At 33.8% G+C, this 41,931-nt stretch carries 39 protein-coding genes; 24 read left to right on the top strand and 15 right to left on the bottom strand.

Features of this window, described 5'->3' with window-relative positions:
* Positions 1 to 770 precede the first annotated feature (770 nt).
* Positions 771 to 1,589, bottom strand: coding sequence for a mechanosensitive ion channel family protein (locus tag IPZ78_RS15275; protein ID WP_225554857.1), 819 nt, complete (start codon positions 1,587 to 1,589; stop codon positions 771 to 773).
* Between the two features lie 86 nt (positions 1,590 to 1,675).
* Here IPZ78_RS15275 and IPZ78_RS15270 point away from each other — a divergent pair, with 86 nt between their 5' ends.
* From IPZ78_RS15270 to asnA, 3 genes are all read left to right on the top strand, one after another.
* Positions 1,676 to 2,845, top strand: coding sequence for a cysteine desulfurase family protein (locus tag IPZ78_RS15270; protein WP_225554856.1), 1,170 nt, complete (start codon positions 1,676 to 1,678; stop codon positions 2,843 to 2,845).
* 81 nt (positions 2,846 to 2,926) lie between these two features.
* Positions 2,927 to 3,253, top strand: coding sequence for a HesB/IscA family protein (locus IPZ78_RS15265; protein ID WP_225554855.1), 327 nt, complete (start codon positions 2,927 to 2,929; stop codon positions 3,251 to 3,253).
* A 154-nt stretch (positions 3,254 to 3,407) separates the two neighbouring features.
* A complete protein-coding gene (gene asnA / locus IPZ78_RS15260) occupies positions 3,408 to 4,412 on the top strand; it encodes an aspartate--ammonia ligase (RefSeq protein WP_225554854.1) in 1,005 nt (334 codons plus the stop codon).
* Positions 4,413 to 4,445: 33 nt separating this feature from the next.
* Here the strand turns inward: asnA and IPZ78_RS15255 are convergent, their stop codons facing one another.
* The 3 genes from IPZ78_RS15255 to IPZ78_RS15245 all read right to left on the bottom strand — a co-directional run bounded on the left by IPZ78_RS15255 (position 4,446) and on the right by IPZ78_RS15245 (position 7,566).
* Positions 4,446 to 5,954: a carbon-nitrogen hydrolase family protein gene (locus IPZ78_RS15255; RefSeq protein WP_225554853.1), complete on the bottom strand. Its 1,509-nt coding sequence runs from the start codon at positions 5,952 to 5,954 to the stop codon at positions 4,446 to 4,448.
* A 108-nt stretch (positions 5,955 to 6,062) separates the two neighbouring features.
* Complete coding sequence (locus IPZ78_RS15250) at positions 6,063 to 6,425, bottom strand: DUF3467 domain-containing protein (protein ID WP_225554852.1); 363 nt, start codon at positions 6,423 to 6,425, stop codon at positions 6,063 to 6,065.
* 25 nt (positions 6,426 to 6,450) lie between these two features.
* Entirely contained in the window at positions 6,451 to 7,566 is a 1,116-nt protein-coding gene (locus IPZ78_RS15245; RefSeq protein ID WP_225554851.1) for a M42 family metallopeptidase, read from the bottom strand.
* A 127-nt stretch (positions 7,567 to 7,693) separates the two neighbouring features.
* On the opposite strand from IPZ78_RS15245, the gene lgt reads away from it, so the two are divergent.
* Both lgt and IPZ78_RS15235 read left to right on the top strand, forming a co-directional pair.
* Positions 7,694 to 8,527, top strand: coding sequence for a prolipoprotein diacylglyceryl transferase (gene lgt, locus IPZ78_RS15240; protein ID WP_225554850.1), 834 nt, complete (start codon positions 7,694 to 7,696; stop codon positions 8,525 to 8,527).
* 47 nt (positions 8,528 to 8,574) lie between these two features.
* On the top strand, positions 8,575 to 9,771 hold the full coding sequence (locus tag IPZ78_RS15235) for a multidrug effflux MFS transporter (protein ID WP_225554849.1): 1,197 nt from the start codon (positions 8,575 to 8,577) through the stop codon (positions 9,769 to 9,771).
* Between the two features lie 9 nt (positions 9,772 to 9,780).
* Here IPZ78_RS15235 and aroQ read toward each other — a convergent pair whose 3' ends face one another.
* Both aroQ and IPZ78_RS15225 read right to left on the bottom strand, forming a co-directional pair.
* The gene (gene aroQ, locus IPZ78_RS15230) at positions 9,781 to 10,197 is read right to left on the bottom strand and encodes a type II 3-dehydroquinate dehydratase (RefSeq protein WP_225554848.1); all 417 of its coding nucleotides are present in this window, start codon (positions 10,195 to 10,197) and stop codon (positions 9,781 to 9,783) included.
* A gap of 36 nt (positions 10,198 to 10,233) precedes the next feature.
* Positions 10,234 to 11,874: a gliding motility protein RemB gene (locus tag IPZ78_RS15225; RefSeq protein WP_225554847.1), complete on the bottom strand. Its 1,641-nt coding sequence runs from the start codon at positions 11,872 to 11,874 to the stop codon at positions 10,234 to 10,236.
* Between the two features lie 179 nt (positions 11,875 to 12,053).
* On the opposite strand from IPZ78_RS15225, the gene IPZ78_RS15220 reads away from it, so the two are divergent.
* Entirely contained in the window at positions 12,054 to 13,475 is a 1,422-nt protein-coding gene (locus IPZ78_RS15220) for a glycoside hydrolase family 125 protein (RefSeq protein ID WP_225554846.1), read from the top strand.
* Between the two features lie 69 nt (positions 13,476 to 13,544).
* Positions 13,545 to 14,369, top strand: coding sequence for a glutamate racemase (murI, locus tag IPZ78_RS15215; RefSeq protein WP_225554845.1), 825 nt, complete (start codon positions 13,545 to 13,547; stop codon positions 14,367 to 14,369).
* A gap of 25 nt (positions 14,370 to 14,394) precedes the next feature.
* Here the strand turns inward: murI and IPZ78_RS15210 are convergent, their stop codons facing one another.
* Together IPZ78_RS15210 and IPZ78_RS15205 are read right to left on the bottom strand one after the other, a co-directional pair.
* Positions 14,395 to 14,811, bottom strand: a complete 417-nt coding sequence (locus IPZ78_RS15210) for a SufE family protein (RefSeq protein ID WP_225554844.1) — start codon at positions 14,809 to 14,811, stop codon at positions 14,395 to 14,397.
* Positions 14,812 to 14,814: 3 nt separating this feature from the next.
* Positions 14,815 to 16,080 carry an aminotransferase class V-fold PLP-dependent enzyme gene (locus IPZ78_RS15205; protein ID WP_449618964.1) on the bottom strand — a complete coding sequence of 422 codons (1,266 nt, stop codon included), beginning with the start codon at positions 16,078 to 16,080 and terminating at the stop codon, positions 14,815 to 14,817.
* A gap of 134 nt (positions 16,081 to 16,214) precedes the next feature.
* Here IPZ78_RS15205 and IPZ78_RS15200 point away from each other — a divergent pair, with 134 nt between their 5' ends.
* From IPZ78_RS15200 to IPZ78_RS15180, 5 genes are all read left to right on the top strand, one after another.
* A complete protein-coding gene (locus IPZ78_RS15200; protein ID WP_225554843.1) occupies positions 16,215 to 17,210 on the top strand; it encodes an acyl-ACP desaturase in 996 nt (331 codons plus the stop codon).
* Between the two features lie 299 nt (positions 17,211 to 17,509).
* On the top strand, positions 17,510 to 18,820 hold the full coding sequence (locus IPZ78_RS15195; protein WP_225554842.1) for an NAD(P)/FAD-dependent oxidoreductase: 1,311 nt from the start codon (positions 17,510 to 17,512) through the stop codon (positions 18,818 to 18,820).
* 95 nt (positions 18,821 to 18,915) lie between these two features.
* On the top strand, positions 18,916 to 20,577 hold the full coding sequence (locus IPZ78_RS15190; protein ID WP_225554841.1) for a DNA polymerase/3'-5' exonuclease PolX: 1,662 nt from the start codon (positions 18,916 to 18,918) through the stop codon (positions 20,575 to 20,577).
* 18 nt (positions 20,578 to 20,595) lie between these two features.
* The gene (locus tag IPZ78_RS15185; protein ID WP_225554840.1) at positions 20,596 to 21,567 is read left to right on the top strand and encodes a 2-hydroxyacid dehydrogenase; all 972 of its coding nucleotides are present in this window, start codon (positions 20,596 to 20,598) and stop codon (positions 21,565 to 21,567) included.
* 28 nt (positions 21,568 to 21,595) lie between these two features.
* Positions 21,596 to 22,318 carry a 3-keto-disaccharide hydrolase gene (locus tag IPZ78_RS15180; RefSeq protein ID WP_225554839.1) on the top strand — a complete coding sequence of 241 codons (723 nt, stop codon included), beginning with the start codon at positions 21,596 to 21,598 and terminating at the stop codon, positions 22,316 to 22,318.
* Positions 22,319 to 22,430: 112 nt separating this feature from the next.
* Here the strand turns inward: IPZ78_RS15180 and IPZ78_RS15175 are convergent, their stop codons facing one another.
* A complete protein-coding gene (locus tag IPZ78_RS15175) occupies positions 22,431 to 23,057 on the bottom strand; it encodes a hypothetical protein (RefSeq protein ID WP_225554838.1) in 627 nt (208 codons plus the stop codon).
* A 615-nt stretch (positions 23,058 to 23,672) separates the two neighbouring features.
* On the opposite strand from IPZ78_RS15175, the gene IPZ78_RS15170 reads away from it, so the two are divergent.
* The 9 genes from IPZ78_RS15170 to prfH all read left to right on the top strand — a co-directional run bounded on the left by IPZ78_RS15170 (position 23,673) and on the right by prfH (position 31,082).
* Complete coding sequence (locus IPZ78_RS15170; RefSeq protein WP_225554837.1) at positions 23,673 to 24,167, top strand: hypothetical protein; 495 nt, start codon at positions 23,673 to 23,675, stop codon at positions 24,165 to 24,167.
* Positions 24,168 to 24,217: 50 nt separating this feature from the next.
* Positions 24,218 to 24,913: a DUF1003 domain-containing protein gene (locus IPZ78_RS15165; protein WP_225554836.1), complete on the top strand. Its 696-nt coding sequence runs from the start codon at positions 24,218 to 24,220 to the stop codon at positions 24,911 to 24,913.
* 239 nt (positions 24,914 to 25,152) lie between these two features.
* The gene (locus IPZ78_RS15160; RefSeq protein WP_225554835.1) at positions 25,153 to 25,857 is read left to right on the top strand and encodes a hypothetical protein; all 705 of its coding nucleotides are present in this window, start codon (positions 25,153 to 25,155) and stop codon (positions 25,855 to 25,857) included.
* A gap of 4 nt (positions 25,858 to 25,861) precedes the next feature.
* A complete protein-coding gene (locus IPZ78_RS15155) occupies positions 25,862 to 26,452 on the top strand; it encodes an outer membrane beta-barrel protein (protein WP_225554834.1) in 591 nt (196 codons plus the stop codon).
* A gap of 80 nt (positions 26,453 to 26,532) precedes the next feature.
* Positions 26,533 to 27,207: a superoxide dismutase gene (locus tag IPZ78_RS15150; protein ID WP_225554833.1), complete on the top strand. Its 675-nt coding sequence runs from the start codon at positions 26,533 to 26,535 to the stop codon at positions 27,205 to 27,207.
* Between the two features lie 288 nt (positions 27,208 to 27,495).
* Complete coding sequence (locus tag IPZ78_RS15145; RefSeq protein ID WP_225554832.1) at positions 27,496 to 27,735, top strand: DUF4342 domain-containing protein; 240 nt, start codon at positions 27,496 to 27,498, stop codon at positions 27,733 to 27,735.
* A 71-nt stretch (positions 27,736 to 27,806) separates the two neighbouring features.
* A complete protein-coding gene (locus IPZ78_RS15140; protein WP_225554831.1) occupies positions 27,807 to 28,676 on the top strand; it encodes an SH3 domain-containing protein in 870 nt (289 codons plus the stop codon).
* Positions 28,677 to 29,042: 366 nt separating this feature from the next.
* Positions 29,043 to 30,434: an RtcB family protein gene (locus tag IPZ78_RS15135; protein ID WP_225554830.1), complete on the top strand. Its 1,392-nt coding sequence runs from the start codon at positions 29,043 to 29,045 to the stop codon at positions 30,432 to 30,434.
* Between the two features lie 9 nt (positions 30,435 to 30,443).
* Positions 30,444 to 31,082 carry a peptide chain release factor H gene (gene prfH / locus IPZ78_RS15130; RefSeq protein WP_225554829.1) on the top strand — a complete coding sequence of 213 codons (639 nt, stop codon included), beginning with the start codon at positions 30,444 to 30,446 and terminating at the stop codon, positions 31,080 to 31,082.
* A gap of 25 nt (positions 31,083 to 31,107) precedes the next feature.
* Here prfH and IPZ78_RS15125 read toward each other — a convergent pair whose 3' ends face one another.
* Together IPZ78_RS15125 and IPZ78_RS15120 are read right to left on the bottom strand one after the other, a co-directional pair.
* The gene (locus tag IPZ78_RS15125) at positions 31,108 to 32,709 is read right to left on the bottom strand and encodes a glycoside hydrolase family 31 protein (RefSeq protein ID WP_225554828.1); all 1,602 of its coding nucleotides are present in this window, start codon (positions 32,707 to 32,709) and stop codon (positions 31,108 to 31,110) included.
* A gap of 29 nt (positions 32,710 to 32,738) precedes the next feature.
* Entirely contained in the window at positions 32,739 to 33,596 is an 858-nt protein-coding gene (locus tag IPZ78_RS15120) for a DUF808 family protein (RefSeq protein ID WP_225554827.1), read from the bottom strand.
* Between the two features lie 114 nt (positions 33,597 to 33,710).
* Here IPZ78_RS15120 and IPZ78_RS15115 point away from each other — a divergent pair, with 114 nt between their 5' ends.
* A complete protein-coding gene (locus IPZ78_RS15115) occupies positions 33,711 to 34,460 on the top strand; it encodes an isocitrate lyase/PEP mutase family protein (RefSeq protein WP_225554826.1) in 750 nt (249 codons plus the stop codon).
* A 47-nt stretch (positions 34,461 to 34,507) separates the two neighbouring features.
* Here the strand turns inward: IPZ78_RS15115 and IPZ78_RS15110 are convergent, their stop codons facing one another.
* From IPZ78_RS15110 to IPZ78_RS15100, 3 genes are all read right to left on the bottom strand, one after another.
* On the bottom strand, positions 34,508 to 34,927 hold the full coding sequence (locus IPZ78_RS15110; protein WP_225554825.1) for a hypothetical protein: 420 nt from the start codon (positions 34,925 to 34,927) through the stop codon (positions 34,508 to 34,510).
* Positions 34,928 to 35,071: 144 nt separating this feature from the next.
* Entirely contained in the window at positions 35,072 to 35,584 is a 513-nt protein-coding gene (locus IPZ78_RS15105) for an ankyrin repeat domain-containing protein (protein ID WP_225554824.1), read from the bottom strand.
* 71 nt (positions 35,585 to 35,655) lie between these two features.
* Positions 35,656 to 37,176: a catalase gene (locus IPZ78_RS15100; RefSeq protein WP_225554823.1), complete on the bottom strand. Its 1,521-nt coding sequence runs from the start codon at positions 37,174 to 37,176 to the stop codon at positions 35,656 to 35,658.
* A 108-nt stretch (positions 37,177 to 37,284) separates the two neighbouring features.
* On the opposite strand from IPZ78_RS15100, the gene IPZ78_RS15095 reads away from it, so the two are divergent.
* Both IPZ78_RS15095 and IPZ78_RS15090 read left to right on the top strand, forming a co-directional pair.
* Positions 37,285 to 38,226, top strand: a complete 942-nt coding sequence (locus tag IPZ78_RS15095; protein WP_225554822.1) for a LysR substrate-binding domain-containing protein — start codon at positions 37,285 to 37,287, stop codon at positions 38,224 to 38,226.
* Positions 38,227 to 38,627: 401 nt separating this feature from the next.
* Entirely contained in the window at positions 38,628 to 41,111 is a 2,484-nt protein-coding gene (locus IPZ78_RS15090; RefSeq protein ID WP_225554821.1) for a DUF5686 and carboxypeptidase-like regulatory domain-containing protein, read from the top strand.
* 540 nt (positions 41,112 to 41,651) lie between these two features.
* Here IPZ78_RS15090 and IPZ78_RS15085 read toward each other — a convergent pair.
* Positions 41,652 to 41,931 (bottom strand): transposase (locus IPZ78_RS15085; protein WP_225553275.1); only part of this gene is annotated, 280 nt, incomplete at its 5' end.

The raw sequence follows: 41,931 nt of genomic DNA, 5'->3' as shown, positions 1-41,931 counted from the left end.
TTAAACCGGACAAAAAATATCCGTCTAAGGAACCGATCTGCACAACAACTTTTTGTTCTTTTCAGACCTCAACTCTGAGGGGACACTTTGAAGTGGTGAAGGGGGGACAGTTTAAATGGTATATCCACCTGAAAACTGCAATCTTGCTTTGAAAGCTATAAACGTTAAAATTTTAAGTTTAAATAAATAAAATAAGCTAACACATTTACTGAATATCATAAATTTAAAACAAATTTCATTCTAAAGAAAATTTTTTCCTCATAAATTACAAAAACATAACCTAAATCATAGCGATATTAACCAGATGTAGAGGTAAAATTAAATGGTAGAGGAAGAGTAGACATGGATTGTTCATTAAAACACAAAAAGTCTTGTGAGAAAACCGAGGGCACTGAAAAACTATCCACTAAAAAAGGGCTTATGAATTTTTATACTCATAAGCCCTTATCCTTTGTCTATTTGAAAGCATTTATCAATAACTCTTCAAATAAGAAATTCTCAGTGGGTTAAATATGTGCTTTTTCCCTTTTTTTGATACTCAAATTTTTGAAGAGGACTTTTTCAGTGCCCTCAGAAAACCACAAGACTTTTTTGTATTTTTAATATTTAGAATCAAACGTCTAGATAATGAAAAAAAAGTTTTTTCAGAGCTTAAATAAAATTAACAAAGCTTTACTACCTAAATACAGCAAGAAAGATCCCTCGAAGCTGTCTAAATTCCAGCAAGCTATTATTGCCTACCGCTATTACATCCTAACTAATTCTTTGGATTAATTTTCATCATGAAGCACTTTAATGCTAGATTGTGGAAAAGAAACATTCACAGCATCAAATGAAGACTGTAATTTTTCTGCCAAATCTGTTTTTACAGTCCAATAATTTTCACGTGCAACCCAAGCTCTAATAATCAATTCAATTCCACCATCTTTCAAATCACCGACTTGTACAACTGGTAATGGCGTTTTCACGATACGAACGTCTTCATTTATTATATTTAAAATTGTTTCTCTAGTCACCTTTACATTGGCATCGTAAGACAACAAAAAAGTAAATTGAATTCTACGTGTTTGAATTTTTGTAAAATTCTTGATCACCGAATTCGCTAAAGTACCATTTGGACTAAAAACACAGATACCGTTGTCATCCAACATAGTTGTGTACAACAAATCGATTTTCTCAACTGTACCAGAAGAACCATTTGCGCTCGAAATATAATCACCTACTTCAAATGGTCTGAAAACCAAAATCAACACCCCTCCTGCAAAATTAGACAAACTCCCTTGCAAAGCCATACCTACAGCCAAGCCAAATGCAGACAATGCAGCAATAAATGAAGTTGTCTCTATCCCCAATGTGCTAGCGACGGTCAATATCAATAAAGCATATAGAACAAACTTTAGTAGACTGGTAATAAAACCCCGAATTGAAATGTCCAAATTTCTTTTTTGAAATCTTGAGTCCAAAATCCTTAATATAAACTTAACTAGGTATCGACCAATAAAAAGTATTAGGATTGCAGCAACTACCTCGGGGATTTTTAAAACTAATAAATCAATCAATTTTTCTATTCTTCCTTCAACGTTTTCCATATAGTATAAATTATTTGTGGAGCAATATCTATAAAATATCCAACTTATCAAACCTTTTATACCCACTTTTTAGATAACTTTATAACATGATTTATCTGGACAACAACGCTACCACACGTATTGATGATGCTGTTTTGCATGCTATGTTACCCTTTCTTCGAGAAGATTATGGGAATGCCTCTAGTCTTCAACATAGAATGGGTAGAACTGCCCATCAAGCTATCGAGCAGGCTCGTCAGTCATTAGCCAAATATTTTGGGTGCTCACCGCATGAAATTTATTTTACAAGTGGTGCTACAGAGTCCGTTAATCTAGTGTTACGTGGTATATTTGATAGATATCAATCAATTGGGAAGCATATCATTACTACAAAATCAGAGCACAAAGCTGTATTAACTACACTGGAGGGATTAGAAAAAAAAGGAGCCGAAATCACGTACTTATCAGTTGACGCAAACGGAAATATCAATCTACTAGATTTAGAAAGTTCAATCCGTAAAGACACCATTTTGATCTGCCTTATGCATGCCAACAATGAGACAGGAATAATACATCCTATTGAAGAAATTGCACAAATAGCAATTAAAAACCAAGTTTTATTCTTCAGTGATACAACACAAGCAATTGGTAAAGTTCAAATAAATTATTTCAGTTCCGGTGTAGACATTTGTTGCTTTAGCGCACACAAGCTGCATGGTCCTAAGGGTATCGGAGGCGTTTTTATACGTCGTAAATCAAGACCAATTCAAATAGAACCACTCATCACAGGTGGTAAACAAGAAAAAAGTCTACGTGGAGGAACCTACAATACACCTGCTATCGTTGGAATGGGGAAAGCTTTTGAAATCACCAATAAAAATAATATAGAAGTTGAAAAGCTAAGAAATTATTTAGAACAGAGGCTTACGCAGGAAATAGAAGAAACTATCATACATAGTCAAATAGCAAGTCGGCTCTCCAATACCACTAATATTCTTTTCAAACATGTTAAAAGTGCGGAATTAATGCCTAAGCTTGCTAACATTGCTGTTTCATCTGGCTCAGCTTGCGTCTCTGGAGATAGAGATCCTTCGCATGTACTACTATCGATGGGAATATCACCTGAAGATGCTCAATGCAGTATACGATTTAGTCTATCAAAATATACAACGATAGAGGAACTAGATAGTACTATAAATGAAATTAAGTCAACAGTTCAAAAAATCCGGAATGATTCGCCTATCTGGCAATTATACAAAGCTAATTTGCTCACGTAAAATGACAAATTTCATACGTTTTACTGTTGTGTGTTGCAATTTATTTACGAACTTTGTACTAATCTTAAAAGATTATTAAATATGGTGACGGTAACAGAAAAAGCAAAAGAGCGCATTCAGCAAATTTTGAATAATGAGCAATACGATGAAAATTATTTTGTACGTGTTGCTGTAGTGAGTGGTGGCTGTTCTGGTCTATCTTACGATCTTAAATTCGACAACGAAGAGAAAAAAGGTGATCAATTTTTTGAGGATAACGGCGTTAAAATTTGTTTAGACATCAAATCTTACTTGTATTTAGCAGGTACAGAATTAGATTATTCAGATGGATTAAACGGTAAAGGATTCGAATTTCATAATCCAAATGCATCACGGACTTGTGCATGCGGAGAAAGTTTCTCCGTTTAAGCAGTTTTGAAATACAAGATATCGAAGAGCTGCTTACTGCAGCTCTTTTTTTATAATATTAATAAAAATAACATTTCATTGTTGTTATATTGATTAAAATGTGTAGATTTCCTTACATTTATCCTACTGTAACAACCAATTATAAAAACATTTAATGGGCAGAGAATTATTACAAAGAGAACAAGCTATTACATTTGTTAAAGATACTTTTTCGACATATTTAAAAAACGCATTAAACCTAATACCAATTTCTTCTCCTCTGATCGTTTTAGATGGCACAGGTATTAATGACGACCTAAACGGAATTGAAAGACCCGTTTCCTTTCCTATTAAATCACTTAATGAACAACGGGCTGTTGTCGTACACTCTCTTGCGAAATGGAAGCGAGTACGTCTAAAAGAATTAGATTTAGAAGCTGGAGAAGGTATCATTACAGACATGCGTGCACTAAGACCAGATGAGGATTACTCCCCTATTCATTCCATCTATGTAGATCAATGGGACTGGGAAAAAGTAATACTTCCGGAAAACAGAAATCTTTCTTTCTTAACACAAACTGTTAATGATATTTATGCTTCATTAGTAAAAACAGAGAAAGAGATCGAGTCTAAATTCCCTGCACTAAAAGCTATTCTTCCTGAGGCAATCAAATTTATTTCATCCCAAGAATTATTAGATAAATACCCTGATTACACACCAAAAGAAAGAGAAAATGCTATTGCCAAAGAATTTGGTGCAGTTTTCTTGTATGGTATCGGGGGAGTGCTATCTAATGGGTTTGTACACGATGGTAGAGCAGCAGATTATGATGATTGGAGTACAGAGAACGACGCTGGTTACCAAGGTTTGAATGGTGATATATTAGTTTGGAATCCTATATTAAACAGTGCTTTCGAATTATCTTCTATGGGTATTCGCGTCAACAAAGAGGCTTTACAAAAACAATTGGAGATAAGACACTGCGAAGATAGAGCACAATTATCATTTCACCAGATGCTATTAAGCAATCAATTAACCGAATCTATTGGAGGCGGCATTGGACAATCTCGTGTTTGTATGTTTATGCTTAAACTTTGCCATATCGGTGAAGTACAAGTTAGTATTTGGGATGACCACAAAAAAAATATTCTAGCAGAAGAAAATATAAATTTGTTATAAAATAAAAAAGAGCTGAATTACTTCAGCTCTTTTTTATTTCAATAGATTTACTTCATATAAATCTTTCCTTCTATCTTTCAAAATTTTCACTGTTCCATACTCATGAAGATCTCGCAAAGCATATAGGTCTACATCTGCAATTAAAACCATCTCCGTATTGGGTGTCGCCTCAGCTTTGATAGCATTATTGGGAAATGCAAAATCCGAAGGCGTAAATACCGCAGATTGTGAATACTGAATATCCATATTATTTACTCGAGGTAAATTGCCTACAGAGCCAGCAATCGCTACATAACATTCATTTTCTATGGCACGTGCTTGCGCACAATGACGAACTCGGATATATCCGTTTTGGGTATCCGTCATGAATGGAACGAATAGTATCTGCATCCCTTGATCAGCTAAAATTCGACTCAATTCTGGGAATTCAACATCGTAACAGATTAATAACCCAATTTTTCCACAATCTGTATCAAAAACCTTTACTTCACTACCGCCTACCATTCCATAATATTTGAATTCATTAGGCGTTATATGCACTTTTCGATATTGATCTACATGTCCATTACGGTGACAGAGATAACTTACATTATATAACTTACCACGTTCAAACAAAGGCATCGAACCTGCAATTATATTTACATTGTAAGAAACCGCAAATTGAGTAATCTTCTGCTTAATCTCCTTAGAATACTCAGCTAGCTTTTCCATAGCCATACGTTCAGGCAAATCATTGTAAGGGCTCATCAATGGAGAATTAAAAAACTCAGGAAACATAATGAAATCTGTACCATAATCCGACACAGTATCTACGAAAAATTCAATTTGATCATAAAATTCTTGTAAATCTTTAAATGACCGCATCTGCCATTGTACTAAACCTAAACGAATGGCTTGCTTAGAGGCAGAATTAGAACGTGCATCAGGCTCGTAATAGATATTGTTCCATTCCAATAATGTAGCAAATTCCATTGACTCGGCATCCTCAGGCAAGTAATTTTTCAAAATCTTCTTGACATGAAAATCATTAGAAAGTTGAAAAGTGAGTGTTGGATCAAAAATTTCTTTACGCTTCACTTTTTCAATGTAAACACGAGGACTTATATCATCTGCATAATTATAGTAATTCGGGATACGCCCTCCAGCAACAATACTCTTCAAGTTCATTTGCTCACAAAGCTCTTTCCGAGAATCATATAATCTTCGACCCAATCTTAGCGATCTAAAATCTGGATGTACAAAAACCTCTATCCCATACAATGTATCTCCATCATAATCATGCTTTGAGAATTTACCGTCATCGATGATTTCATAATAGGAATTGTAGATATTATTTTTTTTCGAATTAATAATGATAGAAAGAGCACAAGCCACTACATGACCATTTACCTCTACACACAATTGTCCTTCGGGAAAGGCATCAATTAAATCAACAATATTCTCTCTAGTCCACACATCCCCTACTCCATGGTATGCCTCGGTCATAGATTTTTTCAAATCCGAATAGTCTTTTTTCGAAAGCAATCTAACTTTAATATCCATACATTTCTTCTTTAAGTCATTGGTATATAAACAAATCTAATACCATAATATTAAACAGAAATTTTGAATATTAAAAAAGCCCTATCAAACTTAATAGGGCTTCAATTATTATGCTTCTCCTTTTGGATGTAGATCCAATGGATACGGAAAATCTTTGGGTGTATTGCCAGTATTGGAAGCTTCGGCATTTGCCTTTGCTACTTCAAAAGCTTTTTGTTGCTGTGCCTCAAATTGCTTTAAATTATCTTGCAGCGCTCCATACAAGCGAAATGCGTGTTCTGGTGTCAATATAATTCTAGATTTAACCTTTGCTTTATTTACTCCTGGTAATACTCTCACAAAATCCAAAACAAACTCTGATGTTGAATGTGTAATGATAGCTAGATTCGAGTAAATTCCTTCTGCTACTTCTTCTGTTAACTCAATGCTTAATTCAGTATTTTCTACTGCATTTTGATTATTATCGCTCATATCTATTCTATTTTTTCTCTAATTCTTATTTTGTAAAACTTCTAAAATCCTGTCCATCCTCAATAGTTAATAACGTTTCATATATCAAACGTATTACATTATCTACATCTTCTTTATGCACCATCTCGACAGTTGTATGCATGTAACGCAAAGGTAATGAGATTAATGCTGAAGGTACACCACCATTTGAATATGCAAATGCATCTGTATCTGTACCAGTAAACCTAGATGATGCTTGACGTTGAAATGGAATATTATTTTTTTGTGCTACCTCTATCAATTGACGATTCAGGTTTATTTGAACCGCTGGTGCATAGGATACCACTGGTCCTTTACCACAGGCCAAATCACCTTGTGTTATTTTATTAATCATTGGCGTTTGTGTATCATGTGTCACATCCGTGACGATAGCTACATTTGGTTTGATATAATCTGCAATCATTTCAGCACCACGTAAACCTATCTCCTCTTGTACAGAATTCACTACATACAATCCAAAAGGTAATTTCTTTTTATTTTCTTTCAATAAGCGCGCTACCTCTGCAATCATAAATCCACCCGCACGATTATCCAATGCACGACCAACGTAATAACGATCATTCAAAATCATGAACTCATCTTCGTAGGTCACCACAGACCCCACATGGATTCCTAATGCTTCCACTTCTTCTTTGGAAGTACATCCACAATCCAAAAATATATTTTTCAAAGATGGTGATTCTTCTTTCTCTCCTGAGCGCGTGTGGATAGCAGGCCATCCAAATACTGCTTTTACTGTACCCTTATCCGTATGAATATTTACACGTTTGGATGGAGCGATTTGATGATCAGAACCGCCATTACGAATCACATAAATAAGACCATCTTTAGTAATATAATTCACAAACCAAGAAATCTCATCGGCATGTGCTTCAATTACAACCTTATATTTTGCCTTAGGATTGATGATACCAACTGCAGTTCCATAATTATCGATATATGTTTCGTCAACATATGGTTTCAAATAATCCAACCAAAGACGTTGACCTTCCCATTCAAATCCTGTTGGTGATGGATTATTTATATATTTTTCAAAGAATTTTACAGATTCTTTTGTTACGACAGCTTGATGATTTTCTTCTTTACTACTCTTCTTTGCCATACCTTATTTTTGTTTCCGTACAAAATAAAAAATAATTATCCGATTCCAAAAAATAATCATATTCTTATTATCGATAGGCATATAAACAATTATTAATTTTATATTTACACCTTCAAAATAATCATTTATGGATTTTATTTTAAATGCAATTCAATGGTCTGGAGCTGAGAATATTTTCAGCATTGGGTCATTTGGTATTCGCTATTATTCGATGTGCTGGCTATTAGCATTTGTCGTTTCTTATATACTGATGTCCAAAGTCTTCAAAAGAGAGCGCAAGACACAAGATGATTTAGATAGACTAACCATGTATATCTTTGTTGGTACTATTTTAGGTGCTCGTGTCGGTCATTGTCTTTTTTACGAATTCGATAAATATATCACACAACCTTGGTTAATGTTTCTTCCTTTCAGTAATGAAGGAGGTGAATGGAGATTCACAGGATTTGCGGGCTTAGCATCGCATGGAGGCGCAATAGGTATATTGATCGGATTATATTTATACGCGAAGAAAACAAAAACAGACTTTTTATGGATAGCAGACAGATTACTTTTGGTTGTGCCGGTTGCAGCAGCTTTTATACGTATAGGTAATTTCATGAACTCTGAAATCATCGGTAAAGTAGCAGATCCAAATCTTCCATGGGCAGTTATTTTCACAAAAGTAGATAATACGCCTCGTCATCCAGCACAACTGTATGAAGCTCTTGGATACCTTGTTTTATCTGTAATACTTTGGGTTACATATCAAAAAAACAGCACTCCTAAAAAAGGTTTACTATTTGGGATTGGCTTAATTGGTCTTTTCACCATAAGATTCATAATGGAGTTTTTCAAAGAAAATCAAGAAGCATTTGAAGACACCATGTTTATCAATATGGGGCAATTATTAAGTGTTCCATTCATACTGGCAGGGCTCTACTTAATTTTTAGACCCGCAGATACAAAAACTGTTAAATAAAAACAAAACTCAAAGCCTCTTAAAATTTAAGAGGCTTTTATATTATTATGAAACAAAACAAAAAAGTTATTTTGCTGATTCTTGGGCTACTGTCAGCTATCGGACCATTCTCCATTGACATGTATTTGCCTGCTTTCGATACCATTGCTGTAGATTTTAATTCCAACATTGAAAAAGTTCAACTATCATTAACCTCCTTCTTTATTGGAATAGCCATTGGACAATTAATTTACGGTCCATTGTTAGATAAGTACGGACGTAAAAAACCACTGATAGTTGGATTATGTATATATGTGATTACCTCTATTCTATGTGTATTTACGCGTGATGTAGATAGTTTAATTATATTACGCTTTATACAAGCGCTTGGCAGTTGTGCTGGTATGGTTGCATCAAGAGCAATGGTTCAAGATTATTACCAAGGTAAAGAAGCGGCAAGGGTTTTTAGTTTATTAATGCTAGTTATAGCTATTTCTCCGATATTAGCCCCGTCAGCTGGTGCATTTCTCTTAGATTACTTTGATTGGCATTACATTTTCATCGCTTTATTTAGTATTGGATTTGCAATTTTATTGTTGACTATTTTTATTTTACCAGAAAGCTATGTTGGTAATAAACAGTTCTCATTAGCACCAAAATTCATCACAACACAATACTTTCAAGTATTTACAAATAAAACTTTTATATTTTATTGCTTAATTGCTTCGACAGCCTCTGCTGGCTTATATGCTTATCTTGCAGGCTCCTCATTTGTATTGCAGGAATTATACGGACTAAGTAAAAAAGAATATGGTATCGCCTTTGCCTTTGTTGCGTCTGCATTAATTCTTTCCACCCAACTAAATCGTATTTTTCTCAAAAGATGGTCTATGCAAGATATATGTATAGTTGCTAATTTTGGACAAGTTGTTGTAGGTTTATTAATGCTAATATTGTTATGGACCAATAACATCAATCTTCCTGTTATACTGGGGCTTACTTTTGGATATTTAATGTGTCAAGGATTTATTTTTCCAAATGCGTCTGCTATGGCTATGGAACCATTTAAAATAAGTGCTGGCACCGCATCTGCCTTATTAGGATTTCTACAAATGGGATTGGGAGCATTGAGTTCTGGTTTAGTAAGTTTGTTTCACAATAATACTCCGCAACCAATACTGATAGCTATGGGTAGCTGTGCAATATTATCCCTTACACTACATATAATCAAACGGAAGTCAAAACAAAAAGAGGCTTATTCATAAGCCTCTTTTTTATAATAAACTTTCGATTCCCAACCGATAGCTATCTAACCCAAAACCTAAAATCACACCTTTACAGTTTTTAGAAAGATAGGAATGATGTCTAAATGATTCACGTTGATGAACATTAGATATATGCACTTCGACTACTGGTGTATTTACCGCAGCTATTGCATCACCAATAGCGACAGAGGTGTGGGTATATGCCCCTGCATTCAAAACTATTCCATCAATATCAAATCCTATTTCATGAAGTTTATCAATTATCGCACCTTCTGAATTGCTTTGAAAATACGATAATTCCACATTACTAAATCTTGCTTTCAAGGACACAAAATATTCGTCAAATGACTGATTGCCATAAATACTTTTTTCACGAACACCTAATAGATTCAAATTAGGACCATTTAATACCAATATTTTCTTCATATTATAGATTAATGAATAAATATAGATATTCAATTTTTAAATATCACCATAAAAATTACGGAAGCTTGAACGTAAGCCAAAATTAATAACGCCTGATTTCTGTGTAGCCTCTCCTTCAATTCTTCTATACCGCTGCGTGTATCCTAATTCTAAGCGCAAATTATATTTTGGATTTAAGACATAAGAGGCACGCAAATCTGCGAAGTATAGATTATTCTTAACCCCTTGTCCAATTTTGTTGCCATACATATTAGGAATAGCTGTATAAGGTTGAAATATATCTCCCCCCATATTAGTCTCCGCATTTGGATCGGTACCAAAACTGCTAATCATCGCCTTACCATTGAATTCAAATCTATTCCAAGTGTACTGTGCAGTACCCAAAAACTCTCTAAAATTAGCTCCTCTAGGATGTGCCAATGGCTCACCATTATTACTGTAATTTGAGATAGAAGCAAAATGTTGATATGTATAAGGTCTTACTAAGTTATATTCAGCCAAGAAATGTAAATTCTGCACGCCAAACATATCAAATCCACGTACACCTAATTGTGTCCCCCATTTATTATGTGCATATCCATTGTTTGCAAAAAATTCTTTCGCTGTGAATTCACCTAATAAAAACTGTCCATAGGCCGTGATATTATTTAGAACTTTATACTTTGCATTCAATCCCAAAAACATTTTATCAGGAGAAGTACGATTATTATTTTCAACTGGACGAAATAAGATACCAGGATTTAAATAATTAAAATCAAAACCTCTATGACCAGCTTGATTACGATTTGCCCATACCACAGCTTGAAAAAATCCGACAGACAATCTATTAGTTGCGTTATAATCTATATACTGAAATGCACCATACTTAATCCCATCACCGAAACGACCACCAGAATTTAGAGAATCCAATCTTGGATTTACAGGATCATTCATATATGCCCATACCGAAGTATACTGCACATTACCAATTTCACCAGTAAATTTTAGCTGTGTATAATTTGATGAAAAATCTGATAACAATAAAGATCTATACCCATCACCTATATGATTTTTATCAAAAGCGGCTGTTAATTGAAAATAAGGACTAAAATCATACGTTAAACTAGCTGTTGCATACATCCAATCTTTTGTTTTACCCAATGGGTTTTTGGAGGATGACTGCCCTGGAACTACGCCTGTTTCAGCGATATATTGATCCAAATAATTAGCAAATACACCTTGATTCTCATATAGAGAGGTATAGAATGTAAATCTATCCTTAATTGTAAGCCCAGCTTGTATTCCCCTTGTATTCAACCATGTAGAACGATTATCGTTATCGATCAATTCGGAACCAATTTGAAAATCAGGCAGAAAATCTAAATAGAAGGAATGATCTTCTTTTTCAACATCAACTAAATGTTCATTAAACAATTTCCGCATGATAAAATTAGTTGATGAAGAGGAGTTCGCATATTCTAAGGAGTCCTTTCTATTTAACAACTCATTTTTAAAAAGAAAAGGTTTTGACGAAGTATGAAATCTAGTTCTCACATTATACAATATATTATTGTACTTTGTCGACTGCTCATAAGAATACACCTCATTTTCAACCTGAGCCTTAACAATCAGCGAGTTACAAACAAATACTAAAGTAAAAACTAAACCAACAACAATATATTTTTTTTTATTTCTCATAAGGAAACTTGTATTTTTAAATAGAAAATACAATAATTAAAGATTTAAAAATGTATTTTTTAAGCAATATTGCAATCAATTATCTAATTTCATGCCACTTTTTTATTTATTTAGAAAATACACTATATTCGCTTATGCTAAAACGTTTTAAATAGTTAAAATCGTACAACCATATAAACATGAATAGAAAAAAATTTTTACAGCAAAGCGCGTTATTTAGTGTTGGATTAATGGCGAATAAATTCTCTTTCGGAACTGTAAATACACGATTCCCAACAGTTAGAGTTCCTTTAAATAAGAGGCATTTTACGAGTTATGTAATTGAAAATGCAATTGAAGAATTTCAAAAAAAAGTCAATAACCCTGAGTTAGGCTGGCTTTTTAACAATTGCTTCCCCAATACCTTAGATACTACAATCTATGATGAATCCACGTCTACTCAAAAGTTAACATATGTAATCACTGGGGATATAGATGCCATGTGGTTACGCGACAGTAGCGCACAGGTATGGCCCTATTTACAGTTTATGCACAAAGACCGTAAGTTACAAGATTTGATTTTAGGACTAATTAATAAGCAATCAAAATGCATCAATATTGATCCGTACGCAAACGCATTTTATAACGACCCTACTAAAGAAGGAGAATGGTTTTCAGACCACACAGAAATGAAAGCAGGTATCCATGAGCGTAAATGGGAAATAGACTCGCTTTGTTACCCAATCCGTCTTGCTTACGAGTACTGGAAAACGACAAAAGACACCACTCCATTTAATGACGAATGGGTAAAAGCGCAAGAAAACACCTACAAAACTTTCATAGAACAACAACGCAAAGACAATTTAGGACCATATAACTTTATGCGCACGACTCCCCGCGGAACAGATACCTTACAAGTTGATGGGTGGGGATACCCCGTCAATCCTGTAGGTCTTATTTGTTCAAGCTTCCGACCGTCTGACGATTGTTCCATTTTTCCATTTTTGATTCCATCTAATTTATTTGCTGTAATAAGTTTAAGACAAGCCGCTGAAATATTAAGGAAGGTAAAAAACAATACGATATTAGCTTCTAAAATGGAATCCTTAGCAGATGAAGTCCAGAAAGCAATAAATGATTATGGCATCATTGATCATCCAAAATATGGTAAAATCTACGCTTACGAAGTTGATGGCTTTGGAAGCGCATTGATGATGGACGATGCCAATGTCCCTTCCTTATTATCACTACCGTACCTGGGAGCAGTAGATGTCAACGACGAAACCTATCAACGCACGCGCAAATTCATATTATCAGAAGACAATCCCTTCTTCTTCAAGGGCAAAGCAGGAGAAGGAATTGGAGGACCACACATTGGTCGTGATATGATTTGGCCAATGGCTATAACAATGCGCGCATTTACTTCAACTAACGATAATGAAATTCGCGATTGCATAAAAATGGTAGCCTCCACTCATGGGGATACTGGATTTATGCACGAAACATTTCATAAAGATGATCCGAAAAAATTCACACGCCACTGGTTTGCTTGGGCTAATACTTTATTTGGAGAATTATTATGGAAAACTTATAAAGAAAAGCCATCTTTGTTAAAGTTTTAAGTGATTAGACCTAGTCAAAATATTCAATATTTAGCGAAGACTTAGGTATAATCCTAAGTCTTTTGTTTTATGCGCACACAAGGTCCAATTGGCATTTTTGATTCTGGCTACGGCGGTTTAACCGTCTTCAAAGAAATACACAAAAAATTACCAGAATATGATTACATCTATTTGGGTGATAATGCACGCGTACCTTATGGCACACGTTCATTCGAAACAGTTTATGAATTCACCAAAGAATGTGTATTCAAACTATTTGATTTAGGCTGTAATTTGGTGATATTAGCATGCAATACAGCATCTGCAAAAGCTCTAAGAAGCATCCAACAGAATGATCTCCCTGAAGGTAAAAAAGTTTTGGGTGTTATACGTCCAACGACTGAATCAATTCACGAGTATACCAGAACAAATGCGATAGGTATCTTAGCTACCCCAGGGACAGTACTCTCTAACTCCTACTTGATTGAAATTGCTAAGTTCAATCCCGAAATACAAGTTTACCAACAAGCTTGTCCATTTTGGGTTCCTTTGGTGGAAAATAACGAAATCAATAGCGATGGTACACATTATTTTATACAGAAAGATATTAATGAGCTTTTGAGTCAATCTCCTACTATTGACACCATAGTGCTGGCCTGTACGCACTACCCTATTTTATATCCAATTATTCGAAAATACACACCAGAACACATCCAAATCTTGGCACAAGGTGAATTGGTTGCTGAAAGTTTAGCGGATTATTTAATTCGTCATCTAGAAATAGAAGAAAAATGTAGTGAAGGTGGAAAATTAGAATTTTACACCACTGATGATGCCAAGGATTTTTCAGAAAAAGCATTTATATTCTTTGGCAAGAATTTAGAAGCTCAACATATAAAAGTAGATAAAAAATAAGCAGTCAAAATTGACCGCTTATTTTTTATCTACTTTGCAATGCAATTGCATATAATTTCATCTGCTTCACCATGGCCAACAATCCATTCGCACGAGTTGGCGATAGATGCTCTTTCAATCCTATTTGATCTATAAAATAAAGATCGGCATCTGCGATTTCTTTTGCTGTATGTCCAGATAATACTTTTACCATCAAACTCACCAATCCTTTGGTGATAATCGCATCAGAATCTGCTTTAAAATTTATTTTACCATCTACCAACTCTGGAAATAACCAAACTTTGGATTGACAGCCCTTAATTATAAATTGATCTATTTTGTATTGCTCATCGATCAAAGGAACTTCCTTACCCAATTGGATGATATATTCATATTTTTCCATCCAATCGCCATAAAAAGAAAAATCTTCGATTAATTCGTCTTGTATTTCGTTAATTGTCATCTTTTATAAAAGCATTTTTAATGCACGAGTCAAACCCGCAATAAAATTATCTATATCTTCTTTGGTATTATACACCGCCAAACTCGCACGTACTGTTCCAGAAATATTAAACAGATCCATTACCGGTTGTGCACAGTGGTGTCCAGTACGCACAGCAATACCCAATTTATCTAAAATCACACCTATATCATACGGATGAACGCCATCTACCACAAATGAAAGTACAGAAGATTTTTTAGCTGCCTCTCCAATAATTTTTACACCCGCGATCTCTTTAATTTTCGAGGTAGCATAATCCAACAATTCGTCCTCATAGGCTCTGATATTCTCAATACCTAAATCATTAATATAATCTATCGCTACCGCTAAACAAATCCCAGCTTCAATATTTGGGGTACCCGCCTCGAATTTGAAAGGCAACTCATTGTAAGTCGTCTTTTCAAAAGTAACATCCTTAATCATGTCCCCCCCCCCTTGATACGGAGGCATTGAATCCAGCAATTCCCTTTTACCGTACAATACACCCACACCAGTAGGTGCGTACATCTTATGACCAGAAAAAGCTAAAAAGTCTACATCCAAATCTTGTACATCTATAGCAATGTGTTGAACAGCTTGAGCTGCATCAAGTAATACAGGCACATTCTTAGCATGAGCTAATTTAATAATCTCTTTCACAGGATTAATAGTTCCTAATGAATTGGAAACATAAGTGACAGAGACAAGTTTTGTTTTCTCAGAGAGTAAGCTTTTGTAAGCGTCCATATCCAATTCACCATAATTGTTCATCGGAATCACACGTAAAACTGCTCCTTTCTCCTCGCAAAGCATTTGCCAAGGCACAATATTCGAGTGGTGCTCCATTGCCGAAATAATAATTTCGTCACCTGCATGAATAAAAGCCTTACCATAACAAGCAGCCACTAAATTGATACTGTCTGTAGTGCCTTTTGTTATAATGACTTCAGCATCTTCTCTAGCATTTATAAATTCCTGCACTTTGCGACGCGTTACCTCAAATGCATCCGTAGATATTTGACTCAAATAGTGTACACCACGATGCACATTCGAATTCATATCCGAATAATAGTTTGTAATCGCGTCTATTACTGTCTTTGGCTTTTGTGTAGTCGCACCATTATCCAAGTAAACCAAGGGCTTACCGTTCACCTCTCTTTTCAGAATAGGGAAATCGGCACGGATCTTTTGTATATCGAATTTTTTCAATTTATGTTCAAAATTTTCATTACAAAGGTAATACATATCCATCCAAAATGAGCGTTTTAAATGTATTCTTTTGGTAAAAGATGTTCAAATTTTGACTTTAAAATAATTTATATAACTACTTTTTTTATTAAATTTCCGAATACATATTTTAATTTTATACATACCTTTGTAGTAATATGCAAGAATTACCATTAAATATTCCAGAGGGATCGAGGAAAGAAGTAATGACTTATTTGGAGCCTTATATGCTCAAAGAAATGAGTGAATATTTAAAACCTGTTGAGGAAATGTGGCAACCAGCTGATTTTCTTCCAGATTCTTCTAGAAGTACTTTTTTCGAAGAAGTACGTGATTTACAAGAGAGTGCCAAAGAACTTCCTTATGATTTAGTAGCGGTATTGATTGGTGACACAATTACGGAAGAAGCTTTACCTACTTATGAATCATGGTTAACAATGGTCGAAGAAGTAGATAAAAATGAGCAAGGTGGGTGGATGAAATGGGTGCGTGCTTGGACTGCTGAAGAAAATAGACACGGAGATTTATTAAACAAATACTTATATCTTTCTGGTAGAATCAATATGCGTGAATTCGAAATGAGTACACAACATTTGATTAAAGACGGATTTGATATTGGTACTGGAGCCGATCCTTATCGTAATTTCATATATACATCTTTTCAAGAAATAGCCACTAATGTTTCGCATAGACGTGTAGCTGGTATTTCTAAGAAAAGTGGCGACAAATTATTAGCCAAAATGTGTGGTGTTATCGCCGCGGATGAAGCACGTCACGCTAAAGCGTATATGTCATTTATTTCGAAAGCTTTTGAGGTAGATCCAAGTGAAGTGATGTTAGCTTTTGAAGATATGATGCGTAAAAAAATTGTAATGCCAGCTCACTTTTTACGTCAATCAGGCGAAGCAAAAGGCGGATCTTTTGCACATTTCTCTGATGCTGCTCAACGATTGAATGTGTATACTGCCATTGACTACGTAGATATATTAAAAGAACTGATCGCAGATTGGAAAATCGATCAAGTTTCTGGTTTAAATGAACAAGGCGAAAAAGCCCGCGATTACTTAATGAAATTACCAGATCGCCTACTACGCTTAGCAGATAGAATTAAAGTTCCAGAATTGGAATATAAATTCAAATGGATTTATGGCTAAAAAATAGTAAAACGCTCTTCATAAAGGGCGTTTCTTTTCTTTACTCTTCAGTTTAAAAAAGTTAATCTTTTGTTAATAATTTTATTAAACCTTTGACAAAACACATTGTCCCAATATAGAATGTGTATAAATTACACTAAGTTGTATTTGCATAAACAACCATAAATACGTTTAAATGGGCAAAAAACTATTTTTTATGCAATAAGAAATAGAAACTATTAATAAATTAATATTGAAATGTGTTATTTTTTTAAGATATTTGCATTTCAATTTTCACAGAAAACAAACAAACTAGCGATATGTTATTAAATCGTTCTGAACGTTCTTTCCCGCGTGTTATCATTATAGGTGGTGGTTTTGGTGGTGTCGAAATAGCAAGAAAATTAAAAGATAAAGAAGTTGAGGTTTTATTAATCGACCGCAACAACTTCCACACTTTCCAACCTCTTATGTACCAAGTAGCTACAGGTACTCTTGCTGCAGACTCGATCTCCTTCCCTATTCGCAAGATGTTTAAAAATCAACAAAATTTTAAATTTCGTCTAGCGGATGTTTTAAGTATTGATAACAACAAAAAAGAAGTTCATACCTCTGTAGGAATATATGACTACGATTATCTTGTCGTGGCTTCTGGAGCAACAAGTAACTTCTTCGGCAATAAGGAAGTTGAAAAAAACTCGCTGCCTATGAAGAGCATTCAAGAAGCACTTGATATTAGAAGTTATGTGCTGCAAAATCTTGAAAAAGCAGTGCTATTAAAAAATGCTTCAGACCGTGCTCCATATTTAAATTTTGTAATCGTAGGTGGTGGCCCTACTGGAGTTGAATTATCTGGTGCTATAGCCGAAATTCAATTACACGTTTTGAAAAAAGATTATCCTGAACTTTCTGTTAACGAGATGAAAGTCTACTTAGTAGAAGGAACGGGCAAAATACTAGGAGCTCTTTCTGAAAAATCTTCTCGTGATTCAGAAAGATATCTAAAAGAATTAGGTGTAACTGTATTAACAAACACACAGGTTACGGGTTATGATGGTGATACTATTACATTTAACAATGGTGAAAGCATCAATACTAAAACTGTTATATGGGGTGCCGGCGTAAAAGGTCAATTTCCAGAGGGAATAGACGCTTCTATTATTGAAAGAGGAAATCGTATCCGTACGAATGGTCAATGTCAGGTAGAGGGTATGGAATGTGTCTATGCGATTGGTGACGTAGCGGCTATGATTACAGAAGAAACACCTAGAGGTCTTCCTGGTGTAGCTCCTGCAGCACAGCAGCAAGGCACTTATGTAGCTAAACACATAATTAATATTCTTTCTAACAAGCCAAATACAGAAAATTTCAAATATTTTGACAAAGGTTCTATGGCTACGATAGGTCGTAATAGAGCTGTTGTTGATTTAGGAAAACTACACCTTAACGGGTTCATAGCTTGGTTAGCTTGGATGTTCGTTCACTTGATGTCAATATTTGGTTTCCGAAATAAAATGGTAACATTTGTAAACTGGGCAATCAAATTTCTTACTAAAAACTCTGGGGTACGTCTTATCGTGGACAAATACGAACGTCCTGCAGACAGAGAAAAACCTCAAACACAACTTTAGTCCTATACTAAAACAAACAATACGAAGAAATGTCGACAATGAAAATTGTCGACATTTTTTTATTTAGTACTTTTGATAATAAAATTAATTATATCATGGATAATAAAACGATAGCACGCGCATTCAAACTTTGTGGACAACTAATGGAATTATATAATGAAAATCCATTCCGTACCAAGGCTATGGCAAGTGCCTCGTTCAAAATAGATAAACTGCCTTTTTCTGCTGATAATGCATCTTTAGAAGAATTAAGTGCCCAACAAGGAATAGGTAAAAGTACTGCCGAAAAAATCAAGCAAGTGATTACAACAGGTTCATTTCCTGAACTTGACGAATTGATAGCTAAGACTCCTGTTGGTATTATAGAAATGCTTAAAATAAAAGGCCTTGGCCCCAAGAAAGTTCAAATTATCTGGAATGATTTGGAAATAGAATCAGTGGGTGAATTATACTACGCCTGCAATGAGAATCGTCTAATCGAAGCAAAAGGATTCGGTCTAAAAACCCAAGAAGACATCAAAAAATCTATTGAATTTGCAATGGATAATCAAGGTTGGTTTTTATATGCCAAAGTATTGCCTTTTGCGGATAAGATCTTTAGTAGTTTACAAAATATCTTGCATGCAAATCAATTAAGTTTTACAGGTGAATTTCGTAGAAAATGTGAAGTATTACAGCAAGTTGAGTTGATTTCCGATGCTCCTACAAGTATTTTGGAAGAGGCTATTGGGAGTTTAAAATTCGAATCACAAATTCAAACAATAGACAACAAAATATCATTTACTGACGAAAATGCTTGTCCATTTATAGTATACAGTTCGACTGAAAACTTTGCAAAAGACCTATTAATAACAACAGGTTCAAGCACGCATATTGAACTATTAACAAGCATCGTGAACGAGATTCCTCATGGAACAGATGAAAATGAGATTTATAAAAAATTAGGCTTAGCCTATATTGAACCTGAATTGCGTGAAGGTTTAGATGAGGTTGATTTAGCCAAGCAAAACAAGTTGCCACAACTAATTACTTACGAAGACTTAAAAGGAACTTTACACAATCACACTACTTATTCTGATGGTGTCCATTCATTAGCAGAAATGGCTCGTTACTCTAAAGAGGAATTAGGTTTAGAATACCTTGGGATTTGTGACCACTCCAAAACTGCTGTTTACGCAAATGGCTTAAGTGTAGAAAGATTAGAACAACAGTGGGCTGATATAGAAAATTTAAACAGCCAATTAGCTCCTTTTAAAATTTTCAAAGGAATTGAATCAGATATCTTATCTGATGGCTCTTTAGATTATTCAGATGAGATTTTATCTAAATTTGATTTCGTAGTCGCTTCAGTACATAGCAACTTAAAAATGGACGAAGAAAAAGCGACAGCTCGATTACTAAAAGCCATTGAAAATCCATACACAACAATTTTAGGACATCCAACAGGTCGTCTATTACTGTCTAGAGCTGGATATCCATTGGATTTCAAAAAAATAATTGATGCGTGTGCGGCAAATAAAGTTGTTATTGAGATTAATGCAAATCCATTACGTCTTGACTTAGATTGGCGATGGCATAGATACGCGTTAGAAAAAGGAGTACTATTGTCTATTAATCCTGACGCACACCGTACAGAAGGTTTACTGGATATGCAATATGGTGTTTTCGTAGGTCGTAAAGGAGGATTGTCATTAGATAAATGTTTAAATGCATTTTCTTTGGAACAGATCACATCGTATTTCAACAGTAAAAAATAACTCATTTTTCGAATCATTATGAAAGTATATATATCACGTAATATTCCAACTACTGCATTAGATGTATTGAAAGAATATGGCTTAGAAGTTCGTATAAACAGTGACAACAAACACCTTAGCCAACAAGAATTAATCGAAGAATGTAAGCAAGCTGATTTATTACTAAACGTGGGGCATGCCGACTTAGATAAATATTTCTTAGAATCATGTAAGCATCTCAAAGGCATTGCCCTAGCATCTGTAGGGTATGATCACATTGATTTAGCAAGTGCAACCTCTCTCGGAATTCCTGTTTCAAATACACCAGGAATATTGAGTGGAGCAACGGCTGATGTTGCGTTTTTACTGATGTTAGCCGTTTCGAGAAAAGCTTTTTATCGCGCGAATGAAGTCCGAGAGGGCAAATGGAAAGACTTTGAATTTATGCAAGACTTAGGTATTGAACTCAATGGTAAAACGTTAGGAATATATGGACTAGGTCGAATTGGTCTTGAACTAGCTAAAAAAGCGCAGGCCGCTTATAATATGAATATCATTTATTATAACCGAAATCGTAACCTAGAGGCGGAGCAGCTTGTAAATGCTAAATATGTCAATTTCGACGATTTATTAACGCAATCTGATGTCATATCATTACACACTAACCTTTCTTCAGAAACACAAGACCGATTTAATAAAGACGTTTTCAATCGCATGAAAAAATCTGCCATTCTCATCAATACGGCACGTGGTAAGGTAGTAAATGAAACAGATTTGTATGAAGCATTGAAAAAGGGTGAAATTTGGGGAGCTGGATTAGATGTCTCCGATCCTGAACCAATGTCTCCAAATAATCCATTACTACAATTACCAAGTGTATGTGTATTACCACATATTGGTTCTGCAACCATAGAAACCCGTACACAAATGGCAATTATGGCTGCAAATAACCTCATCGCCGCAAAAAACGGAAAACCAATGATGCAAATTGTAAATAAGGAAATTTATTAACTACTATAAATCAAAAACTGTATAAGTTATGAGAATAACCATTTGCAAAACATTTTGTTTCATATGTACTTTATTGCTTTTTTCTAACTGTACTCCAGATAATACAAAGCCGAATACACTGTCCGAACAAGAACAAAAGGAAGGTTGGAAATTACTTTTCAATGGAAAAAATCTACAGGGCTGGCATTTATATAATGAAGTCGGGCATAAATCAGCATGGGTAGTTGGCAATGGTATATTATATTGCGATCCAAATAGTGAAGAAAATAGAATTGACCTTGTTTCAGATAACGAATACGAAAACTTTGAACTGAAATTTGAATGGCAGTTAGAAAAAGAAGGTAACAGTGGCGTATTTATCAATGTAAAAGAGGATACTACAATTGCACAAACTTACTTCTCAGGTCCAGAATACCAACTCTTAGAGGACACACATATGGACTTTAATCTACCGCTTAAAAAATCTGGATGTCTATATAATTTCACACCACAATTAAATTCTGCTCGTACAAAGTTGCGGGGAGAATGGAACGAATCTAGAATTATTCAAAAAGATGGGCAAATAATGTTTTACCTTAATGACCAGCAGACAGCTATAATGGATTTTAATAGTAACGACTGGAAATCATTAGTACTCAAATCAAATTTTAAAAATTACCCACATTTTGGCAAATACACTAAGGGGCATATTGCACTGCAAGATTGGTCACGTGGAGTTTCTTTCCGAAATATAAAAATAAGAGAGTTGTAAAAAATTGCAAAAGCAAATATTTAGTATAGCTAAAACAAACTTTACAAAGCTCCGATACTAGATTAGAACATCATATAAGGGCTTACCAGATGGTAAGCCCTTATTCTTAAATCTATTTATTCAAATAATAATATTCTAATAAATAATCATTTTTATACCCATCAATATCAACAATTTGACGAATAGGACCAATTCCCTTTGCAAGCCAAATAACAGACTTTGTATTCACTATATTTCCTGTTAATGTGTTAGTAACTTTCTGAACAAGTTCGGTTTTAATAATGTTCTTATAACTTTTACCATTTATTACTTCAGAAGAACTTTTTTCTAGGATTCGACCAGAATGATTAAATATCATTTGACCGGTCCCACTCACTGAATTAAAGCTCAAAATCATTTCTTCATTCCACACTTGATTAGTTGGGAGATTAAGATTTAAATATGTAATGTTACCAGCCCCTATTTCTGCCCCCATTTGATTATGCTGAGCATAATACATTTTGAAAACACCTTTTTCCTCCCGAACAGCTAACGGATAACTATAATCATTTTCTTGATCAATAGAACTATGAAAATCCAATCCTTGATAATTCACCGTGTGGAATATTTCATATTGCATCCCCTCTTCGTTCTCATTGTCATAAAAATTCCAATAATTCCCTTCTTTAAAAGGCCAATACGATCCTGCTGGATCAATAATTACATCATTGCTGTCGTCATCATTTTTTGAACAGGACATGGTGAATACACTGATCAGAATTAAAGATAGAATGCTTAGCAAAAAATTGTTGCTTTTTCTCATAGATAGATTGTTAAAATAAAAATTGATAATTTATAGTTAGTATAAATTTTTATTCCAAAACAACAAAAGTCGAGCCGATTTAGTGATGTTTAATAATTACGCACCTTAAATCAATACAAGATCAACGAGTTAATCATTTTACAGATAAACATATATTGACTTTTAAGAGGATAATGAATAGTGAAATGAAAATTATTAAGGAGGAATTGTTAAATACAATCACAAATCAATTCAATATTACATTGTGTTAAAATTGCACATTATATTTTTTTAATTACCAATTAGTATTTCTGTAGATTTTTGGAGAATTGCAACGATAATCTTTCCAAAAGTCAATATTCAGCAATTAATTTACAATCGAGATACTGCTACATTTATGACATTCAATTTAATGATACCGTCGTGCGCTCATACATATCTCATGCTCCTTACTTCATAAAACACTGTATACCAACGCTTCATGACAGAATGAAATTAATACAAAAGAAGCTGCGTCACTTGACGGAGCTTCTTTTGTATTATTACTATATTTACCTATAGTTAAAGAAAAAAATGAAAAAACAACTTTCAATAATTTTGGTTATCCTTTGCCTCGCCGTAGTTGGATATAGAATTTATTTGAGCAAAAATCTAGAAATGAATATGACTGCATATCTGGAAAGAGCAGCAAATGCCAATTCAATAGAATTAGCGGCTACTGAATTGCGCACCGCAATGACGTATTTGGAATCAAATAATATCAACTCGGGATATACTTCCATATTATGGAACGACCCAAGTGAGGATATTGGATTTTGGTATACCAATTTAAAAGTTAGTTTAGAAGAATTAGAACAGTTAAATACGAGCTCTAGTTTAGAAAAATCAAATGTATTATTAAAATTAAGAGAATCTCTATTAAACAATAAGGGAAATGTCATCGTACCCAAAGGATTAGGATTATATCCAAATAACACTATTTGGGCCGTATTAACGACTACATCACTAATATTTGGTCTTGTAGGAGTTATTTTATATTCAGCATTAAAATCAAAAGACCCAGAATAAATCTGTTTTAATAGTAATTTTAAATAAACATATAATCTTAACAACTTATTATGAGCCAAAGTTTTATTAACAAAAAGGATATTCCTTCCGGTGAAGAAATACAGTCAAAAGATTTGCGAAATGCCGTTTATAATTATATCAAAAACTTATATCCCGAAATTTCAAAGGACGATTATATTTCTATTACTGAATTAAATCAATTTAGAAGACAATACCTAACTTCTTTAATCGAGCAAGAAAAAGGTGAAATAGCCACATTAGATGCAGATGTCCTACATGCTATAAACACAAATTCCATATTATCCGAAAACATAGAAACAACCAATGATAAAAGCATCACTACTGGGCAAAGAATCGCCGACAAAGTTGCTACATTCGGGGGCAGTTGGAAATTTATTATAATTTTCATGTCTTTTCTAACGATATGGATGTTGATAAATGCTTTTGTATTACTAAATAAAGGTTTCGATCCTTATCCCTTCATACTTCTTAACCTTATTCTTTCATGCGTAGCAGCTATCCAAGCGCCAATCATTATGATGAGCCAAAATAGACAAGAAGAAAAAGATAGAGCTAGAGCGGAACAAGATTATAAAATAAACTTAAAAGCAGAACTAGAAATAAAATTGCTGAGTGAAAAAATTGACCATTTGATTGTCAACCAAAATCGCAAGTTATTAGAAATCCAGGAAGTACAAACAGATTATCTTGATGATTTAATGAAAGAAATCAAAAAAAGAAGTTAGAATAAATTCATCAATTTCAGTATAAAACCAAATTAAAAGCTTAGCAAATTTCAGATAATAAGCTTGATTATCATTTCGACGACAAAATAAATCTAAAAATATTTCAGTATAAGCCTGACCAAAAAATGGTCAGGCTTATTTAATCGTGTTAAATAATGTTAGAATATCGATGTTAATTATTCAATTATCTAATAATGATCTATATTTAAACTGATTAACAACAACTTAACCAATTCTATATGACAAAAATCTTTACTTTAAAAAATCTTATTGGAATAGCGCTCATTCTATTTCCAGCACTCTCACATGCTCAAAGCTCAAAAATATTTGTCGAGCTTGGAGGAAAACACCAGCGTTCAAAATCTAATACACCAGAAAACGTTAGAATTTCAAGTGAAGAAGAGATGCAAAATGCCAGAATCGCTCCAATATTTGGTTTTTATCTTAATGATCATTTAAGCATGGGAGTTGAATATGCCTATTCAAATCAAGAAAGAAATAGAATTTCAAGTGAACGTATGGAAGATTTCTCTAAGAACGAGACTTATGATCAATCAGTATCATTAAATAGCTTTGGTTTTTTTTCCAGATTGTACGCAAAGAAACATTGTTCTAAATTTAACGTTTTCATACAGCTCAAACCTGCTTTCACAAAAAGTAACAACAGATATGAAGCAAGAGGTGCAACCATGGGATATGAGCCGACCTATACATCCTCACTTTATGAATCAAAAGGAACTACGAAGATAGATATATATGAAATTGATTTAGGACTTGGACTATCTTATAAAATTTTTTATGGACTTGCAGCTCAATTGAATATACCATCTGTAATAAATCACAGCAGATTATATTATGACCTCACTGATGCAAAGCAATCTTATACATCGATATTCCAGTCTACATTATCAAATGCAAACCTTTCATTCAACTATCAATTCTAATAATATGAAAACTTTTATAATAACTCTAATTACTTGTTTTGCTTTGCCAATTTCTTATGCGCAAGAAAATAAATTCATTATTTCCACATCATTTAGATTTAATAATAGTAATAGCGAAACTGAAATTCAAAAACATTCCAACAACTTTACTCAAATCAACCCTCGAATAATGTATAAACTTAAAAATAAGTGGGGAGTAGGTTTTTTATATGCGATATCAAAAGATAAAACAGAAGACAATGACAATATTTACTCAAAACTAACTGGCAATAAGTTTGGTGGTTTTATACAGTATAATCTAATAGATATAACAAAATTTCAGCTCTTTTCTGAGTTAAATGCAAGTTATACCACACTAAAGCATAAAAGTGAAATGGATACTTTTAATGATATTTCATCTAAAGGAGCTTTTTTAAATATAAATATGGGTGCAAGATATAATTTATATAAGCGCTTTGGTATTGAATTACGACTTAATGATCTAATATCGTATTCATCAACAAAACTTGATGTTTCAGAAACTAAATCATCAAGTTTCAATCTTCTAAATAATCCATTCCAACAACTTTCGTACGGTATATCTTATTCCTTCTAATTGTTAAATTATTGTTATAAAATCTTCCAAGTTTGTATTGAATCGCAACAAAGCTTATATTTAAAACAAAAACATATACTATGAATATATTGAAATCAGCTTTTTTGGCTACAGCGATATTTGCTTCACAAGCTTCATTTGCACAGTTCAAGCAAACACCTCTTCCGTATGCATACAATGCTTTAGAAGGTGCTATTGATGCTAAAACAATGGAAATTCACTACAGCAAGCACGCTGCTGCATACACAGCTAATTTGAATAAAGCTATTGCTAGCACAGCAGCTGAAAAAGCAAGTATTGAATCTATCTTAGCTAATATTTCAACACAATCTGCTGCTGTACGCAATAATGGTGGTGGTCATTACAATCACGAATTATTTTGGTCGATCTTGACTCCTAAAACAGGAACTAAACCTTCTGCAAAACTAGCAAAAGCAATTAACGATACATTCGGATCTGTAGATGCCTTAAAAGAAAAAGTAAATGCAGCAGGCGCAGCACGTTTTGGCTCGGGATGGTCATGGTTATCTGTCGATAAATCAGGTAAATTATTTGTTTCTTCCACTGCAAACCAAGATAATCCTTTGATGGATGTAGTAGAGGAAAAAGGAACGCCTATTTTAGGTCTTGATGTATGGGAACATGCCTATTACCTACGTTACCAAAACAAACGCGCAGATTACTTAACAGGTATTTGGAATATCATCAATTGGGATGAAGTATCTGTTCGCTACGAAAAAGCATTAAAGAAATAGTTTTACACTATTATATACAAAACGTCATTTTGGAATATTTCGATATCAATCAAAATGACGTTTTTTTGTAATCTCTATCTACCGCGGCATTCCCCCTATTCACCGACAACTTTTCAAGGAATACCTAATCGCTATCCCTAAGCGATTGTCTACACGATATATTTGTACTATAATTTTAAACAAAGAATAGTATGACAACTAAAAAAATATTTTCAATCGACGGATTAAACGTAAAAAGTTTTATTTCAAACTTCACGAATAAACTTGGCAAGTTAAGATTTATAGCAAATGCTGAGTCGGGTAAAAAGTTTTATTTCAAACTTCACGAATAAACTTGGCAAGTTAAGATTTATAGCAAATGCTGAGTCGGGTAAAAAGATTTTAGACTTACCACTTATTGCGGTAATTATAATCGGTCTTCTATTACCATTTTTGACAGTGATTTTGGTAGCAATTGCTCTAATGATGTCTATTAAAATAAACATAGAATCCAGGGAAAATGAAATTATATTATTAGATAAGCAATAAAAAATTGCTTATCTAATAATTCCCTGTTTTCAGGGAGAAAAAAGAAGCATGATTTTTGCATACTTTGTTGTATGAAAAGAATACTATTAATTTTTGTATTAACCTTTATACTTCAAAGCTCCTATTCGCAATCACAAGAAGCAGCCGCCTATGAAGTGGATGAGTTCAACCTTTGGAATAAACAAATTGGCGATACAGCATATGTTTTTGCAGACCAAGCTTATCTCAGAGATGCTCCAAGTTTAAATGGAAAAATCATAGACTCATTAGTACACGGTACACCTGTATATATAAAATCCGAAGCCTATAATCCTAGCACGATACGAGGATTCAAAGCTCCTTGGCAAAAAATATCTTATCTGTATGACAACAAATATAAAGAAGGCTTTATTTGGCTTGGTTTACTTGATTTAGGTCACAATAAAAATAATAAAAGTTTAAATTTCATCCATGGTTTTTTACGTTTCGAAAAAGGAACTTCTTATAGTGAACCAACGTATCTTTTAGAGATAAAATGTATGGATAATAATAATCTTATTGCCCGAAATTATTACCCAGTTTCGCTAAACGGACAAACTTATACGGATAGCAAAATATTACCAAATATGGGATTGTCCAATCTGGAATCTATACATCGAATTGGTTTTTTAGGCGAAGCGTGCGGTATTGCTTCTACACATTATTATTTTTCATGGAATGGTCAAAATTTTGAAACTATGTTTCAAAAATCGAGTGTTGGCGATGCTGGAGTTTATTACTATGAAGAAACAATATTATTCCCATCTGAGCACAATTTAGGAGCTAATTTGATCATAAAAGATATTGAAGAAGGGGAGGTAATAGATGAATATGTTTCAGAACCAAAATATAAGAAAACTAGAAAACGAGAGAAATACTATTGGGATGGTAAACATGCCGCACAGGTAATAGAAATGAAATAAAATACTGATTACAAGCCTTTTATAAAAAATATAAATTTAAAATTTGCAAAATTGAAATTTATATCTATATCTTTGTCTCGACAAAAAAATGGTTTAACCCTTTAATAAACGAAGAAAATGCGTGTACTAAATTTCACATATTCGACTTCATCAGCAACAGATTTTGCTGTGGTCCTTCTTCGTGCTTATACCACCCTATCATAATTTCAATATTATCATAATATGTATAAAGCTCGAAGATCATTCGGGCTTTTTTTACGCGTAATTCCTTGATTACAATCATCCTTTACCTTAAGAATTTCCCGAATATTTAATCAAAACACACTCAATCTATGTTGAGTAATTTTTAATATTTAAATAATCAAAATGGGAAGTAAACTCTCAGGGAAAGACCTTATCAAATTAGGTTTTCCACAAAACAATGTGGTGAATATTGCATTAGGGCAAATTCATCGCTATCGCAAACGCGAGAAAAAAGAAAGAATTTTAGTAGAAGCCAAAGATGTATTACAAGCACCAGAACAATATATTGGAGATGGTATCTGGGGTAAAATAGCAGAAGCATTGATAAAGCCAATCGAAATACGCTTGCAGCAATTAAACAATCAACGTGCTCCATTTTCGATTTTCGGCGAAAATGAAATTGACGAACAAGCTAAAAGGCAATTGTACGATGCACTAAAGTTGCCTATAGCAATTCAAGGTGCCTTGATGCCTGATGCACATAGTGGCTATGGATTGCCGATTGGTGGAGTATTAGCCACAGATAATACCGTTATTCCGTATGGTGTAGGTGTGGATATTGGCTGTAGAATGTCGTTGTATATTTACGATTTGCCAGCTAGCTATTTTAATGGGAAAACATTCCAACTGACGAATATCTTAAAAGATAACACCAAGTTCGGCATGAATGAAGTACATAAGCAAAAGAGTGAACATGCCATTTTAGACAGGTATGAATTTCAGGATATTCCTTTGCTGAAAAATCTTAAAGACAAAGCATACAAACAGTTAGGAACATCAGGAGGTGGTAATCATTTCGTCGAATTTGGAATTGTAAAAATTGATACTGAAAGCGAAACATTAAATATTCCAAAAGGCGAATATATTGCTGTATTAGCACATTCAGGTTCAAGAGGATTAGGGGCTAATATTGCGAAACATTACACTTACTTGGCGACCAAACAATGTCCTTTGCCACGCCATGTGCAACATTTAGCATGGTTAGATTTGGACACTCATGACGGACAAGAATACTGGTTGGCGATGAATCTAGCTGGCGATTATGCAAAAGCATGTCATGATGATATTCACCGAAGAATTGCAAAAGCATTAGGTAAACAACCTTTAGCAAAAATCGAAAACCATCACAATTTTGCTTGGAAGGAAATTATCGCTGGCAAAGAATGTATAGTTCATCGCAAAGGCGCTACGCCGGCACAAAGAGGTGTTTTGGGCATCATACCTGGCTCTATGACTACGGAAGGTTATATTATTGAAGGCAAAGGAAATAGCTTGAGCTTGGATTCTGCATCACATGGTGCAGGAAGATTGATGTCGAGAGCTGCCTGCAAAAATTCAATTACCAAAAGTCAGATGTTTAAAGAAATTGAAAACAAAGGTGTAGAATTGATTGGTGGTAGCGTTGACGAATCGCCGATGGCATACAAAGACATCAAAAAAGTCATTGCCTTGCAAAGTGAACTAGTGCATGTATTGGGTACGTTCACACCAAAAATTGTACGAATGGATAAATAGTCAAAATTTATGAAAAAACAACTATTAATTACCTCTGGAAGAGGTCCACAAGAGTGCAATCTCGCAGTACAACATGTTGTAAACAGGCTTGAACATGAAGCAAATCGACACAAATTGAAAACGGAAATAACTTCTTCAGAGAAAGATAATGGAACTATATGTTCCCTTATCTTATCTTTCCAAGGATCTGGTGTACAAGAATTTGCTGCAAGTTGGATTGGAACAATTCAGTGGATTTGTGCAAGTCCTGTTCGCAAAAATCATAAACGTAAAAATTGGTTTATTGCTGTATTAGATATCGAAGAAGAAAACACACATATGATTGATGATAAATTGATTCAATTTGAAACCATGCGCAGCTCTGGTGCAGGTGGTCAACATGTGAATAAAGTCAGTTCAGCTGTACGTGCCTATTACCCACCTCTAAATATTGTAGTTCAGGTGATGGACACACGTTCTCAACTTCAAAACAAACAAATTGCTATAAAGCGAATTAAAGAGAAAATAGCACAACTAGAGAATTCTAAAAATGAAAACCTTGCAAATCAAAATTGGCTAAACCAAGCCCAAATAGCACGAGGTAATCCAATTCGAATTTTTGAAGGAATCAAATTTATTGAAAAACAAAAAAGCCGGATTACAACGTAATCCGGCTTTGATCTATTAAATAAAACTATTTAATTATCTCAAAATATGGTAATCTAGTTAAAGGCACATCCAATTTGTACGTCTTACCTCCTTTGTAAATTTTCCCCAAATCGTCTTTCCATCTGAAGCCTTTTGGCAACTTAACTTCTCTTTGTAATCTATTGTCCACGACAGGCGCTACCAAATATTTGTCACCCAACATAAACTGATCCGTCACTGCTGCAAATCCTTGTCCAGGAAAAGAATATTCCATATGTCTTAATATAGGCTCTCCTGTCTTAGAAGATTGTTTTGCATTTTCTAAAATATAAGAACCGAATTTTTCATGCAATACAGCACATTGACGTACAATCTCTAAATTCTCCTTATTCAAAATTCGCCATGGAGCTACAGAATATTGCATCATCGGCATCAATGCATGCACTTGAGCCGAACGCACGATTAAGGATTGATCAAAATCCTCAGCTTTTTTATTCAAAAATGTCGAAAATTCTCCTCCACCAATCATATCGGGACACGTGTACGCATAGCCTAACAGTCCAGCTGCAATCATATCTGGAATTAATATTCTTACTGAGTTCCAAGAATATGTTTTATCCCCCAAACGCTGTACAAGTGGCTGTCCACCCATTTTCCATCCAGCACGATATTCATTAAAAGGAAATTCTAAACCAAGTTTAGCCCAAGCCAAAGTATGATCTACAGATGTTGCATCTTTAGCATAACTATCGATAAAATTTTCGTTATAAAAAGCATTATCACCAGCGTCAAATTTGAAACCATCTATACCATAATCCTTTTGCATCTTTTTCAAAATAGAAACAAAATGATCGAAGGCAGCAGGATTAGTCAAATCATAACAAGCTGATTGACCATTCCACCAATTCAAAATAGCAGGTTCACTTTTACCTTTTTTCTTAATTAAATAACCTTTAGAAGCTAATTCACGGTATTCAGGGCTATCGGGACTTACAAAAGGACAAATCCATAGCATCACTTTGAATCCTTGTGCATGAAGCTTTTGCACCATACCTTTAGGATCTGGAAATTTCTCCGCTCTGAAATCAAAATTCCCATAATAACGTTGCCAATTGTCATCAATCATCAATACGCCTGTGGGAAAATTGTTATCCAAGATATCCTGTGCATATTTCAAGACATCAGTTTGATTCTGATTATACATCAATTCAATCCAAGTATTGTACTGAGGTTTTATAAAAAATTCCTCAGCTGGCAATATACCTGAAGCGGGAAAATATTTCGAACTCGCCGCTAAAAAAGCTGATTTTAAAGTCGCACCTGATTGTTGAATTTTTATATTTTCAGAACCAGATTTTATAACTATTTTATCTGAAAAAATCTCAAATTTAAATGGTTTTTCGCTCCAAATAAACCGTCCTTTATTCGAAATGAACAATGGAACGACTTGATTATTCCAGTTCTCCCTTGCCAAATCGAATTCTTTTGCTGGTTTTAAATAAGGCATACTTGAACCTTGTGCAACTACACCACCCCACCAATATTCGCCTTTATCGAGTGGAAGATCTAATTGTGACTCTGTTTGTCCATATCCATAAAACTGGTTAATAAATATGATCAATAGGATTAGGGTTGATTTAATTCTCATAATTGTTTATAGTTTGTTGATTTATATTTTCATCGCTTTATAGCTTTTTTTATAATTTTCATTAGTATTACCACAATTAATCCCATTCCAAATCCAATCACTGTCTCTTTTAATGTGCCATTCCACGTAGGTAGAATATCATGGAAATAATCAATATTATGAACAAATATTCCCCCCGAAACCATCAAAAGAGCTATGGTGCCTACAATTGATAATATTTTTATAATCACTGGCAAAGACATTACTAGCCCTTTTCCGATTATAGCTGTTATACCTTCATTCTTTGATTTACGTATGAGTTTATACCCTGCATCATCCATTCGTACTATCAAAGCTACAATGCCATATACACCAACTGTTGCTATCAATGCTACTATCGACACCGTCATAATCTGAACGGATAATGGTCTGTCCAATACCGTTGCCAAAGCAATAATTACAATTTCCACTGATAATATAAAATCAGTAGTAATGGCTGATTTAACTTTAGCTTTCTCTATTGCTTCATCATTTCCCTTTGCTTCTTCAATTACTTCTGCTCCATTTTTTTCACGATGAAATAAGAATTCAACTATCTTTTCTACCCCTTCATAGGCTAAATACAACCCTCCTATTATCAAAATTACTTTAATAGCTATTGGCAAAAATACTTGTAGCAGAAAAACGATTGGAATTATTATAATCTTATTTATAAAAGATCCTTTAGTAATTGCCCATAATACGGGTATTTCACGTGAAGATAGAAAACCTGTAGCCTTCTCAGCATTTACCGCAAGGTCATCCCCCAATATACCTGCGGTTTTTCGTGTAGCTAATTTACTTGCGACCGCTACGTCATCCATCAAAGCGGCAATGTCATCCAACACTGCAAATATTCCTGAAGCCATGTATGTTTTTTTAGTTTAGTCTGTAAAAATATAAATTTTAGCGAAAATACCCTGTAATTTAAAGAGAAAACATTTTATACTTGTCGACTGTTCTTTACTAAAACAGATGATGCAATGATAAATACAAAATTTAAAAATTTACACAAACAAGCCGATCTCCTTATACTAGGTAATGTATGGGATGCATATACTGCTAAAATCGCACAGGATGCGGGGTTCAAAGCATTAGGAAGTTCTAGCCATGCAATTGCCAATGCTATGGGCTATGCCGATGGTGAAAAAATCTCAGTCGATGAACTTTTATTTGTCGTAGAACGAATCGTTAAAGCTGTAACTATTCCCGTATCTGTAGATTTTGAATCAGGGTATTCTGATAAACCAGAAATTGTAGCTCAATATGTTAAGAGACTAGTAAATCTAGGTGTTGTAGGCATTAATTTAGAAGACGGACAAGTCAAAAATGGAAAGCGCGAATTGGGTGATATGGAATTACACCAACATAAAATCGAAGCAATAAAATCTGTGACTAAGGATATATTTATAAATGCACGTACAGATACCTACACAACAAAACATGCAAATGCTTTAGAAGAATCAATCAAACGTGTAAATGCATACACTAAAGCTGGTGCGGACGGAAGTTTTGTTCCATTGATTGAAACTGAAGAAGATATTAAAATATTTTTAGAAAAGACCTCACTGCCCCTAAATGTATTTCTCACTGCAAATTTACCAACTATAGAAAAGTTAAATAAATTAGGTGTAAAAAGATTAAGCCATGGTGCTAAAATATACGATTGGCTAATACAACAAAACACAAAATTATTTCAAGATTTTATTAAGAACCCGAAATTACCCAAGTAATATAAATTAGTTAGAAGCACCATCTTATATTGGTGCTTTTAACTTTTCTATTTTGATGTAATTTGAGAATACAATTCTTTCTGTGTGGAAAAAAAGAAAATTACTTTTGAAGAGTCTATTTCGGATTTATTTAAACAGAGGTAAGCATTCCAACCTGAAGGTAATTGCAGATAATATCCCCATCCACGATGTTGCTTCAATTTTCCTAAACGCTCTATTGTTTGAAACTCACTACCTATCTTTATACCAGTATCTATAAAACTTCTATTGTGTGAAGATACAAAATATTGATGTTTTTTATTGTCTCCGTGATACTTATACAAAATTTCATTCTTTACTAAAGAATCTAATTTAACAAAGCCATGAGGAACATAAGTTTGTGCTGACACCTTATCGATAAAAGACTGAGGAAAGACTGAGAAAACTAAGACTAATTGGAATAGAATAATGAATATACCTTTTTTCATAAAAAATTAGTTTAGAAATCTAATATACTAAAAAAGTACCATTGGCTGGACGCCAAATGGTACTTTACCCCAATTTAACTATTCTACACTATTCTACACTATTCTTTCTCCACCAATTTTGTTTTTCGATAGCTTAGATTCAAATTACTTTAATACTTCTATCACAGCCGTATTCTCTTGGAATGTAGCATGATCCAAAGCTGTTTTTCCCGTATTGTCTTTGATTCCTTTATTAGCCCCATTTTCTAAAAGTGATTTTGCAATCTCAGTTTGACCAAAAGTCGCTGCAAATACTAATGCAGAAGCCCCGTTAAAATTTTGTTGATTCACATTTGCTTTACTACCCAAAAGCAAAATAACCATACGTGGATATGCTTTGAAAACTGCTCCCATCAATGCCGTATTACCACTTTTATCTTGTGCATTTACATTCGAACCACCTTCAATTAACAACTGAGCTACTTCATAGCTATCATTGTAAATAGCCAAAATCAAAGGTGTGAACCCTCTCACATTAGCCGTATCTATCACACCTTGATTCTGAATATATTGTTTAACATATGTTGTATCATTAGTTCTAGCTGCTGAGAAAATATCTTGTCCAAATGCGACAGAACTAGAGAATATTAATACTATGATGAAGAATAAATTTTTCATTACTATCAATGTTTTGAAAAATAGGACCAGCCAAATCAATAAACTAGCCCCATTTTATAAGTTATAGAAAATTATTTTTTTAGATACTGTTGAACATCGTTCATTGAAGTATTTGTTGCTTTCAAAAGACGTGTACCATATTCTTTGTCCGCTTGGTAAAAATGAGCTAACATTTTATGAACAATCACTTTATTATTAACCGCATTCAAAGCTCCAGACAAGTTTTTGATTAAATTATCTTGATCTTTTTTAGAAAATGAACGGTACAATTCACCTGCCTGCGCAAAATTATTTTCTTTATCAATTTTTGCTTGAACTGTAGTTGTTCCGGCAGGAAATACAGATTTAGAATATTTGAATTTTGTATCTTCTTTTATCTCAGGAAGATTAGTTGATGGTTGGTAATTCACATCGCCCTTTTGTGCACGAATAGACATATAACCATCAGCATTGTAAGTAGTCACTTTATTTTTCGACGCATTAACTGGGATTTGTTGGAAATTACCTGTCAAACGATGACGTTGAGTATCAAAGTAAGAAAACAAACGTCCTTGTAATAATTTATCCTCCGAAGGCTCAATTCCTGGAACCAAAGTCGCTGGAGAAAATGCAGCTTGCTCTACTTCTTGGAAATAATTATCTGCATTTCTATTTAATGTCATTGTACCTACAAAAACAGATTTCGCCACTTTTTCAGACCATACCTTAGTTACGTCTACCGGGTTAAAGTCCAATTTATCAAAATCTTCTTTCTTCAACATTTGTACATACAAATCCCATTGTGGATAGTTACCACCTTTAATAGCATTATGTAAGTCTAAAGTAGCGTGCTCAATTTGAGTAGATTGGATAGCATTTGCTTCCTCTTGCGTCAAATTACGCTCACCTTGTTTTGGTCTCCAGTTGTATTTCACGTAAGTCACTTCACCGTTCTCATTTACCCATTTATACGCGTGTACACCATTACCCACCATTTCGCGGTAGTTAGCAGGGATACCATAATCTGAAAATAACCAAGTCAACATATGTGTTGATTCTGGAATATTAGAGAAGAAATCAAACACACGATTCGGATCTGATGCGCCATTTGTCAAAGGAGATGGCTTAAATGCATGAACCATATCAGGAAATTTGATTGCATCACGAATGAAGAAAACTGGTAAATTATTACCTACGATATCATAGTTACCTTGCTCCGTATAGAATTTCACTGCAAAACCACGAGGGTCACGATAAGTTTCAGGAGAACCTTGTTGATGTGTTACTGTAGAAAAACGAACGAATAAAGGAGTTTTACGACCTGCTTGACCTAAAAAATGTGCCATAGTCACATCCGAAAAGTCCTGAGCAGCCACAAATTCACCATAGGCCCCTGCACCACGCGCATGTACTACACGCTCAGGAATACGCTCTCTATCGAATGCTGCTAATTTTTCGATTAAATGGATATCTTCTAACAATACATGACCATTGTTTCCAATAGTTTTAGAATTTTGATTGTCTCCTACTGGTGAGCCAGTGTTTGTAGTTAGTGTTTGCGCGCTAACCGAAAGAGACATTAACGTAAGAGCTAAGATAGACAGCTTTCTCATCTTCATATTAGTTGTTTGTTTAATTATTTTGACGATACGAAAGTATAACAAGTTTTTTATTAAATAAAGTTGAAAATATTTAACTTTGATTAGATAAAATCTAACACAATGAATATTCAACAACTTCAATATATCGTCGCTATAGACGAACACCGTCATTTCCAGCGCGCTGCAGAGTCCTGCTTTGTCACTCCTGCGACTTTAAGTATGATGGTTAAAAAACTCGAAGAAGAATTAGAAGTCACAATTTTTGATAGAAGTAAACAACCAATTTCCCCCACAGATATCGGAAACTCTATTATAGAGAAGGCAAAAACTGTTTTATATCACATAAAAGATTTAGAAAACACCGCAAAAGGAAATAGTAACGATATGGAGGGTGACATACGCATAGCGGTAATACCTACACTAGCCCCCTACTTAAGTCATCTATTCCTGCCCCAATTAATCCAAAAATATCCTAATATGCGTATTAAATTATACGAATGGAACACAAATCAAATCGTAGAGGCTTTGAACCACGATAGATTAGACATTGGTATAGCTGCTACACCACTAGGTCGAGCGGAAATAAAAGAACTTCCTGTCTTTTACGAAAAACTAGTTGCTTACACAACAGATGAAAACTATGATGATAATAAAGAATTCATTGCTCCACAAGATATAAATCTTAAGAAACTCTGGCTCCTAGAAGAAGACCATTGTTTACGTGCACAAGTAGCTAATCTTTGTTCCTTGAAAAAGAAATATGGTAAAAATTTACAATTAGATTTCGAAGCGGGAAGCATAGAAACACTATTAAATATGGTAAACATCAATAATGGAATTACCATCTTGCCCGAATTAGCTGTACACACTTTGTCTCCCCAGAGAAAACTTTGTGTTAAAAAGTTTACGGCCCCTATACCGGTAAGAGAAATTAGTCTACTAACTTATAGACATTTCATAAAAACAAAATTATTGCAAGTACTTGCAGATGAAATAAAAGAAGCTGTTACACCATATCTTTCCGAAATGGAGGGCGACAAAAGAATCATTGATATACAATAATACTTTTAATCATATTAAAAATATTACAACAACGTTTTTATATAAGCTTAGTACTAATTCCAATATTTAAATAAATCAGTCAATAGGAATAGAAATTATTAAAAATAGAAGTAGGCTTAAAAAACTATAAAATATAGATAATAAATCTATTTTAAATCATTAGAAAAGAGCTTGTAATAGCTACGTTTTGCAATAAAAATGTAGAGTTTCAAACTTTTTATCACATCAAAGTCAAACTGAATTTATAACCTTCCAATTCTCTTAAATAAGTGCTTATTTTGCATTAGAATTTTTGAACAAAAAATATAAAAAGTCAAAAGTTAAGAATTCAAAATAACATGAAATATTATATACAAAGGTTTTCACTCGTATCTATTAGCTTATTTTTTAGTTTGCTTTCGATGGCACAAACTTTTCAAATAAAAGGAAAAGTAACAGATAGAGATACCCAAGAACCTATTGAATTTGCGACAATCGCCATTGTAGGAAGTACAAAAGCTACAAAAACTGATGAAAACGGAAACTTTACATTTTCTGTACCTTCAAAAAATGCCAAAGTTCGTGTGTCGTATGTAGGATACCCTTCACAAGATTTAGATTTTGCATCTGGAAAAACATTCTTCAATATAACATTAGCACCAGAAAATGAGATTGCTGAAGTTGTAATTAAACGACCTAGGTTGAAATATTCTAATAAAAACAACCCAGCTGTAGAACTAATTCGTCAGGTAATTGATCACCGTGAACAAAATAGATTAACGGGACAAAACTTTGTAGAATTTGAACAATATGAAAAGATCTCACTTGGCCTAAGTAATCTCTCTCCCAAATTTGTAAATAGAAAGGCATTTAAAAATTATCAATTCTTATTTCAAAAGGAATCAGATACATCTTCTACATATATGTTACCAGCATACATGGAAGAGAAAGTATCTAAAGTCTACTATAGAAACGATCCCAAAAAGACTAAGCAATACATCCTTGCTGAACAAAAAGCTGAATTCGATCCGAAATTTATTGATAATGAAGGTTTAGCAAACTACTTCAATAAGCTCTATGATAAGGTAGATATTTATGACAATAATATAACCTTGTTGACTAATCAATTTTTGAGTCCTATTGCCAATAGTGCTCCTACTTTCTACCGGTATTATATTACGGACACAATTAAGAATGTAAGTCCAAACCTTGTAGAATTAAGCTTTTTTCCACGAAACAAAAGTGATTTCCTATTTCAAGGTAAATTATACGTGTCACTCGATGGCCAATATGCCGTTCAAGGTGCAAAAATGAAGGTAAGTGAGGATATAAATCTAAATTTTGTACGTGACCTGAATATTGAATTAACGTTTGACAAAGACAATGTAGACAAATATTATTTGAGTCGTAGTTCACTAGGTATTGACTTTGCTTTGACTGGAAAAGGTTCAGGAATACGAGGGAATCGTATAGTATCTTATAAAGATTATATCAATGGGAATCCTAAACCAGACACATTGTATGCAGGTGCTGAAATCGAAAGAAAAATACAAAAAAAGACCGTAGATAATTCACAGAAATATTGGGAAGGATTACGTCAAGGTCTTTTAACAAGTAAAGAAAAATCAATCTATCAAAACATTGATTCACTGCAAACAATGCCTTCTTTCCGATCATTCATGGACGTCGCAGCTTTAGTCCTATCTGGTTACAAGCAAGCAGGCCCTATTGAAATAGGTCCAGTAAATACATTTTATAGCTACAACCCTGTAGAAGGTTTGCGTCTGCGAATTGGTGGACGTACAACTGAGCAACTAAGTAATCGCTTTTTTTCAGAAGCTTATGCAGCGTATGGTTTCGAAGACAAAAAATGGAAATACTTTGTTAGTGGTACATACTCTTTGAACAACAAATCCGTTTACAAATTCCCACAGCATTACATCCGTTCTTCTTATCAAAAAGACACAAAAATACCTGGACAAAATTTAGAGTTTATCCAAGAGGATAATGTCTTATTATCTTTTAAGCGTGGCGAAAACAAAAGTTACCTTTATAATAATGTGTACAAATTGGAATATAAAGCAGAGTTCTCTAACAACTTTTCTATAAATGCAGGCTTAACCAAATGGAAACAAAATCCAGCAGGAATCATACGATATCAAATCATTCCAAAATTAGGAGATCCGATCCAAATTAATGAGCTAAATACAACAGAAGCTTCAATTGGATTCCGTTGGGCACCTAAAGAACAATTTTACCAAGGAAAATTATATAGAACGCCTGTATACAATCAATATCCTATTTTCACATTCAACTATACAGCTGGAATAAAAGGGGTATTAGGTGGCGAATACAATTACCATAACTTTACTGCAGGAGCGTTCAAACGTATATACTTATCACAATTGGGTTATGCCGATGTAAACCTAGATGGAACATATATTTTAGGCAATAACATAGCTTATCCCTTATTGACATTACATAGAGCAAACCAAACGTATGCCTACCAATTGCAATCTTATAATTTGATGAATTTTATGGAGTTCATTTCAGACCAACATGCTTCAATAAATGTACAATATTATATGAATGGATTTATCCTTAATAAGATTCCATTAATAAAGAAACTTCAATTACGTGAGGTATTTAGTTTTAAAGGACTATACGGAGGGTTAAGAAATGAAAACAACCCGTCTTATAACGAAGATTTATTTGCTTGGCAACGTAATTCAGACGATCAGATTTCCTCTTTTACATTTGGCAATAAACCATATATGGAGGCTAGTTTTGGATTAGGTAATATATTTAAAATACTACGTGTAGATTATGTAAGACGCTTGAATTACTTAGATCATCCAAATGTTTCTAATTCAGGTATTCGTGCACGTATTAAAGTAGATTTTTAATATTGCTATAATAGAAACAAAAATAATTGACAACTGCTATTTATATTAAAAACAAAGCTCAGATATTGAACTAAATCAAATCATTAATGTTTTAGTAAATCAATACCTGAGCTTTTATTCGTTTCAGAATTTATTTCTTCACACCCTTTCCAAAATAACAGCACAACACACCATCTATCCCTTAACCTTCTTATTTTGAATTTCCCAATCAAAACAGTATCAATTTTTAGTACTAATAAATTTAATTTTATCAGAAACTTCATTTACTAAAACACATATTAGTGTTATCTAAAGTATATTAATAATGAAATCGTCCTTGACAATATTCTACTGTAAATCAAAAACCTAAGAACTTAAATATTAAAACATCTATCATAAAAATTATATTCTCCTCTGAAGAAAAAATAATTGGCTCTAACAAAATTTATATCGGAATGTACAAAACTAAAGGAGCCTACTAACGAAGCATTTACAAAAAATATTATAGATTGCTTTGACGAAATAAGGGATCAAGCTGAATTCTTGGGGGGATAATCATTTTTAAGCATACAATTTCATCACTCTGTATAGGAAAAAGGTAGTATCTCTTACACCTCGAAACATACTCCTGAATGCCTTAAGTTTTGCATTGAAGGATTCTGCGGACGCGTTTGTACTTCTATTGTCGAAGTAATGTAGAATTTGAGGATGGTGAGCAGCAATTGATTTTGCTACACTCTCAAATGAAGCAATTCCCGCATTTTCTACTTGATTGTGCCACAGTCCTAACTTTGTAAAAGCAACTTTTTTATCCTTACATTTATTGAAGATGTCACCTAAG

It is taken from the genome of Sphingobacterium bovistauri, assembly GCF_020295405.1.
Taxonomy (GTDB): domain Bacteria; phylum Bacteroidota; class Bacteroidia; order Sphingobacteriales; family Sphingobacteriaceae; genus Sphingobacterium; species Sphingobacterium bovistauri.
Note: the sequence above shows the minus strand (reverse complement) of the source record. Positions and strands in the feature narration are given on the sequence as shown.

What these genes read in the sequence shown, in the direction of transcription:
- IPZ78_RS15275 (WP_225554857.1), bottom strand. Translation starts at nt 1,589, where the DNA reads ATGGAAAACGTTGAAGGAAGAATAGAAAAATTGATTGATTTATTAGTT.
- IPZ78_RS15270 (WP_225554856.1), top strand. Translation starts at nt 1,676, where the DNA reads ATGATTTATCTGGACAACAACGCTACCACACGTATTGATGATGCTGTT.
- IPZ78_RS15265 (WP_225554855.1), top strand. Translation starts at nt 2,927, where the DNA reads ATGGTGACGGTAACAGAAAAAGCAAAAGAGCGCATTCAGCAAATTTTG.
- asnA (WP_225554854.1), top strand. Translation starts at nt 3,408, where the DNA reads ATGGGCAGAGAATTATTACAAAGAGAACAAGCTATTACATTTGTTAAA.
- IPZ78_RS15255 (WP_225554853.1), bottom strand. Translation starts at nt 5,954, where the DNA reads ATGGATATTAAAGTTAGATTGCTTTCGAAAAAAGACTATTCGGATTTG.
- IPZ78_RS15250 (WP_225554852.1), bottom strand. Translation starts at nt 6,425, where the DNA reads ATGAGCGATAATAATCAAAATGCAGTAGAAAATACTGAATTAAGCATT.
- IPZ78_RS15245 (WP_225554851.1), bottom strand. Translation starts at nt 7,566, where the DNA reads ATGGCAAAGAAGAGTAGTAAAGAAGAAAATCATCAAGCTGTCGTAACA.
- lgt (WP_225554850.1), top strand. Translation starts at nt 7,694, where the DNA reads ATGGATTTTATTTTAAATGCAATTCAATGGTCTGGAGCTGAGAATATT.
- IPZ78_RS15235 (WP_225554849.1), top strand. Translation starts at nt 8,575, where the DNA reads ATGAAACAAAACAAAAAAGTTATTTTGCTGATTCTTGGGCTACTGTCA.
- aroQ (WP_225554848.1), bottom strand. Translation starts at nt 10,197, where the DNA reads ATGAAGAAAATATTGGTATTAAATGGTCCTAATTTGAATCTATTAGGT.
- IPZ78_RS15225 (WP_225554847.1), bottom strand. Translation starts at nt 11,874, where the DNA reads ATGAGAAATAAAAAAAAATATATTGTTGTTGGTTTAGTTTTTACTTTA.
- IPZ78_RS15220 (WP_225554846.1), top strand. Translation starts at nt 12,054, where the DNA reads ATGAATAGAAAAAAATTTTTACAGCAAAGCGCGTTATTTAGTGTTGGA.
- murI (WP_225554845.1), top strand. Translation starts at nt 13,545, where the DNA reads ATGCGCACACAAGGTCCAATTGGCATTTTTGATTCTGGCTACGGCGGT.
- IPZ78_RS15210 (WP_225554844.1), bottom strand. Translation starts at nt 14,811, where the DNA reads ATGACAATTAACGAAATACAAGACGAATTAATCGAAGATTTTTCTTTT.
- IPZ78_RS15205 (WP_449618964.1), bottom strand. Translation starts at nt 16,080, where the DNA reads ATGGATATGTATTACCTTTGTAATGAAAATTTTGAACATAAATTGAAA.
- IPZ78_RS15200 (WP_225554843.1), top strand. Translation starts at nt 16,215, where the DNA reads ATGCAAGAATTACCATTAAATATTCCAGAGGGATCGAGGAAAGAAGTA.
- IPZ78_RS15195 (WP_225554842.1), top strand. Translation starts at nt 17,510, where the DNA reads ATGTTATTAAATCGTTCTGAACGTTCTTTCCCGCGTGTTATCATTATA.
- IPZ78_RS15190 (WP_225554841.1), top strand. Translation starts at nt 18,916, where the DNA reads ATGGATAATAAAACGATAGCACGCGCATTCAAACTTTGTGGACAACTA.
- IPZ78_RS15185 (WP_225554840.1), top strand. Translation starts at nt 20,596, where the DNA reads ATGAAAGTATATATATCACGTAATATTCCAACTACTGCATTAGATGTA.
- IPZ78_RS15180 (WP_225554839.1), top strand. Translation starts at nt 21,596, where the DNA reads ATGAGAATAACCATTTGCAAAACATTTTGTTTCATATGTACTTTATTG.
- IPZ78_RS15175 (WP_225554838.1), bottom strand. Translation starts at nt 23,057, where the DNA reads ATGTCCTGTTCAAAAAATGATGACGACAGCAATGATGTAATTATTGAT.
- IPZ78_RS15170 (WP_225554837.1), top strand. Translation starts at nt 23,673, where the DNA reads ATGAAAAAACAACTTTCAATAATTTTGGTTATCCTTTGCCTCGCCGTA.
- IPZ78_RS15165 (WP_225554836.1), top strand. Translation starts at nt 24,218, where the DNA reads ATGAGCCAAAGTTTTATTAACAAAAAGGATATTCCTTCCGGTGAAGAA.
- IPZ78_RS15160 (WP_225554835.1), top strand. Translation starts at nt 25,153, where the DNA reads ATGACAAAAATCTTTACTTTAAAAAATCTTATTGGAATAGCGCTCATT.
- IPZ78_RS15155 (WP_225554834.1), top strand. Translation starts at nt 25,862, where the DNA reads ATGAAAACTTTTATAATAACTCTAATTACTTGTTTTGCTTTGCCAATT.
- IPZ78_RS15150 (WP_225554833.1), top strand. Translation starts at nt 26,533, where the DNA reads ATGAATATATTGAAATCAGCTTTTTTGGCTACAGCGATATTTGCTTCA.
- IPZ78_RS15145 (WP_225554832.1), top strand. Translation starts at nt 27,496, where the DNA reads ATGCTGAGTCGGGTAAAAAGTTTTATTTCAAACTTCACGAATAAACTT.
- IPZ78_RS15140 (WP_225554831.1), top strand. Translation starts at nt 27,807, where the DNA reads ATGAAAAGAATACTATTAATTTTTGTATTAACCTTTATACTTCAAAGC.
- IPZ78_RS15135 (WP_225554830.1), top strand. Translation starts at nt 29,043, where the DNA reads ATGGGAAGTAAACTCTCAGGGAAAGACCTTATCAAATTAGGTTTTCCA.
- prfH (WP_225554829.1), top strand. Translation starts at nt 30,444, where the DNA reads ATGAAAAAACAACTATTAATTACCTCTGGAAGAGGTCCACAAGAGTGC.
- IPZ78_RS15125 (WP_225554828.1), bottom strand. Translation starts at nt 32,709, where the DNA reads ATGAGAATTAAATCAACCCTAATCCTATTGATCATATTTATTAACCAG.
- IPZ78_RS15120 (WP_225554827.1), bottom strand. Translation starts at nt 33,596, where the DNA reads ATGGCTTCAGGAATATTTGCAGTGTTGGATGACATTGCCGCTTTGATG.
- IPZ78_RS15115 (WP_225554826.1), top strand. Translation starts at nt 33,711, where the DNA reads ATGATAAATACAAAATTTAAAAATTTACACAAACAAGCCGATCTCCTT.
- IPZ78_RS15110 (WP_225554825.1), bottom strand. Translation starts at nt 34,927, where the DNA reads ATGAAAAAAGGTATATTCATTATTCTATTCCAATTAGTCTTAGTTTTC.
- IPZ78_RS15105 (WP_225554824.1), bottom strand. Translation starts at nt 35,584, where the DNA reads ATGAAAAATTTATTCTTCATCATAGTATTAATATTCTCTAGTTCTGTC.
- IPZ78_RS15100 (WP_225554823.1), bottom strand. Translation starts at nt 37,176, where the DNA reads ATGAGAAAGCTGTCTATCTTAGCTCTTACGTTAATGTCTCTTTCGGTT.
- IPZ78_RS15095 (WP_225554822.1), top strand. Translation starts at nt 37,285, where the DNA reads ATGAATATTCAACAACTTCAATATATCGTCGCTATAGACGAACACCGT.
- IPZ78_RS15090 (WP_225554821.1), top strand. Translation starts at nt 38,628, where the DNA reads ATGGCACAAACTTTTCAAATAAAAGGAAAAGTAACAGATAGAGATACC.